Annotated in this window: 42 protein-coding genes and 1 pseudogene (2 of these 43 only partly in view); 21 read left to right on the top strand and 22 right to left on the bottom strand. The window is 63.9% G+C overall.

From position 1 onward, the window contains the following. The 7 genes from FHW75_RS09900 to FHW75_RS09870 all read left to right on the top strand — a co-directional run. On the top strand, positions 1-57 hold the end of the coding sequence (locus FHW75_RS09900; RefSeq protein WP_016713279.1) for a DUF1302 domain-containing protein. The gene continues 1,830 nt to the left of window position 1, outside the view; the window shows 57 of its 1,887 coding nt (coding positions 1,831-1,887); the start codon falls outside the window, past its left edge; it ends in the stop codon at positions 55-57. A gap of 25 nt (positions 58-82) precedes the next feature. Further along, the gene (locus tag FHW75_RS09895) at positions 83-1,447 is read left to right on the top strand and encodes a DUF1329 domain-containing protein (RefSeq protein WP_019099594.1); all 1,365 of its coding nucleotides are present in this window, start codon (positions 83-85) and stop codon (positions 1,445-1,447) included. A 264-nt stretch (positions 1,448-1,711) separates the two neighbouring features. Then, positions 1,712-4,429, top strand: coding sequence for a LuxR C-terminal-related transcriptional regulator (locus tag FHW75_RS09890; RefSeq protein WP_159265891.1), 2,718 nt, complete (start codon positions 1,712-1,714; stop codon positions 4,427-4,429). Positions 4,430-4,588: 159 nt separating this feature from the next. Beyond that, entirely contained in the window at positions 4,589-6,196 is a 1,608-nt protein-coding gene (locus tag FHW75_RS09885; protein WP_019099592.1) for a tetratricopeptide repeat-containing response regulator, read from the top strand. Further along, positions 6,193-6,885 carry a sensor histidine kinase KdpD gene (locus tag FHW75_RS09880; protein WP_183673556.1) on the top strand — a complete coding sequence of 231 codons (693 nt, stop codon included), beginning with the start codon at positions 6,193-6,195 and terminating at the stop codon, positions 6,883-6,885. Before FHW75_RS09885 ends, FHW75_RS09880 begins: the two co-directional genes overlap by 4 nt. Before the next feature lie 298 nt (positions 6,886-7,183). Then, entirely contained in the window at positions 7,184-7,828 is a 645-nt protein-coding gene (locus FHW75_RS09875) for an MBL fold metallo-hydrolase (protein WP_019098138.1), read from the top strand. Positions 7,829-7,937: 109 nt separating this feature from the next. Continuing rightward, on the top strand, positions 7,938-8,660 hold the full coding sequence (locus tag FHW75_RS09870) for an OmpA family protein (RefSeq protein WP_016501466.1): 723 nt from the start codon (positions 7,938-7,940) through the stop codon (positions 8,658-8,660). 34 nt (positions 8,661-8,694) lie between these two features. On the opposite strand, the gene pta is transcribed toward FHW75_RS09870, so the two are convergent. Together pta and FHW75_RS09860 are read right to left on the bottom strand one after the other, a co-directional pair. Then, positions 8,695-10,782, bottom strand: coding sequence for a phosphate acetyltransferase (gene pta / locus FHW75_RS09865; protein ID WP_019098137.1), 2,088 nt, complete (start codon positions 10,780-10,782; stop codon positions 8,695-8,697). Positions 10,783-10,813: 31 nt separating this feature from the next. Continuing rightward, positions 10,814-11,116 carry a DUF3565 domain-containing protein gene (locus tag FHW75_RS09860; protein WP_025754816.1) on the bottom strand — a complete coding sequence of 101 codons (303 nt, stop codon included), beginning with the start codon at positions 11,114-11,116 and terminating at the stop codon, positions 10,814-10,816. Here FHW75_RS09860 and FHW75_RS09855 point away from each other — a divergent pair. Further along, a complete protein-coding gene (locus FHW75_RS09855; protein WP_019098136.1) occupies positions 11,115-11,600 on the top strand; it encodes a peptidylprolyl isomerase in 486 nt (161 codons plus the stop codon). The genes FHW75_RS09860 and FHW75_RS09855 overlap by 2 nt on opposite strands. Before the next feature lie 145 nt (positions 11,601-11,745). Further along, the gene (locus tag FHW75_RS09850) at positions 11,746-12,228 is read left to right on the top strand and encodes a glutathione peroxidase (RefSeq protein WP_016713270.1); all 483 of its coding nucleotides are present in this window, start codon (positions 11,746-11,748) and stop codon (positions 12,226-12,228) included. A 64-nt stretch (positions 12,229-12,292) separates the two neighbouring features. Here FHW75_RS09850 and FHW75_RS09845 read toward each other — a convergent pair whose 3' ends face one another. Next, positions 12,293-13,483: a glycosyltransferase family 1 protein gene (locus FHW75_RS09845; protein WP_019098135.1), complete on the bottom strand. Its 1,191-nt coding sequence runs from the start codon at positions 13,481-13,483 to the stop codon at positions 12,293-12,295. 157 nt (positions 13,484-13,640) lie between these two features. Here FHW75_RS09845 and FHW75_RS27150 point away from each other — a divergent pair. Further along, a pseudogene (locus FHW75_RS27150) lies at positions 13,641-14,390 on the top strand (PAS domain-containing protein); the annotation flags it as partial. A gap of 156 nt (positions 14,391-14,546) precedes the next feature. Beyond that, positions 14,547-14,978 (top strand): methyl-accepting chemotaxis protein, encoded by a 432-nt coding sequence (locus tag FHW75_RS27145; protein ID WP_371105378.1) that lies wholly within the window; start codon positions 14,547-14,549, stop codon positions 14,976-14,978. A 40-nt stretch (positions 14,979-15,018) separates the two neighbouring features. Here FHW75_RS27145 and cysZ read toward each other — a convergent pair whose 3' ends face one another. After that, complete coding sequence (cysZ, locus tag FHW75_RS09835; protein WP_016713267.1) at positions 15,019-15,747, bottom strand: sulfate transporter CysZ; 729 nt, start codon at positions 15,745-15,747, stop codon at positions 15,019-15,021. Between the two features lie 331 nt (positions 15,748-16,078). Between cysZ and trxB the strand changes: the two genes are divergently transcribed. Further along, complete coding sequence (gene trxB, locus FHW75_RS09830) at positions 16,079-17,041, top strand: thioredoxin-disulfide reductase (RefSeq protein WP_183673554.1); 963 nt, start codon at positions 16,079-16,081, stop codon at positions 17,039-17,041. A 60-nt stretch (positions 17,042-17,101) separates the two neighbouring features. Here the strand turns inward: trxB and nadC are convergent, their stop codons facing one another. After that, on the bottom strand, positions 17,102-17,950 hold the full coding sequence (gene nadC, locus FHW75_RS09825) for a carboxylating nicotinate-nucleotide diphosphorylase (protein WP_027609748.1): 849 nt from the start codon (positions 17,948-17,950) through the stop codon (positions 17,102-17,104). A 243-nt stretch (positions 17,951-18,193) separates the two neighbouring features. Here nadC and FHW75_RS09820 point away from each other — a divergent pair, with 243 nt between their 5' ends. From FHW75_RS09820 to ampE, 3 genes are all read left to right on the top strand, one after another. Then, positions 18,194-20,350 carry a DUF1631 domain-containing protein gene (locus FHW75_RS09820; protein WP_084297400.1) on the top strand — a complete coding sequence of 719 codons (2,157 nt, stop codon included), beginning with the start codon at positions 18,194-18,196 and terminating at the stop codon, positions 20,348-20,350. Positions 20,351-20,438: 88 nt separating this feature from the next. Further along, positions 20,439-21,011: a 1,6-anhydro-N-acetylmuramyl-L-alanine amidase AmpD gene (gene ampD, locus FHW75_RS09815; protein WP_019099743.1), complete on the top strand. Its 573-nt coding sequence runs from the start codon at positions 20,439-20,441 to the stop codon at positions 21,009-21,011. Then, a complete protein-coding gene (gene ampE / locus FHW75_RS09810; RefSeq protein WP_027609746.1) occupies positions 21,008-21,838 on the top strand; it encodes a regulatory signaling modulator protein AmpE in 831 nt (276 codons plus the stop codon). Before ampD ends, ampE begins: the two co-directional genes overlap by 4 nt. 63 nt (positions 21,839-21,901) lie before the next feature. On the opposite strand, the gene FHW75_RS09805 is transcribed toward ampE, so the two are convergent. Both FHW75_RS09805 and cra read right to left on the bottom strand, forming a co-directional pair. Then, complete coding sequence (locus FHW75_RS09805) at positions 21,902-22,678, bottom strand: TatD family hydrolase (protein ID WP_183673552.1); 777 nt, start codon at positions 22,676-22,678, stop codon at positions 21,902-21,904. Between the two features lie 2 nt (positions 22,679-22,680). After that, on the bottom strand, positions 22,681-23,676 hold the full coding sequence (cra, locus tag FHW75_RS09800; RefSeq protein WP_025754809.1) for a catabolite repressor/activator: 996 nt from the start codon (positions 23,674-23,676) through the stop codon (positions 22,681-22,683). Positions 23,677-23,960: 284 nt separating this feature from the next. On the opposite strand from cra, the gene ptsP reads away from it, so the two are divergent. From ptsP to FHW75_RS09785, 3 genes are read left to right on the top strand one after another with little or no spacing between them, the layout of a single operon-like run. Beyond that, entirely contained in the window at positions 23,961-26,813 is a 2,853-nt protein-coding gene (gene ptsP / locus FHW75_RS09795; protein WP_019099747.1) for a phosphoenolpyruvate--protein phosphotransferase, read from the top strand. Continuing rightward, positions 26,814-27,761, top strand: a complete 948-nt coding sequence (gene pfkB / locus FHW75_RS09790; protein ID WP_025754807.1) for a 1-phosphofructokinase — start codon at positions 26,814-26,816, stop codon at positions 27,759-27,761. After that, positions 27,758-29,497 (top strand): PTS fructose-like transporter subunit IIB, encoded by a 1,740-nt coding sequence (locus FHW75_RS09785; RefSeq protein ID WP_025754806.1) that lies wholly within the window; start codon positions 27,758-27,760, stop codon positions 29,495-29,497. Before pfkB ends, FHW75_RS09785 begins: the two co-directional genes overlap by 4 nt. Positions 29,498-29,557: 60 nt before the next feature. Here FHW75_RS09785 and FHW75_RS09780 read toward each other — a convergent pair whose 3' ends face one another. After that, positions 29,558-29,779 (bottom strand): DUF3820 family protein, encoded by a 222-nt coding sequence (locus FHW75_RS09780; RefSeq protein WP_016713256.1) that lies wholly within the window; start codon positions 29,777-29,779, stop codon positions 29,558-29,560. 203 nt (positions 29,780-29,982) lie between these two features. Here FHW75_RS09780 and FHW75_RS09775 point away from each other — a divergent pair, with 203 nt between their 5' ends. Further along, entirely contained in the window at positions 29,983-30,459 is a 477-nt protein-coding gene (locus tag FHW75_RS09775; RefSeq protein ID WP_019099750.1) for a PA2169 family four-helix-bundle protein, read from the top strand. Here the strand turns inward: FHW75_RS09775 and FHW75_RS09770 are convergent. Then, the gene (locus FHW75_RS09770) at positions 30,456-31,946 is read right to left on the bottom strand and encodes a sensor domain-containing diguanylate cyclase (RefSeq protein ID WP_027609744.1); all 1,491 of its coding nucleotides are present in this window, start codon (positions 31,944-31,946) and stop codon (positions 30,456-30,458) included. The genes FHW75_RS09775 and FHW75_RS09770 overlap by 4 nt on opposite strands. Positions 31,947-32,351: 405 nt before the next feature. Here FHW75_RS09770 and FHW75_RS09765 point away from each other — a divergent pair, with 405 nt between their 5' ends. Both FHW75_RS09765 and FHW75_RS09760 read left to right on the top strand, forming a co-directional pair. Next, positions 32,352-32,756 carry an NUDIX hydrolase gene (locus FHW75_RS09765; RefSeq protein WP_081717279.1) on the top strand — a complete coding sequence of 135 codons (405 nt, stop codon included), beginning with the start codon at positions 32,352-32,354 and terminating at the stop codon, positions 32,754-32,756. 117 nt (positions 32,757-32,873) lie between these two features. Then, positions 32,874-33,329: a hypothetical protein gene (locus tag FHW75_RS09760; RefSeq protein ID WP_183673551.1), complete on the top strand. Its 456-nt coding sequence runs from the start codon at positions 32,874-32,876 to the stop codon at positions 33,327-33,329. A 256-nt stretch (positions 33,330-33,585) separates the two neighbouring features. On the opposite strand, the gene FHW75_RS09755 is transcribed toward FHW75_RS09760, so the two are convergent. The 13 genes from FHW75_RS09755 to FHW75_RS09695 form a co-directional block, all read right to left on the bottom strand. Then, positions 33,586-34,920 carry an OprD family porin gene (locus tag FHW75_RS09755; RefSeq protein ID WP_183673549.1) on the bottom strand — a complete coding sequence of 445 codons (1,335 nt, stop codon included), beginning with the start codon at positions 34,918-34,920 and terminating at the stop codon, positions 33,586-33,588. Between the two features lie 205 nt (positions 34,921-35,125). After that, on the bottom strand, positions 35,126-35,350 hold the full coding sequence (locus FHW75_RS09750; RefSeq protein WP_025754804.1) for a hypothetical protein: 225 nt from the start codon (positions 35,348-35,350) through the stop codon (positions 35,126-35,128). 156 nt (positions 35,351-35,506) lie between these two features. Next, positions 35,507-36,922 carry a heavy metal sensor histidine kinase gene (locus FHW75_RS09745; RefSeq protein ID WP_025754803.1) on the bottom strand — a complete coding sequence of 472 codons (1,416 nt, stop codon included), beginning with the start codon at positions 36,920-36,922 and terminating at the stop codon, positions 35,507-35,509. Next, entirely contained in the window at positions 36,897-37,571 is a 675-nt protein-coding gene (locus tag FHW75_RS09740) for a heavy metal response regulator transcription factor (protein ID WP_012270545.1), read from the bottom strand. The genes FHW75_RS09745 and FHW75_RS09740 overlap by 26 nt, the downstream gene beginning before the upstream one ends. A gap of 9 nt (positions 37,572-37,580) precedes the next feature. Then, positions 37,581-40,673, bottom strand: coding sequence for a multidrug efflux RND transporter permease subunit (locus FHW75_RS09735; protein ID WP_183673547.1), 3,093 nt, complete (start codon positions 40,671-40,673; stop codon positions 37,581-37,583). Beyond that, positions 40,670-41,833 carry an efflux RND transporter periplasmic adaptor subunit gene (locus tag FHW75_RS09730; RefSeq protein WP_019099756.1) on the bottom strand — a complete coding sequence of 388 codons (1,164 nt, stop codon included), beginning with the start codon at positions 41,831-41,833 and terminating at the stop codon, positions 40,670-40,672. Before FHW75_RS09730 ends, FHW75_RS09735 begins: the two co-directional genes overlap by 4 nt. A 153-nt stretch (positions 41,834-41,986) precedes the next feature. Continuing rightward, the gene (locus FHW75_RS09725; protein WP_183673546.1) at positions 41,987-42,721 is read right to left on the bottom strand and encodes a YkgJ family cysteine cluster protein; all 735 of its coding nucleotides are present in this window, start codon (positions 42,719-42,721) and stop codon (positions 41,987-41,989) included. Beyond that, positions 42,718-43,029 (bottom strand): hypothetical protein, encoded by a 312-nt coding sequence (locus tag FHW75_RS09720; RefSeq protein WP_019099758.1) that lies wholly within the window; start codon positions 43,027-43,029, stop codon positions 42,718-42,720. Before FHW75_RS09720 ends, FHW75_RS09725 begins: the two co-directional genes overlap by 4 nt. A gap of 88 nt (positions 43,030-43,117) precedes the next feature. Next, positions 43,118-44,017, bottom strand: coding sequence for a chemotaxis protein (locus FHW75_RS09715; protein WP_019099759.1), 900 nt, complete (start codon positions 44,015-44,017; stop codon positions 43,118-43,120). A gap of 171 nt (positions 44,018-44,188) precedes the next feature. Further along, on the bottom strand, positions 44,189-45,373 hold the full coding sequence (locus tag FHW75_RS09710; RefSeq protein WP_027609920.1) for an HlyD family type I secretion periplasmic adaptor subunit: 1,185 nt from the start codon (positions 45,371-45,373) through the stop codon (positions 44,189-44,191). Further along, positions 45,370-47,538, bottom strand: a complete 2,169-nt coding sequence (locus FHW75_RS09705) for a type I secretion system permease/ATPase (protein ID WP_019099761.1) — start codon at positions 47,536-47,538, stop codon at positions 45,370-45,372. Before FHW75_RS09705 ends, FHW75_RS09710 begins: the two co-directional genes overlap by 4 nt. Further along, on the bottom strand, positions 47,535-48,971 hold the full coding sequence (locus FHW75_RS09700) for a TolC family outer membrane protein (protein ID WP_183673544.1): 1,437 nt from the start codon (positions 48,969-48,971) through the stop codon (positions 47,535-47,537). Before FHW75_RS09700 ends, FHW75_RS09705 begins: the two co-directional genes overlap by 4 nt. Positions 48,972-49,034: 63 nt before the next feature. Further along, positions 49,035-57,671 carry the final stretch of a BapA/Bap/LapF family large adhesin gene (locus FHW75_RS09695; protein ID WP_183673542.1) on the bottom strand. It continues 10,317 nt past the right edge of the window, so 8,637 of the gene's 18,954 nt are visible here — the last part of the coding sequence; its start codon lies beyond the right edge, outside the window — the gene reads right to left on this strand; the stop codon is at positions 49,035-49,037.

Genomic DNA, 57,671 nt, shown 5'->3' with positions numbered 1-57,671 from the left:
TACACCACTGTGGATGACCGTGACTTCGTCGCGCTCAGCTTCGGCGTGAACTTCTAAGCACACAGATCCAGGACGACACGACATGAACAAGACCAGAAGTCTGCTGCAAGCCGGTGTACTGGGCCTGTCCCTGCTGGCGACCAGCGTGATGGCTGCGGTATCCGCCGACGAGGCGGCCAAGCTGGGCAGTACCCTGACCCCGATGGGCGCCGAGAAGGCCGGCAACGCCGATGGCTCGATCGGCCCGTGGGAGCCGCTGTCGAAGAGTGCGGGCAGCGTCGACGGCAAGGGCTTTTTGGCCGACCCGTATGGCAGTGAAAAACCGCTGTTCACCATCACCGCGCAGAACGCCGACCAGTACAAGGACAAGCTTTCGCCGGGCCAGTTGGCCATGCTCAAGCGCTACCCGGACACCTTCAAGATCCCGGTATTCAAAACCCATCGCGGTTCAACCGTCCCGGCCGATGTGTTTGCGGCCATCAAGGAAAACGCCACCAAGACCACCCTGGTGGAAGGCGGCAACGGCCTGAACAACTTCCGCACGGCTGTGCCGTTCCCGATCCCCAAAACCGGCCTGGAGGTGATCTGGAACCACATCACCCGCTACCGGGGGGGCAGTGTCAGCCGCCTGGTAACCCAGGCCACGCCACAGCAGAACGGCTCGTTCAACCCGGTGTACTTCTCCGACCAGTTCGTCTTCCGCGACAAGATGAAGGATTACGACCCGAACAACCCGGGCAACATCCTGTTCTACTTCAAGCAGGAAGTGACCGCACCTGCGCGCCTGGCCGGTACCGTGCTGCTGGTCCACGAAACCCTCGATCAGGTGAAGGAACCGCGCAAGGCGTGGATCTACAACGCCGGCCAGCGCCGTGTGCGCCAGGCGCCGCAGGTGTCGTATGACGGCCCGGGTACCGCTGCCGATGGCTTGCGTACCTCCGACAACCTGGACATGTTCAACGGTGCGCCAGACCGCTACGACTGGAAGCTGGAAGGCAAGAAAGAGCTGTACATCGCCTCCAACGCCTTCAAGCTGGACGACCCCAAGCTGAAGTACACCGACATCATCAAGGCCGGGCACATCAACCAGGACCTTGCCCGCTACGAGCTGCGCCGCGTGTGGCATGTGGTCGCGACCCTGAAGCCAGGCCAGCGCCACATCTATGCCAAGCGTGACTTCTACATCGACGAAGACACCTGGCAGGCGGCGGTGATCGACCAGTACGACGGTCGCAACCAGCTGTGGCGCGTTTCCGAAGCTCATTCCCAGCCGTATTACAACAATGAGGTGCCTTGGTACACCCTGGAGGCCATTTACGACCTGCAGTCGGGTCGTTACCTGGCCTTGGGCATGAAGAACGAAGAGAAGCGTGCCTACGACTTCGGCTTCAGTGCCAGCAAGGCTGACTTCCAGCCAGCAGCGCTGCGTCAGTCGGGTATTCGGTAACCTGAAAGACTCCGTGTGATCCCCAGAACGCCCCGGCCTGCCGGGGCGTTTCTATTTTCCTTCCCCGTCCTCTTCGCGGGCAGGCCATAAACCTGCTGAATACCCACCCAAACCCCCGCACCAGCCGCTGTCCATCAGCCTTGTCGCTTTTTGTCGCAGTCTTTCCCGGGGCAAATGCGCCCATCATCTTCAAATGCGCTGCGTTACCGGCTAGTCTCGCAAGCATCCATATCGCCGTAGTCTTCCAACCAGAACGAGCCGGCCATGACAGACTTGTCCCGTACGCATGGATTCGCCAGCCAGGCCCTGGGCCTGCTGGACGGGCGTTTCTTTCGGCCCCCCCTGCCGGAGGGGCATGTGCCGCGTCCGCGCCTGTGCCAGCGCCTGTACACCGGCCTCGGCGCTCGCCTGCTGCTGGTCAACGCCCCGGCGGGTTTCGGCAAAAGCTCCCTGGCCATCGAGTTTTGCGAGGCACTGCCCGAACACTGGCGCAGCCTGTGGCTTGGTCTGAGCCAGCGAGATGCAGACCCAGGCCGCTTCCTTGAGCGCCTGCTCGAAGGGCTGCAGCAATACTGCCCGGCCCTGGGTGGTCAGGCCATGGGCTTGCTGAAAATGCGCCAGCGCCATCAGCCGTTCGCCTTCGAAGAGTGGCTTGACGGCCTGCTCGACGAGCTGGCGTTGTACCTGCAAGCGGATACACCGTTGCTGCTCGTACTGGATGATTACCACCTGGCCCAAGGGCCTGTACTGGACCGTTGCCTGCAGTTTTTCCTCAACCACCTGCCGGCCGGCCTGGTGTTGCTGGTTACCAGTCGCCAGCGCCCGGACTGGCACCTGGCGCGCCTGCGGCTGTCGCGTCAGCTTGTCGAGCTGAACGAACAGGATTTGCGCCTCACCGCCGAAGAGTCGCTGGCGGTAATCGGTCGCCAGCCCACGGGCCTGCGTGGCCAGGCCCTGGACAACCTTATCCAGCGCAGTGATGGCTGGGTGGCCGGGTTGCGTTTCTGGCAACTGGCGGCCAGCGACAGTGCCGACGAGCAGGCCTTGCCCCAGGCGCTGCATGGTGGCGAAGGGCTGATTCGCGACTACCTGCTCGAAGAAGTCATCGATATGCTGCCCGCCGATGTGCAGGCCTTCTTGTACGAAACCGCGTGCCAGGAGCGTTTCTGCGCCCAACTTTGCGATGCCGTGCGGGGTCGCCACGACAGTGTCGAGATCCTGCGTTTCCTGCAGGCGCACCAGGTATTCCTGGTGCCGTTGGACGAGCACGGCCACTGGTTCCGTTATCACCACTTGTTCTCCGACTTGCTGCGCAGTCGCCAGGCCAACGAACCGCTGGCCGGCTTGCACTTGCGGGCGAGCCGTTGGTTCGAAGCCCAGGGCCTGCTGGACGAGGCGGTGGAGCAGGCCTTGCGTGCCGGCCACCTTGATGTTGCCGCCGACCTGGTGCAGAGCCTGTCCGAGGAGCAACTGCTGGCCGAACAGAACGTCGGCATGTTGCTGCGCTGGAAGATGGACTTGCCCGACAGCCTGCTGATCAGCACGCCAAGGCTGATCGTGCTGTACAGCTGGGCGTTGGGCCTGGCTTGCCAACTGGACGCGGCCGAGGAGCTTGCCGGCTACCTCAGCCGCTTCCTGCCCGCACCTTCGGCGACCGCGCAAAAGTCGATGTTGGCCCAGTGGCTGGCGCTGAGTGGGGTGATTGCCCGAGGCCGGGGTGACCGTGAGCGCACGTTGGCCTATTGCAGCGAAGCGCTGCAGAGCCTGCCAAGCAAGCGCTATGGCCAGCGCCTGGTGTGCCTGTCGACGCTGTCCAACCTGGCCATCGCCGATGGTGATTTCTGGCGGGCCCGCGGCTGGAACCGAGAAGCCCTGGAACTGGCCCAGCGAGTCGGCAACCCGTTGTTCGAGGCCTTGGCCCATTACGACCGGGCGCGTGTACTGCACGCCCGTGGCGAAGTATTGCGGGCGCTGGACGAAGTGCGCCAAGGGCTGCAACGCTTGCAAGGGCTTTCGGCACAGCGGTTGTATGCCGTGCGCGCACGTCTGACGCTTTACGAGGGCTATCTGCTGGTTTCGCGCCTGCAGCCTGCCCAGGGCCGTGCGCGGTTGCGCGCGGGGCTGGGCGAGGCGCGGGCCTGCCGGGACATCAGTGTGCTCATCGGCCATTGCGTGATCGCCACGCTCGATGGGCGGGAAGGTCACTTTGCCGAGGCCTTTGCCGAACTGGCAGAGGCTGAGCGCCTGATGCATATCTGGGACGTGCCCCCGGTCTACTACCTGGCCATGATTACCCTGGTCAAATGCGAACTGTGGCTGGCCCAGGGGCGCACCGACCTGGCCGAGTCCTGGCTGCTGCGCCTGGGCCAGACCTACGGCGGTGAGCAGCCAGCGGCAGCACCGGAGTTCCACCCACTGCTGCCGTTGCACATTGCGCTGCAGCAGGCGCTGCTCGAGCGCATCCAGTTACGTGGCGACGATGCCGTGCAACGCCTGGCCAGCCTGGTCGAGCGCGGGCAGGCCAGTGGCGGCATGATGCTCACCGTCAGCGCCCTGTGCCAATGGCTCTCCCTGCTGCTGGCCGAAGGCCGCGAAGCGCAGGCCGAGCGGTTGCTGCCAGGCTTGCTTGAGGCCGCCCGTGGCGGCGTGCTGCAACCGTTCCAGCCGCTGCTGGAAAAACACCCGCAATGGCTTCACGAACAACTGCAGGCAGGTGCCGCGTGCGCGGTTCAGGCCGAACTGCTCAAACGCCTGCCACCGCTGCCCAGCGCCAGCACGGGCAGCGGCGAGGCGTTGAGTGGCCGTGAGCTGGCAGTGCTCGAACTGATCGCTCAGGGTTGTTCCAATCAGCAGATCAGCGAGCGGCTGTTCATTTCCCTGCACACGGTCAAGACCCACGCCAGCCACATCAACAGCAAGCTGGGCGTCGAGCGGCGTACGCAGGCGGTGGCCAAGGCCAAATCCCTGGGGTTGCTGGCGTGATGCTGGCCCTGCAGGTCATTGCCCGCTAAAGTGATGGCCTGAGGCCATGGTTTGTGGCCGCCAAAGCTCTACCCTCATCTTTCCCGACCAGCTGCCGATACAGCGATCGGTGGCATCGCCTCGCGCGATTTTTCAATCATTCCAAGGCAGGTCGTGTTGATGCTGCAGTACGGGCAAAAAAGCTTTCTGATCGTCGATGACTTTACCGACTTTCGCACGTCGACCCGTTCAATGCTGCGCGAGTTGGGCGTGCGCGACGTGGACACCGCTGACAGCGGCGAGCAGGCGCTGCGCATGTGCGCGCAGAAGCGCTATGACTTCATCCTGCAGGATTTTCACCTGGGTGATGGCAAGAAGAACGGCCAACAGGTGCTCGAAGACCTGATCATCGACAAGCACATCAGCCATGAGTGCGTGTTCATCATGGTCACGGCCGAGAGCAGCCAGGCCATTGTCCTCAGTGCCATCGAGCACGAGCCCGATGCCTACCTGACCAAACCTTTCAACCGGGTTGGCCTGGCCCAGCGCGTCGAGAAGCTGTATCAGCGCAAGACCTTGCTCAAGCCGATTCTGCAGGCCCTGGACCGCAGTCGCCCGGCCGAAGTGCTGGCGGCTTGCGCCGAGCTGTGCAAGAAAGACCCGCGCCTGGCACCACTGTGCCTGCGCTACCGGGCCGATGCCTTGCGCAACCTCAACCGCTTCGAGGAGCTGGAAAAATTCCTCAAGGCCATCCTGGCCAGTCGCCCGCAGCCGTGGGTGTACGCTGCATTGGGCGCCCTGATGCACAAGCGTGGCCAGAATGCCCAGGCCCAGGGCGTGTACGAGCAGGCACTCAAGGCGTTCCCGATCATGCCAGGGCTTTACGACGGTATGGCCGAAGTGCTGGTGGCTCAGGGCGATACCCGACGTGCGCAAAACCTGCTGGAAGAGGCGGTACGCCTGTCGCCACTGTCAGTGCGTCGGCAGTCGACCCTAGGCAAGCTGGCGCTGGAAAACGAGGACTTCGAGAGCGCGTCGAAGGCGTTCCGTCATGCGGTGAACCAAGGGCAGAGCTCGCGCTACAAGGACGCCGAAAACAACCTGGGCCTGGTGCAGGCCCTGATGAGCAAGAATGCAGGCTTCGGCCTGGACGCCCGTACCCGGGTCGAGATCAACACCACGCTCAGCGAAGTGGCCAAGGAAAACCCCGAAGACCAGGGTTTGCAGGTGCGCGCGCGGATGATGAAAGCCGCCAGTCTGCAGCAGGCGGGCGACCCGGAAACGGCGGCCAAGCTGACCGAGCAGGCGATCCAGCGCCTGGACAAGATGAACCAGTTTTTCTCGGTCGATTCGGCCCTGACCGTTGCCGCACAGTTGCAGGCTATGGGCCAGGAAGCCGCCGCCATCGGCGTGCTGAAAAGCTGTGTGGAAAGTTATGGCGATGACCCCAAGGTCATGGAGAAAGTGGGCAAGCTGACGGACGACCCCAGCGTGCTCAACGCCATTACCGAAGCGGTCACCCTCAATCGCCAGGGTGTGCGCAGTTACCAAGGAGGGCAGCTTGGCGAGGCGTTGCAACTGTTCCGCAAGGCACTGGGTTTGCAGCCGAAGAACATCAGCATCGCCCTCAACACCGCCCAGGCGCTGCTGCGTATTGGCGGTGACAACCCTCAGCCCGCGATCATGCAGGAATGCCAGGACGCCTTGACCAGCGTGGCCGGTATCCCTGCCAGCGACAATCGCTATGACCGTTACCGCAAACTGCACATCCGAGTGTTCGGCGCATGAATCAAGACAATCAGGGGCTGGACTTTTCCACGGTGATCGCCTCCACCGTGCACGACCTCAAGAGTTCGTTGTCGGCGCTGATCCAGTCCCACAACCAGTGGGTAGAACGCCTGCCCGAAGAGCTGCGCGGTGGTGCCGAGCAGGGCATCATGGAGCATGAGTTTCGCCACCTCAACGGCATGCTCGTGCAGCTGCTGGGGCTCTATAAACTGGGTATCAACCAGCTGCCGGTGTGCCCGGACTACCATGAGCTGGACGACTTCATCGAAGCCCAGCTGGCGGCGCACCAGGAAGTGCTCAAGCACAACGACATCCTCGCCACCTGGCGCATCGACACCGACAACCCGCTGGGTTTCTTCGACCGCGAACTGGTGACCTCGGTGATCGCCAACGTCATCACCAACGCCACCCGCTATGCCGGGCACGCTTTGCTGATCACGATCGAAGAGGCCGACAACCAGCTGGCCATCTGCGTGAACGATGACGGCCCGGGTTATCCAAAGCACATGCTCGAGCGCCAGGAGGAGTACATCCAGGGCATCGATTCGACCAGCGGCAGTACCGGCCTGGGGCTGTACTTTGCGGCGCGGATTGCGGCCTTGCATGAAAGCGGCGGGGTGCGCGGGCGGATCGAGATTTCCAATGGCGGGGCGCTTGGGGGCGGGTTGTTCAGGTTGTTCTTGCCTTAGGCCAGCAGGGCATGGCGTTGGATTTTTAGCGCCCTTCAGATCGAGCGCCGCCCGCGCGGCGCATCGCGAGCTGGCGCTCGCTCCTACGTTTGTTTCGGGACAGTTATGCCTGTAACAGTCGCGCGCGACCGCCTTTTTTCATACGACACGGTATCAACGTATGCGCCAGAGGGGGCGCACGCGAATCTCACTGGTACAATTGGCCCGAAACAAACGTAGGAGCGAGCGCCAGCTCGCGATGCGCCGCGCGGGCGGCGCTCGATCTCACAGGCGCTGCAGCGTCCAAGACAGGCCCTCCATGAAGACTGCCCCGACCACTCTCATCCGCGAAACCTTCCCCGTAGGCCCCCTGCAATGCAATTGCACCCTGATCGGCGACCCCTTGACCAAAAAGGCCATCGTCGTCGACCCGGGCGGTGACCCGGACAAGATCCTGGCGCGCCTGCAGGCCCATGGCCTGACGCTGGTAAGCATCATCCACACCCACGCGCACTTCGATCACTTTCTGGCTTCGGGCAAGCTCAAGGAGCTGACCGGCGCTACCTTGCACCTGCACAAGGACGATCAGGTACTGTGGGACAACCTGGAGATGCAGTGCCAGATGTTCGGGGTACCGTACACGCCAGTGCCTGCCCCCGACCGTTGGCTGGGCGATGATGAAGAGCTGGCCTGCGGTTGTGGCGTGGCCCTGCATACGCCAGGCCATACCCCGGGCTCGATGAGTTTCTGGTTCGCCGATGCCAAGCTGTTGATTGCGGGCGATACCCTGTTCCGCCGGGGTATTGGCCGCACCGATTTGTGGGGTGGGGACCAGCGGGCAATTGTGCGTTCCATCAAGGAGCGGCTGTACCGGCTGGACGAAGAGGCCATCGTGGTCACCGGCCACGGGCCCGATACTCGGCTGGGCGATGAAATGCGCGAAAACCCCTTCGTACGTGCCTGATGGCACATGAAGGCACTTTCATGGAATTTTTCGTTGCCGATGCAATCCAAGGCTGGCATAGATCCATTCGAGATCTGCCGCATTTATGAATTTCAGTAGGAGCTTGTCCATGTTCACCATGCGTCGTCTGATTATCGTCGCAACTGCCGCTGCCCTGATGACCGGCTGTGCCGGCCAGAACCCTTATGACAACCAGGGTCAGGCGCAGGGCTCCACTGGGATGAGCAAGACCGCCAAGTACGGCGGCCTGGGCGCGCTGGCCGGCGCCATCGCCGGTGCCGCGATCGACCACAACAACCGTGGCAAGGGTGCGCTGATCGGCGCTGCTGCGGTGGGTGCTGCCGCTGCCGGTTACGGCTACTACGCCGACAAGCAGGAAGCAGAGCTGCGCGCGCAAATGGCCAACACTGGCGTGGAAGTGCAACGTCAGGGTGACCAGATCAAGCTGATCATGCCGGGCAACATCACCTTCGCCACCGACTCGGCCAACATCGCCCCTAGCTTCTATTCGCCGCTGAACAACCTGGCCGGTTCGTTCAAGCAGTTCAACCAGAACACCATCGAAGTGGTCGGTTTCACCGACAGCACCGGCAGCCGCCAGCACAACATGGACCTGTCCCAGCGCCGTGCGCAGGCGGTCAGCACCTACCTGACCTCGCAGGGTGTGGATGCCTCGCGGATCTCGGTACGTGGCATGGGCCCGGACCAGCCGATCGCCAGCAACGCCGACGCCAATGGCCGTGCGCAGAACCGCCGCGTGGAAGTGAACCTGAAGCCGATTCCGGGTCAGCAGTATGACCAGCAGCAAGGCCAGGTTCAGCAGTATCCCTGATTGACCGCCGGGGCTGCAAAGCAGCCCCCTGCTTCTAGCGCACCACGCTGGCCTGAATCGCCGTCAGGGCAATGGTATGCACGATATCGTCAACCTGAGCCCCGCGCGGCAGGTCGTTCACCGGCTTGCGCAGCCCTTGAAGCATCGGCCCAAGGCTCACCCCGTCAGCACTGCGTTGCACCGCCTTGTGCGTGGTGTTGCCGGTATTCAGGTCGGGGAACACGAACACCGTGGCACGCCCGGCCACCGGGCTACCCGGCGCCAGGTCCCGTGCAATCGCCGGGTTGGCCGCCGCGTCGTACTGCAATGGCCCATCGATCAGCAACGCCTGCGCTGCGCCTTGTGCCAGGCGTGTTGCTTCGCGCACTTTCTCCACTTCCTCATCGCTGGCTGAATCGCTGGAATAACTGATCATCGCCACCCGTGGTGCGATGCCGAAGGCCTGCGCCGAGTCGGCGCTCTGCCGTGCGATCTCTGCCAACTCGGCAGCGCTCGGGTGCGGGTTCATCACGCAGTCGCCGTACACCAGCACCTGCTCGGGGAACAGCATGAAGAACACCGACGACACCAGGCTTGAGCCAGGCGCAGTCTTGATCAGTTGCAGGGCAGGGCGAATGGTGTTGGCGGTGGAGTGCACCAGGCCCGAGACCAGGCCGTCCACTTCGTCCAGGGCCAGCATCATGGTGCCGATCACTACCGGGTCTTCCAGTTGCTGCTCGGCCATTGGCGCGTTGAGGTTCTTGCTCTTGCGCAGCTCTACCATAGGCTCTACATAGCGCCCGCGAATCAGCTCGGGATCGAGGATTTCCAGGCCTGGCGGCAGGGTAATGCCCTGGGCGCGCGCCACGGCGTCGACATCCTCGGGCTTGGCCAGCAGCACGCAGCGGGCAATGCCACGGGCCTGGCAGATGGCCGCAGCCTGCACCAGCAACGGCTCGGCGCCTTCGGGCAGGACAATACGTTTGTTGGCCTGCTGCGCCCGCTGGATCAACTGGTAGCGGAACACGGCTGGCGACAGGCGCATTTCACGCGGGGTGCCGCAGCGTTGGTGCAGCCAGGCGGCGTCGAGGTGGCTGGCGACAAAGTCAGTGATGAACTCGGCGCGCTCGCGGTCGTCCACAGGGATTTCGCGGTTTAGCGAATTGAGCTGGTTGGCGGTGTCGTACGAGCCGGTGCTGACTGACAGGATCGGCAGCCCAGCCTGCAGCGCGCCGCGGCACAGGCCGAGGATGCGCGCGTCGGGCTTGCTGTCACTGGTCAGCAGCAACCCGGCCAGGGGTACGCCATTGATCGCCGCCAGGCTGACGGCAAGGATGATGTCGTCGCGATCGCCCGGGGTGACCACCAAGGTACCCGAGGTCAGCAGAGGCACCGTGTTGGCCACGGTGCGCGCGCAAATAATGATCTTGCTCATGCGCCGCTGCTCGTAGTCGCCGGCATTGAGCACCTGGGCACCGAGCAGCTCGGCCACGTCGCGGGTGCGCGGGGCGTTCAATTCAGGCTGGTAGGGGATACAGCCGAGCAGGCGGAAATCGTTGCCACGCAGCAGGGGCGAGTGCTCGCGCAGGCGGGTGGCGAAGTCGGCCATGCTTTCGTCGGTGCGCACCTTGTTGAGGATGACACCGAGCACTTTTGGGTCGCGTGGGCCGCCGAACAGCTGGGCCTGCAGTTCGACCCGGCCGGACAGTTCGCTGAGCACTTCGTTTTCCGGGGCCGACACCAGGATCACCTCGGCATCCAGGCTCTTGGCCAGGTGCAGGTTGACCCGCGCCGCGTAGCTGGCATGGCGCGTGGGCACCATGCCTTCGACCACCACCACGTCGTTGCCGACGCAGGCTTGCTGGTAGAGGCGGATGATCGCTTCGAGCAGTTCGTCGAGCTGGCCATCGCCGAGCATGCGCTCGACCTGGGCCAGGCTCAGGGGCACCGGGGGCTTGATGCCATGGGTGCGGGCCACCAGTTCGGTAGAGCGCTCGGGGCCGGTGTCACCCGGGTGGGGCTGGGCGATCGGCTTGAAGAAGCCGACCTTCAGGCCTGCGCGCTCCAGGGTGCGCACCAGGCCGAGGCTGATGGAGGTCAGGCCGACACCGAAGTCGGTCGGCGCAATGAAAAATGTCTGCATGCGTGCTTCTCGAAATAAGCGGTGCAAGAAATTAACGGCCAAGGGTAGCGCTATCGGCCCCTTGTGCGCACCAGCCGCATGCGAAAGGCTGGCCGATGTGCTGCGCGCGTTGGGCCGGGTCGAGCACCCAAGGGCGTGCCTGCCACGGTGGCTGGTGGCGCAGGTGCTGGGTATGGCCACAGGACAGTTCGGCCACCCAGTGGCCTTCTTCGTCCTGGTGGAAGCCGGTGATCCGACTGATGGGCCGCTGCTCGTCCGCAGCACGTTCGCAATCGGACGATGGCTTCGTTACACTTGTGCGCTCTACATTCTTTTGCAAAAGGTCTTGCCCCATGCTGATCGCCGCCAACAAGGCTGTCTCCATCGACTATACCCTGACCAACGACGCCGGGGAGACCATCGACAGCTCCGCCGGTGGCGCGCCGCTGGTTTACCTGCACGGTGCCGGCAACATCATCCCGGGCTTGGAAAAAGCCCTGGAAGGCAAGCAGGCCGGTGACGAACTGAACGTTTCCATCGAGCCGGAAGACGCCTACGGCGAATACCTGGCCGAGCTGGTCAGCACCCTGAACCGCAGCCTGTTCGAAGGCGTCGATGAGCTGGAAGTGGGCATGCAGTTCCACGCTTCGGCGCCGGATGGCCAGATGCAGATCGTCACCATCCGCGACCTCGACGGCGACGACGTCACCGTTGACGGCAACCACCCGCTGGCTGGCCAGCGCCTGACCTTCCAGGTCAAGGTTGTCAACGTGCGTGACGCCAGCGACGAAGAAATCGCTCACCGTCACATCCACGGTGAAGGTGGCCATCACCACTGATTTTCTGCGCTAAGCTCAGAAAGTCGCCAGGCGCTCGGGCAAGCCGATTTGCCTTCCTACGGGAGGTGGACGGTTTGGACGAGCGCCTTTTTAGTGGGCGGAATTCGCCTGCGCGGCAACCGGGAACCTGAGAGGGGATGTCATCATGAGTGCATTTCACGACCTGAAACTGGACGCACTGAACGGCGGAGAGCTGCCCCTGGCCCCGTTCAAGGGCCAAGTGGTGCTGGTGGTCAACGTCGCTTCCAAGTGTGGGCTCACGCCGCAATACAAGGCCCTGGAAAACCTCTACCAGGTTTACAAGGACAAGGGCTTCAACGTGCTTGGCCTGCCGTGCAACCAGTTTGCCGGGCAGGAGCCAGGCAGCGAAAAGGAAATCCAGGATTTCTGCAGCCTCAACTATGGGGTGAGCTTCCCGCTGGGGGGCAAGCTGGAGGTCAACGGGCCGCAGCGCCATTCGCTATACCGCCTGCTGGCGGGCGAAGGAGCCGAGTTCCCGGGCGACATCACCTGGAATTTCGAGAAGTTTCTGGTGGGCAAGGATGGGCGGGTGCTGGCGCGCTTTTCACCGCGTACGGCGCCGGATGATCCGGCGGTGGTGCAGGCTATCGAGAAGGCGTTGGTTTGAAGGCGGTCTGCCGCGATATCTTCGGCGCCTGTGAGGCCGAGCGCCGCCCGCGCGGCGCTCGATCTCACAGGCGCTGCACATATTGAGCAGAACGCCCAGTCGCAGTACCGGTTTGCTGGCAAGCACCATAGAGATACCCCTCAAACTGCTCGACAATCGCCGGCCACCCCTGACGGCTTGCATGCTGTCGCGCATTCAGCCGTACCCGGCGCAACGTTTCCTCCTCCTCCAGCAGCCAGCAAGTCGCATCCACAAACGCTGCCTGGTCCCCCGGCATGGCCAGTGCTCCGCTGTGGCCATGGCGAATATGCTGCGCAGCCGCCGCCTCGTCATAGGCAACCACCGCCAACCCCGAGGCCATGGCTTCGAGCACCACATTGCCAAACGTTTCGGTCAGGCTAGGGAACAGGAACAGGTCACCGCTGGCATAGTGCTCGGCCAGTACCTCGCCGCGCTGGGCGCCACAGAACACAGCATCCGGCATCTGCTGTTGGAGGGCGGCGCGCTGCGGGCCGTCACCCACCATGATCAGACGCAGGCGTTTCTGTGGATAAGTCTTCCGCAATGCCTCAAGGCAAGGCCGCAGCAAGCCAAGGTTCTTTTCCACAGCGAGCCGACCGACATGCAGCACGGCGAGATCGTCCGGGGCGAGCCCCCAGCTTTCGCGTAACGCCTGGCTGCGCCGCGACGGGTTGAACAGGCAGGCATCGACACCCCGTGCGAGCAGTTCCAGGCGCTCGAACCCACGGCGTTCAAGCTCCAGGCGCTGGCTGACACTGGGCACCAGGGTGATCGCCGTGCGCCGATGGAACCAGCGCAGGTAGTGGGTGAGCAGGCGCGCCAGCAAACCCAGGCCGTACTGGCCGGAGTACTGCGGGAAATTGGTGTGGAAGCCGCTGACGACCGCGATCCCCAGGCGCCTGGCCGCGCGCAGTGCGCTGAGCCCCAGCGGCCCCTCGGTGGCGATGTACAGCACGTCCGGGCGCTGCCGCCGCCAGCGGCGTAACAACTTGTGCATCGACACCTCGCCCCACTGCAAACCGGGGTAGCCAGGCAGAGCCCAGCCACGGCAAAGCATCAGGTGCGGGTCGTTGTGCACAGGCGCTTCGCCGGCCTGGCGCGGGCGTACAACCTCGATCTCATGGCCACGCTGACGCAGCCCTTCGCCAAGGCGGCCAAGGGTGTTGGCCACGCCGTTGATCTCGGGTGGGAAGGTTTCGCTGACCAGGGTAATGCGCAGGGCGGGTGTATTCATGACAAAAAGTTTCCGCCTACTGGGTTGCGCCAATGTGACTGCAATATGACAGGCAAATGACGCCTGACTGCTGACGCTTTTGCCTTTATGAATATTTCGTTGCGCGTTGCTCAAGAAGGTGCAACCGGCAGCCGATGAAGATGCATTCGACTAGGTGATGCGCTCCAGGAGTGCGGTGATGTTCAACAGCAAGCTCAAGCAAGAAATCCGGCAACTGCGCGAAGACCTGATGTCCGTGGAACAGGTCAAGAGTAGCCTCGACAACGAGATGCTGGTACTTCAACTCGACCCCCAGGGACGGATCGAGATGGTCAACGGCAACTTCGAGAGCGAGATGCTCTACCGTGCCGAACAATTGCTTGGACGCAACATCGAGGACATCGTCCCCGCGCATGTGAAGTCGCTGGATTTCTACCAGCGCATGAAAAGCGCGATCACCCGTGGCGAGCACCTGAACGGTGCCTTCCGCCTGCTGCGCGGCAATGGCCAGGAAGCCTGGCTGCGCTCGATCCTGCAGCCGGTGAAGAACAGCGAAGGGCGTATCAAGTACTTCACCCTGCATTCCAGCGACCTCACCCGCACCATCGAGACCTCGCGCGAGTATGAAAGCCTGATCAAGGCGTTGATGCGCTCGACCGCCGTTATCGAGTTTGACCTGGACGGCACCATCCTCACTGCCAATGACCGTTTCCTGGCCACCGTCGGCTATCGCCTGGAACAGATTCGCGGCAAGCACCACCGCATGTTCTGCGAGCCGGAAGAGGCCAATTCGGCCGGCTATCAGGCGTTCTGGGACAAGCTGCGCCGTGGCGAATACGTTGCCGAGCGCTTCAAGCGCATCGACGCCCACGGGCGGGTGATCTGGCTGGAGGCCTCGTACAACCCGATCTTCGACGCCCATGACGTGCTGTACAAAGTGGTCAAGTTCGCCACGGTGATTACCGACCAGGTCAACCAGGAACAGGCGGTGGCCGAGGCAGCAGATGTTGCCTACAACACCTCGCTGGGTACCGATGTCAGCGCCCAGAAGGCCACCGATGTGGTTACCCAGACCGTCAGCGTGATGCGCGGCCTGGAGGCCTCGATGCAGGAGGCCGCCGAGGGCATTCAGGCGCTGGATACCCAGTCGCGGGTAATCGGCTCCATCATCAAGACCATCAGCGACATCGCCGGGCAGACCAACCTGCTGGCGCTCAATGCCGCTATCGAGGCGGCCCGTGCCGGCGAACAGGGGCGGGGTTTTGCCGTGGTTGCCGACGAAGTGCGTCAACTGGCCTCGCGCACCAGCACCGCCACCGAGGAAATCGCCCGGGTGGTGAAGCAGAACGAGCAACTGGCGCAGGCGGCGGTGGCGATCATCGACACCAGCAAGCGCCAGGCCGAGCAGGGGCTGGCACTGGCTGACGAGACGGGCAGCGTGATTGTCGAGATCCAGGACGGGGCGAAACGGGTGGTGGATGTGGTGGGGCAGTTTTCCAGCCGGTTGGGGCAGTGAAGCCCCGGCCAGGCAAGGATTGATCTGATGGGGGCGGGGGTCAGTTGCGCTCCCGCACCCAGAACAACGTAGCCCCGGCCACCGCCGCCGGCATCATCAGCACGTTCACCCCCGGAATCATCAACGCCAGGTAGGTAATCCCGCCAAAGCCCAGGCTCTGCCAGCGCTTGCTGCGCAGCCAGGCCAGCATGTCCTGCCAGCTCATCTTGTTGTTGTCCGCCGGGTAGTCGATGTACTGGATGGCCATCATCCATACCCCGAACATTAGCCACAGTGGTGCGGCCACCACGTTCACCACCGGGATGAACGACAGGATGAACAGGCCAATAGCCCGTGGCAGGAAGTAGCCCAGCTTGCGCATTTCGCGGCTGAAAGTGCGTGGCACCATGGCCACCAGCTCACCCCAGCTGAACGCGGGGAAGTTATCCTGGCCGCGCACCACCACCTCGACCTTTTCCGCCAAAAAGCCGTTGAACGGCGCGGCAATGATATTGGCCACCAGGGTGAAGGTGAAGAACACCATCAGCAGCAGCAAGGCCACGAACAGCGGCCAGAGGATGTAGCTGAGGAAGCTCAGCCAGTCCGGCAGCGTTGGCATGAGCGCGTCCAGCCACAGGCCGAACTGGTGGCCGGCGAAGTAGATCAGGCCACCGAACAGCAGCAGGTTGACCGCCAACGGCAGCAGCACGAACAACCGCAGGTTGGGGCTCAGCACCAGTTTCAGGCCTTCGCGCAGGTATTGGGGGCCAGAGAGGACAGGGGCTTGCATCGAGGTACTCCGCAGAGAAGGAAAACGCGCTGACCTTACCGAGTTTGCCGCGCCGACGAAAGGCGGGTTGCGGGCGGGAAACGGGATGTAACAAAAGCGCCGGGGGTGTGTTTATCGATGAAATCGCGGCATAGACGATGCCTATGAGGTGGATTGTCTAAGGATATTTCCTTAATCTTTGCGACCTCGCTACAGTGCGCTCAACTTTCCGCTTTTCGGGCCTGCGCGTTGTAGCCTTCCCCAAGTGCTGCGTGGGTCCGTTTTAAATTTCCAGCTGGCGCAGCCGGTACACCGATGCCGGCCCGTGCGGCCCGCTCGACAGGAGTTCGACATGTCTGAAGTACGTCATTCGCGCGTCATCATTCTCGGTTCCGGCCCTGCCGGTTACAGCGCCGCAGTCTATGCTGCCCGCGCCAACCTCAAGCCGCTGCTGATCACCGGCATGCAGGCCGGTGGCCAGCTGACCACCACCACCGAAGTCGACAACTGGCCGGGCGACCCCCACGGCCTGACCGGCCCGGCCCTGATGCAGCGCATGCAAGAGCACGCCGAGCGTTTTGAAACCGAAATCGTCTTCGACCACATCAATGCCGTCGACCTGGCCAACAAGCCGTTCACCCTGCAGGGTGACAGCGGCAAGTACACCTGCGACGCACTGATCATCGCCACCGGTGCCAGCGCCCGTTACCTGGGCCTGCCGTCGGAAGAAACCTTCATGGGCAAGGGCGTTTCGGCCTGCGCCACCTGCGACGGTTTCTTCTACCGCAACAAGCCGGTCGCCGTGGTTGGCGGTGGCAACACTGCCGTGGAAGAGGCGCTGTACCTGGCCAACATCGCCAGCAAGGTGACCCTGGTACACCGTCGCGAAACATTCCGCGCCGAGAAGATCCTGGTCGACAAGCTGAACGCTCGTGTGGCTGAAGGCAAGATCGAGCTCAAGCTCAACGCCACCCTGGACGAAGTGCTGGGTGACAACATGGGCGTGACCGGTGCGCGCCTGAAGTACAACGACGGCAGCAGCGACGAAATCAAGGTCGACGGCGTGTTCATCGCCATTGGCCACACCCCGAACACCTCGCTGTTCGAAGGCCAGCTGACCCTGAAAGACGGCTACCTGGTGGTCAACGGCGGCCGTGAGGGCAACGCTACCGCCACCAACGTTGAAGGTGTGTTCGCTGCAGGTGACGTGGCTGACCACGTTTACCGCCAGGCAATCACCTCGGCGGGTGCCGGCTGCATGGCTGCTCTGGACGTAGAGCGTTATCTGGACGGCCTGGCCAACGCCTCGTTCTGATTGGATAACACCCCTGAAAAAACCGGCTGAAAAGCCGGTTTTTTATTGCCCGCAAGCCGCTTACAGGCTCAAGCGCATCGACAGATCAACCGCCTTCACATCCTTGGTCATGGCACCAATCGAGATGTAGTCCACGCCGGTTTCGGCAATCACACGCAGGGTCGTTTCGTTGACCCCACCGCTGGCCTCCAGCTTGGCCTTGCCCGCGTTGATGCGCACCGCTTCGCGCATTTCATCAAGGTTCAGCTCATCAAGCATGATGATGTCCGCGCCAGCGGCCAGCGCCTCGCGCAGTTCATCCAGGCTTTCCACTTCGATCTCAACCGGCTTGCCTGGCGCAATACGGTGTGCCGCGGCCACGGCTTCGGCCACGCCGCCGCTGGCAGCGATGTGGTTTTCCTTGATCAGGAACGCGTCGTACAGGCCGATGCGGTGGTTGTCGCAGCCGCCACAGGTTACCGCGTACTTCTGCGCCAGGCGCAGGCCCGGCAGTGTTTTACGGGTGTCCAGCAGGCGCACCTGGGTGCCTTCCACCAGGTCGGCCAGGAAGCGCGCACGGGTGGCTACCCCCGACAGCATCTGCAGGAAGTTCAGCGCACTGCGCTCACCGCTCAGCAGCGAACGGGCCGGGCCTTCGAGGTGGAATAGCGGCTGGTTGGCAATCGCCCGCTCACCGTCCGCCACCTGCCAGTGCACTGCCACGCGTGGGTCGAGCTGACGAAACACGGCGTCGACCCAGGCGGTGCCGGCGATCACGCAGTCTTCGCGGGTGATGATGGTCGCCTTGGCGAGGCGCTCGGCCGGGATCAACTGCGCAGTGATATCGCCACTGCCGATGTCTTCCAACAGTGCACGGCGCACATTGGCTTCGATTTCAGCGGTCAGGTCGGCGAGGCGTAGGTTCGGCATGTTCGGCTCCACTAGCTAGATGCCCGCGATTATAGGGCAGGGGGCCGGTGTGTACAGCCGCCTTGGCGATGTCCGTTGGTCGGGCATTGTGAGCCATTCAAGCCCATCCGGGGCATTAACCGGTCGACGAAACGGTGCTGGCAGCGATGCGATTTTTTACCGATAATGGCGCCCAGTATTTGGCGTCATAGCTTTGACGATCATTAGCCCCTGTCGGGCAAAACACCCTGCAAGGAGTCCAGGATGCAGAAAGAAGGCAAGGTGGTGCCCTTGGCGGCTGCCATCGACCGAGGGGGGCGCACGCCTCTTCCTTGCCTTCCGGTATTGTTGCTGCAGGTGCGGGACAAGGCCGCCTTGCAGCTGCGCCAAGGCTTGCAGGACTTGTTCGACAACGCCGATGACACGCTTTTCGAAATGGCTGACAAGGCCTTCGACCGTTATGACCAGCATCTGTACTTCGAAGCCATGCGTGATCTGAGGCTCAAGCGCAAAAGCATCGAGCGCGGCTTTCTTGATACCTTTCATGACACTTTCGCGCGCATCGGCCAGCCCGACCCGCTGGCGCACCTGGCCGAACCGGGTAGCTTGCGGAGCAAGGCCCAACGGGAGCGGGCTGCGGCCATGGAAGGCATGGTTGGGCGGGTGCTGTCACGCGATGGTATTGCCCTGCAGCAACTGGGCCTTCGCTTGCAGGCGCTGCTCGATCGCCCCCTGCATGAGCAGCACAACCCGTTGGGCCCGGCCGCTTTGTGCGGGTACTTCCTGGACGCCGGGCGCAACCTGGGGGTTGGTTTACGGGTCAAGCTGGTGCTGCTCAAGCTGTTCGAACGCTATGTACTGCGTGATGCCGACATTCTCTATGCCGACGCCAACCAGCTATTGGCCGCAGCCGGTGTCCTTCCGGAGTTGCAGCCGGCACCGCGCCGGCGCGCCGAAGACAGGCGCTTGCGCACACGACGAGGGCCGTTGAGCCAAGGCCAGGACGTTGGGGCAGACGCGGCAGGGCAAGCGTATTTCGCCTCATTGCAAACCTTGCTGGCCCCGCTGCGCGGGCAGTTCGCACCGCGATTGCAGGCGGTGGCTGCTGCCCAGCCGATCAGCACGGCCGACCTGATACGCCTGCTGTCGCATTTGCAACACTATGTACCCGCAACTCACGAGGCCGATGATTTCGAGCTCGGCCAGCAGCTTGAGCAACTGCTGTTGCGGGTCAGTGTGCGCAGCGGCACGCGCCGGCGCATCGCCGTGGACGATGAGGACGTGATCAACCTGATCGGCCTGGTGTTCGCCTTCATCCAGCGTGATGACAACCTGCCCGCCAGCCTGCGCGCACTGCTTGCGCGCCTGCATATTCCCTTGCTCAAGGTAGCATTGCTGGACAAGGGGCTGTTCAGTCGGGCCAGCCACCCGGGGCGCCGGCTGATCAACGAGATCGCGGGCGCGGCCATTGGCTGGGCGTGCGGCAGCGAAGGCCTGCGTGACAGCCTTCACCTGCGGGTAGAATGCACGGTCCAGCGCCTGCTCAATGATTTTGCCGAAGATACTGGCCTGTTTGTCGAGCTTCTCGACGAGTTTCTCGCATCCAATCAGGAGGAACGGCGGCGCAACGAGCTGCTTGAACAGCGCACCCGCGATGCCGAAGAGGGGCGTGCCCGTGCCTTGCAGGCGCGGCACCAGGTGCAGCAGGTGCTCAACCAGCGCCTGCGCGGTCGGGTATTGCCCCTGGTGGTGGTGCAGATGCTGGTGCAAGCCTGGAGCCAGGTACTGCAGTTGGCATGGCTGAAGCAGGGTGAAGCCTCCCAGGGCTGGCGCGATGCCCTGCAGACCGTGGATGCGCTACTGGCCAGCATCACCCCGGGGCATGAGCCGCAAGCCCTTTTGCAGCAGGTTCCGGGCCTGCTCAAGGCGCTGCGCGATGGCCTGGCCAGCGTGGCGCTGGATTCGGCAGCAACCCGAGAGTTCTTCCTGCAACTGGAGCAATTGCACTTGCATGCCTGTGCGGGCACTGAGCTACCGGCTGGCCATGACAAGCCCTTTGCCGAAGTGCTGGTGGACGAGGACATCGTACTGGCGATGCCCGAAGAACCGGCCTGTGCACCGCTGCAATTTGCCGATGGGCAGGCAGCAACGCTGCAGCACGTGCAGCGCTTGCGCATCGGCAGTTGGGTTGAAGTCATGGATGACGGCGAACCGCTGCGTTGCAAACTGGTGGCGCACGTCGGTAGTCACGACAGGCTGGTATTCGCCAACCGTACCGGCATGAAAGTGCGCGAGTGGAACAGCACCGCCTTGGCCCAGGCACTGCACCGAGGGGACGTACGGATGCTGGATGACGGTTTGTTGTTCGAGCGGGCGTTGGAGGCGGTGCTCGATGGGTTGCGGCAACCTTGGGTGCAGTAGGCGGCAACATTACAATCATTCACATGCAAACGGTGTTGAGCGCAGGGCATACTGCTGACCTGTTCACGGCGTTTTCAGGATCTGCCCCATGCAATTGGACCGTGCCACTGGCTGGTTTCACGGAACCGGAATCACCCACTGCCCCTCGCCGAACTTCAATGCCCGCCCTGAAGGCGAATCGATTTCCCTGCTGGTGATCCACAACATCAGCCTGCCGCCAGCTTGTTTCGGCACCGGCAAGGTCCAGCAGTTTTTCCAGAATCGCCTGGACCCTGATGAGCATCCTTACTTCGACAGCATCAAGCACCTGACCGTGTCAGCGCACCTGTTCGTCGAGCGTGACGGGGCGGTGACCCAGTTCGTATCCTTGCTCGATCGCGCCTGGCACGCAGGCGTTTCGTGTTTTGACGGGCGTGAAGGCTGCAACGATTTCTCCATCGGTATCGAACTGGAAGGCACTGACGACCTGGCCTACACCGATGCCCAGTACGCCGTGCTGGAACGGCTTACCCGGCACATTCTTAGCGCCTGGCCGGCCATCGACCTGGGTCGCATTCAGGGGCACAGTGACATTGCTCCGCAACGCAAGACCGACCCCGGCCCGTCCTTCGATTGGCCGCGTTACCGCGAAGCGTTGTTGCACAAAGAGGACAAGGCATGAGTTTTCTGGTGTTGCTGCTGGCGTTGTGGGTCGAGAAATTTTCGGCCCTTCGTCACCAAGTGCAGCGTGACGGGTTTTTCCTTGGCGAGTTGGTGCGGCTGGAACGCAGCGGCAAGGTTCACCCATGGTGGACGCTGGCCATCCTGGTGCTGGCACCTGTAGCGGTGCTGGTATTGCTGCTGCATGTGCTGGAGCCGGTGGCCTATGGGCTGTTGGCCTTGCCGGTGCACCTGTTGGTGCTGGTCTATAGCCTGGGCCGTGGTGATGCCAAGGCCTCGCTTGGGCCGTTGCGCGATGCCTGGCGGCGCGGTGATGACCAGGCGGCTCTGCATGTTGCAGAGCGTGACCTGGGCCTGGCGGCCGACGAGCCGCACAGCTTGTTGGTAAGGGTGCAGGGCAACCTGCTGTGGCAGGTGTACCAGGGCTTTTTCGCGGTGATCTTCTGGTATTTCGTGCTGGGGCCTGGAGCGGCGCTGGCTTATCGCCTGCTGGCGCTGTGCGGCGAGCACAGCAAGCAGCCTGCGCTGAAGGCGCGGGCCGAACAGCTGCGGCATATCATGGACTGGCTGCCGGTTCGGGTACTGGCGTTGAGCTTTGCCCTGGTGGGCAACTTCCTCTCGGTCACCCGGGTGATGTTGCACGAGTTACTCAACTGGCACATCAGTGCCGCGCACCTGGTGGCCCGTGTCGGGCGCATTGCCGACGATATTCCCGAGGAAGAAGACAGCCAGCGCGGGTTGGGGCGGCTGGACAGCCTGTGGGAGCTGCTGCTGCGTTGTGCGGTGTTGTGGTATGCCGGGTTTGCGCTGTGGACAGTGCTGGTCTGAACTGAATTGGCTGGCCTCTTCGCGGGCGTTCCCGCGAAGAGGCCATGACAGGCAGCAAAACATCTACCAGCCAAACAACTCGCAAGCATTGCGGCTGCTAGCCTCAGCCAGCTCCCCGACATCAATCCCCATTACCTCGGCCAACGCCCCGGCAATCTCCGGCAAATGCTCCGGGCTGTTCCGCACCCCCGGGTACATCACCGGTGCCATATCTGGCGCATCAGTCTCCAGCACCACACTCTCCAGCGGCAGCCGCGCCAGGGTCTTGCGTAGCCGCAGTGCCTGTGGCCACGTCGCGGCACCGCCAAGCCCGAGCTTGAAGCCCAGCTTGATGTACTCGCGCGCCTCTTCGTAGCTGCCGGCAAACGCATGGATCACCCCCGCCCGCACCGGTTTGTAGCGCTTGAGCGTGGCAACCACCCGCGCATGGCTGCGGCGTACATGCAACAGCGCAGGCAGTTCGAAGTCGCAGGCCATCTGCAGTTGCGCTTCAAACAGGTCCTGCTGGCGGGTTTTGTCCAGGTCTTCAAGGTAGTAGTCCAGGCCAAATTCACCCACGGCGCACAGCCGCGTATCGCCGTGCAGGCGTTCCAGCCATTCGCGCAATTGAACGAGGTGCTCCGGGCGGTGCTGGTCGAGGTAGACCGGGTGCAGGCCGAGTGCTGCGAACTGGCGCTGATCGGTGCAGGCCAGGTCCCACACCCGCTGGAAATTCGCTTGGTACACCCCCAGCACCACCACACGTTCTACCCCACGCGCCGCCGCATTGGCCAGCAGGCGCGGGCGGTCGGCGTCGAAGTCGGGGAAGTCCAGGTGGGTGTGGGTGTCGATCAGGCGCATGGTCAGGCCGCAGTGATGCGCTGCTTGAAGGTTCGACCAACGGCATGCACACCCGGCTCGTAGCGCTTTTCCTCGATGGCGGCCAGCGCCAGCTCCAGCGCGGTGGCGGCAATCAGGCCATGCTGCTGGGCCATGGCATTGACCGGCAGCGGCAGGAAGTCGAGCAACTGGTTGTCGCCAAAGGTGCCCAGCTGCAGCTGGCGCGAATCGGCAGGGCGCGCCTGCAGGGTATCGAACACCCCTTGCAGCAGTACGTACGAGGTGGTCACCAAGGCATCCGGCAGGCCGCCCAGGTCGTCGATCAACTGCTGCATCAGGCGCTGGCCGCACTCGCGGCTGAACGCTTCACCCTGATAGCGGCGCACTTCACCGGCATAGCCTTGCAGCGCTTCGTCGAAGCCGCCGGCACGCGCCTGGCTGACAGACAGCTCAGGGCGGGCGCCGATCAGGGCAATGCTGCGCGGGGCGGCAGTGAGCAGGCTGGCGGCCAGTTGGCGGCTGGCATCGCGATCGTCGCTGATCACCGAGCAGAAGTGCGCAGGGTCCAGGCGGCGGTCGATGGCGATCACCGGCAGGCCTTTGTCCTGCAAGTCACGGTAGCTGTCGTCTTCCGGTGGCAGGCAGCTGGCGACGAACAGCGCGTCGCAGCGGCGGGCACGGAACAATTGCTGCAGCTGGCGCTCGCTGTCGGGCTGGTCGTCGCTGCTGGCGATCAGCAACTGGTAGCCACGGGCGCGGGCGCCTTGCTCCAGTTGCTTGGCAATGCGGGCGTAGCTGGGGTTCTCCAGATCCGGGAGAATGAAGCCCAGGGTGCGGGTGTGCCGGCTGCGCAGGCCAGCGGCCTGAGGGTTTGGGGTAAAGCCATGGGCTTCGACCACTGCACGCACGCGCTCGACGGTGGTGTTGCTGATGCGCTGCTGTTCAGCCTTGCCGTTGATGACATAGCTGGCTGTGGTCACGGACACACCGGCCAGGCGGGCGATATCGCTGAGTTTCACCGAATTTTCCTTGTTATTTCCGGGGCTGGCTGTAAGGCCGGACCGGGCATTTTGACCCAGCGCAGGCATCACGCGCAGACGACCATTGTCGCAATTGTCCGACAGGATGGGGCTTTTTACCGGGCAGATTATCGAGTAACGTGGCCGTCTGGTCAGATTAAACGTTTCAGCCGCCGAATTTTCTGCCTCGGCTGCCATCTGTGCAAGGCTGTTGAACTGGCCCTTCATGTGAATTTCACAACAATACTCCAGTACCCGACCGGGAACTGTAAAAGGAGAAGGTCATGCTCGAGCTCGCCAAGGAGCAGATAGCCATGGGTCAGACGGCCGCCGACAAGGCCGAGGCGTTGTGCCTGCTGGCGGACCGGCTGGTCGCTGACGGCCTGGTCGCCGAGGGTTACCTGCAAGGGCTGCAGGCCCGCGAGGCCCAAGGCTCAACGTTCCTTGGGCAGGGCATCGCCATCCCTCATGGCACGCCACAAACCCGCGATCTGGTGCATGCCACCGGCGTGCGCCTGTTGCAGTTTCCCGAGGGCGTAGACTGGGGTGATGGGCAAATGGTCTACCTGGCCATTGGCATTGCTGCACGCTCCGATGAACACCTGCGCCTGCTGCAACTGCTCACCCGTGCCCTGGGTGAGACCGACCTGGCCGAAGCGCTACGCCGGGCCAGCTCTGCCGAAGCGCTGCTCAAGTTGCTGCAAGGTGCACCTCAGGAACTGGCGCTGGATGCGCAGTTGGTCGGCCTGAACGTTCCCGCTGAGGATTTCGACGAGCTGGCCTGGCGGGGTGCCCGCCTGCTGCAGCGTGCCGACTGTGTCGACAGCGGTTTTGCCGCCGTGCTGCAACAGGCCGAGCCGCTGCCATTGGGCGAGGGCCTGTGGTGGCTGCACAGCGAGCGTCAGGTGCGCCAACCGGGCCTCGCTTTCATCACCCCGCAGCAGCCACTGCGTTACCGTGACCAGCCGCTCAACGGCCTGTTCTGCCTGGCCAGCCTCGGCGCGGCCCACCAGGCCTTGCTTGAGCGCCTGTGCGAAGTGCTGATCGAAGGGCGTGGGCAGATGCTCTACCAGGCCACCAGCAGCCGTGCGGTACTGGAAATGCTGGGGGGCGAGGCGCCAGCAGATTGGCCCAGTGCGCGCATCGTGCTGGCCAACCCGCATGGCTTGCATGCGCGCCCGGCCAAGGTGCTGGCGCAACTGGCCAAAGGCTTCGAGGGCGAGCTCCGCGTGCGCGTGGTCGACAGTGCGCAGCCGGCGGTGTCGGTGAAGAGCCTGAGCAAGCTGCTCAGCCTTGGCGCCCGCCGTGGCCAGACGCTGGAGTTGGTGGCCGAACCGGGCATCGCCGCCGATGCCTTGCCGGTGTTGCTGGCGGCCATCGAACAGGGCTTGGGTGAAGAGGTAGAGCCGCTGGCGCAACGTGCAACACCCGTTGCCAGCGTTGCGGCCGACGTGCTGCAAGCCCCCGTGGCCGGTAGCCGTATCCAGGGCGTGGGCGCTGCCCCCGGCATTGCCAGCGGCCCGGCGCATGTGTGTGTCGAGCGTGAGTTCGATTATCCGCTACGTGGCGAATCCAGTGCCCTGGAGCGGCAAAAGCTGCGTCAGGCCATAGCGGCGGTGGACAGCGATCTGCAGGCTTTGGTCAAGCGCAGCGACAAAGCCATTGGCGAGATCTTCGTCACCCATCAGGAAATGCTCGCCGACCCGGCCCTGACCGACGATGTCGAACAACGCCTTGCCCAAGGCGAAAGTGCTGCGGCAGCCTGGATGGCGGTAATCGAAGCCGCAGCCCGTCAGCAAGAGGCGTTGCACGATGCCTTGCTGGCCGAACGCGCCGCCGACCTGCGCGACATCGGCCGCCGCGTGCTGGCGCAATTGTGCGGTGTGCAGGCCCAGGTTGAGCCGGCGCAGCCTTACGTACTGGTGATGACCGAAGTCGGCCCGTCCGATGTGGCGCGGCTGGACCCAAGCCGGGTCGCCGGCATCGTCACCGCTCAAGGAGGCGCCACTGCCCACAGTGCCATCGTCGCCCGTGCGCTGGGCATTCCTGCAGTGGTGGGCGCGGGGGCAGCGGTCCTTTTGCTTGAGCCCGGCACGCCGCTGTTGCTCGATGGCCAGCGCGGCGTGGTCAACGTGGCACCGCCGGAAGAAGAATTGCAACGCGCCCTGGCCGAGCGTGATGCCCGCGAGCAACGCCTGCAGGCCGCCTGGGCCAATCGCCTCGAACCCGCCGTGACCCGCGATGGCCACGCTGTCGAGGTGTTCGCCAACATCGGGGACAGCAACGGCATCGCCAAGGTGGTGGAGCAGGGCGCCGAAGGCGTCGGCCTGCTACGCACCGAACTGATTTTCATGGCACACCCCCAGGCCCCGGACGTGGCGACCCAGGAAGCCGAGTACCGCCGCGTGCTCGATGGCCTGGACGGGCGCCCGCTGGTGGTGCGCACCCTCGATGTCGGCGGTGACAAGCCGCTGCCGTACTGGCCGATCGCCGCTGAAGAAAACCCTTTCCTTGGCGTGCGCGGCGTGCGCCTGACGCTGCAGCGCCCGCACATCATGGAAGACCAGCTGCGTGCCTTGCTGCAGGCTGCCGACAATCGCCCGCTGCGTATCATGTTCCCGATGGTTGGCCAGGTACACGAGTGGCGCGAGGCGCGGGCCATGGTCGAGCGCTTGCGTACAGAAACCCCGGTGGCCGACTTGCAACTGGGCATCATGGTCGAAGTGCCCTCGGCGGCCTTGTTGGCGCCGCAACTGGCGCGTGAAGTGGACTTCTTCAGCATCGGCACCAACGACCTGACCCAGTACACCCTGGCCATCGACCGTGGCCACCCAAGCCTTTCGGCCCAGGCCGATGGCCTGCACCCGGCCGTGCTCAGCCTGATCGACATGACCGTGCGCGCCGCCCATGCCCATGGCAAGTGGGTAGGCGTGTGCGGCGAGCTGGCGGCCGACCCGCAGGCGGTGCCTGTGCTGCTGGGGCTGGACGTTGACGAGCTCAGCGTGTCTGCGCGCAGCATCGCCGAAGTCAAGGCCCTGGTTCGCCAGGCCGATCACCAGACGGCCCGCGCCCTGGCGCGCGAGGCCCTGCAACAAGACAGCGCTGCGGCGGTTCGCGCGCTGGTGGAGCGTTCCTGAATGGCCAAGATCCTCACCCTCACCCTGAACCCGGCGCTGGATATCACCATCGGCCTGGACACCCTGCGCCCGGGACAAGTCAACCGCAGCCAGGTACAACAGAGCCACGCCGCGGGTAAAGGGCTGAACGTTGCCCAGGTATTGGCCGACCTGGGGCACAGCGTGACCGTCGGCGGCTTTCTCGGGCAGGACAACCTGCAGCCGTTCGAAGCGCTGATCCAGTGGCGAGGCTTTGCCGACTGCTTTGTTCGCGTGCCGGGCGAAACCCGCAGCAACATCAAGCTGGTCGAGGCCGATGGCCGCGTCACCGATATCAACGGCCAGGGCCCGGAGGTCGATGAGGCGGCGGGTAGCGCGTTGCTGCGCCGCCTGGAACAGGTCGCCCCAGGCCATGATGCGGTGGTGGTGGCCGGTAGCCTGCCGCGTGGCATCAGTGCCGAGTGGTTCCGCCAGTTGCTTGACCAACTGAAGGCCCAAGGCCTCAGGGTAGCCTTGGACAGCAGCGGCGAAGCCTTGCGTGCGGGCCTGCAAAGCGCGCCTTGGCTGGTCAAGCCCAATACCGAAGAGTTGGGCGAGGTACTCGGCCTGGCTGTGGATAACCCGGCGCAGCAACGTGCAGCCGCCGAGCACCTGCTGGCCAGCGGCGTCGAACATGTGGTGGTGTCTGCAGGTGAGCAAGGGGTCAGCTGGTTCGCCCGCGATCTGGCCGTACACGCAAGCCCACCCAAGGTGCGGGTCGCCAGCACGGTGGGGGCGGGGGATTCGCTGGTAGCCGGCATGGTCCATGGCCTGCTGCAGGGCGAGCTGCCTGCGCAGACGTTGACCCGTGCCACCGCGATTGCCGCCCAGGCCGTCACCCAGGTTGGCTTCGGCATCCGTGACCGCGAGCAACTGGCGCGTCTGGAAGCGGCCGTGCAACTGACAGAACAACAAGAGGGTTGCCGATGAACATTGCCATTGTCACCGCCTGCCCCAACGGCCAGGTGTCGAGTGTGCTGAGCGCACGTTTGTTGTCCGCCGCTGCCCAGCGGCGTGGCTGGAGTACCAGCGTCGAAGTGCAGGAAGCCGGGCACCCGGAGCGGCAACTGAGTGCGCAGCAGATCGCCGAGGCCGACTGGGTGCTGGTAGTCAGCACTGGCGCAGTGGACCTGGCCCGCTTTGTCGGCAAGCGCGTGTACCAGAGCACACCCTCCCAGGCGCTGGCCGACCGTGAAGGCTTCCTCGATGAGGCAGCAGCCAACGCCCAGCCGTTGGTGGCGGCATCAGACGCCCCAGTCGCTGTTGGCAGCGCTGTCACGCGAATCGTTGCGGTCACTGCTTGCCCGACCGGCGTCGCGCACACATTCATGGCCGCAGAAGCCTTGCAGCAAGCGGCACAACAGATGGGCTACCAACTCACGGTCGAAACCCAGGGTTCGGTCGGGGCGCGCAATCCCTTGTCTGCCGAGGCCATCGCAGAGGCGGATGTGGTGCTGCTGGCCGCTGACATCGAAGTGCCCACTGCACGGTTTGCCGGCAAACGTATCCACCGTTGTGGCACTGGCATCGCCCTCAAGCAAGCCCGCGCCACGCTGGACAGGGCTCTGGCCGAAGCCAAAGTGGAAAGCAGCGCCGATGCCGCAGCGGCTGCCAGTACGACAAAGGGTGAGAAGACCGGTGTGTACAAGCACCTGCTGACCGGGGTGTCGTTCATGCTGCCCATGGTGGTGGCCGGTGGGCTGCTGATTGCCCTGTCGTTCGTGTTCGGCATCGAGGCGTACAAAGAACCAGGCACCCTGCCGGCGGCGTTGATGCAGATCGGCGGCGAGGCCGCGTTCAAGCTGATGGTACCGCTGCTGGCGGGCTATATCGCCTGGTCCATCGCCGACCGCCCGGGGCTTGCGCCTGGCATGATCGGTGGCCTGCTGGCCAGCACCTTGGGGGCCGGTTTCATCGGCGGCATCGTCGCGGGCTTTCTTGCCGGTTACAGCGCCAAGGCCATTGCCCGCTGGGCGCGCCTGCCCACCAGCCTGGAAGCGCTGAAGCCGATCCTGATCATTCCGCTGCTGGCCAGCCTGTTCACCGGCCTGGTGATGATCTACGTGGTGGGCCAGCCGGTGGCGGCCATGCTCGAAGGGCTTACGCACTTCCTCGACAGCATGGGCACCACCAATGCCATCCTGTTGGGGCTGTTGCTGGGAGGCATGATGTGCGTCGACCTTGGCGGGCCGATCAACAAGGCCGCCTATGCCTTCTCGGTGGGGTTGCTGGCGTCGTCGAGCTACGCACCGATGGCGGCGACCATGGCCGCCGGCATGGTGCCGCCTATAGGCCTTGGCATCGCCACTTTCCTGGCCCGGCGCAAATTCGCCCAGAGCGAGCGCGAGGCAGGCAAGGCGGCGTTGGCGCTGGGGCTGTGCTTCATCTCTGAAGGGGCGATCCCGTTTGCAGCCAAAGACCCGCTGCGGGTGATTCCGGCCAGTGTCGTGGGTGGCGCATTGACCGGGGCGCTGTCGATGTACTTCGGCTGCAAGCTGATGGCGCCCCATGGCGGCTTGTTCGTGTTGCTGATCCCCAATGCGATCAACCATGCACTGCTTTACCTGCTGGCGATTGTAGCGGGTAGCCTGGTGACGGCGGTGGTGTATGCGGTGATCAAGAAGAGCGAGCGGGTGGAGTTGGCGGTGGCACCCGTAAAAGGCTAGAGAATTCTGGAGGCATTACTAGCCTCTTCGCGGCCAAGCCCGCGAAGAGGCCGGAGCAGGTCACCGCCGATGCTTCTGCCGCAACGGCACCAACAGATCACCCAACCCGTTGTGGTCGATCTCATGCATCAATGCCAGCAACCCACCCAGCTCCCCCGCCGGAAAGCCCTTGCGCGCAAACCACGCCAGGTAGTCTCCCGGCAGGTCGGCAATGATCCGTCCCTGATACTTGCCAAACGGCATGGTCCGGGTCACCAGCAGTTCGAGGGTTTCCGGCTTCATCGTCGATGCACCTGGCTGTGGAAAAGCGCCGACCATACTGCAATCTGCACGAGTGCCCAAGCGGCAATCATGCAGAACGCCCTTGTCAGCTATCATCCTGAATTGAATAAGTTATTGAAAATACTGGATTTATTTTTTGATTGAGGCTTGGCACGAACACTGCTCCCTTACAGATGACTATCACCTGCCAAGGAGTTCGTACCATGAGCAACCCCAACAAAGACGTGATCGATGTGCTCAACGACCTGATCGAGTACAGCAAGGATGGCGAGAAAGGCTTCAAGACCTCGGCTGATGATGTGAAGAACCCAGAGTTGAAAGCGTTCTTCGTTCAGCGTGCTGGCGAGTGCGCCAATGCTGCAGGCGAACTGCAAAGCGAAGTACGCCGTCTGGGCGGCGACCCGGAAACCTCCACCAGCATCAGCGGCGACCTGCACCGTGGCTGGGTCAACCTGAAGTCGATGGTCACCGGCAAGGATGAAGAAGCGGTGCTCAACGAGGTGGAGCGGGGCGAGGACCACGCGCTTAAAGCCTACAAGGAAGCCCGCGAAAAACTGGTGAAACTGGGCCGCACCGCCAGCGACATGACCTACAGCCTGGTGGAAAAACAGCTGCAAGGCGTGCAGCGCAACCATGACCAGGTCAAGGCCCTGCGCAACGCGGCCCGCGCCCGTTCTTAATCCCGAGGCCCCTCTACCCGGTTGCGGCCCATGGCCTTGGCCCGGTAGAGCGCTTCGTCCGCAGCACCCAGCACCCCGGCCAGGTCGTGCTGGATGCCGGACAGGCCGATACCGATGCTCACCGTTACCGCGTGGGCATCATCGGCAAACGGCGCTAGCGCCTCGACGCTGGCGCGTATGCGTTCGGCCAGTAGTCGGGCGCCGACCAGGTCGGTTTCCGGCAGCACCACCTGAAACTCCTCCCCACCATAACGCGCAGCCAGGTCGGCCGGGCGGCGGATGCACGCTTCGATGGCTTTGGCCACCTCACGCAGAGCATGGTCGCCACCGGCATGGCCATGGCGCTGGTTGAACGCCTTGAAATGGTCCACATCCACCATCAGCACGGCCAGCGGTTTGCGGTTGCGTTGCGCGCGAGCCCATTCGTGGCGCAGCACCTGGTCCAGGCGGCGCCGGTTGGCCAGGCCCGTCAGGCTGTCGGTGGCAGCCAGGGTTGCCAGGCCTCGCTCGGCTTCCTGGCGGCGGCGCAGTTCGCGGCCCAGCAGCAGGGTCAGCCAGAGAATGCCCACGCAGAGCACGCCGGTAGCGACGCTGACCAGAATCGCGGTACGTCGCCACGACTGGAACACCTCGTCTGTGGAGTGAACCACCAGTACGATCAGCGGCAACTGCGCGACACGGGCAAAGGTATAGATGCGTGAGTTGCCGTCGCTCCCGGAGCGTGCGGTGAAGTTGCCACTCTGTTCGCTGAGAATACGCTTGAAGTTGGGCCGCTCGGCATAGTTGGTGCCGATCAGTGGGTCCTGCGTGCGCGAGGGCTGGCGGGCAAGCAACTGCCCGTCGGTGTTGAACAGGTTGATGCTGCTGTCGTCACCGATGTCCAGGCGCTGGAACAGCTCGCTGAAGTACGACAGGCGCAATGCCCCTGCCGCCAGGCCGGCGAATTCGCCATTGGGGCCAGAGATACGCCGGCTGAAACTGATACACCAGTCCAGGTCGCCCAGTTTGGCCTTGAACGGCGGGCCCACCAGCAAACCGAGGTTGGCGTTGTTCTGATGCGCCTTGAACACCCCGGTATCGCCGAAGTTGGCCTTGCGCGGCACGCTACTGGTGGAGTCGCCCACTACGTTGCCTTGTTTGTCCAGCCACAGCACATCACCGCGTTTGCGGTCGACGAAGGCTTCATTGAATAGCAGGCGCTGGCGTAGCGGGGCGGGGATTTCCGGCAGTTCCTTGCGTCCGACAGCCCAGATCAGGCCCCGCAGGGACTGATCGTAGAGTTCGGCGTTGCGCAGGATGTCGCTTTCGATCAACTGAACGATGTTGCTGGACGAGCGAATGGCCGACAGCTCGACGCTATCGCGTTCCCGCGCCAGCAAGTAGCTGACGATGGCGACGATGGCGAGCACGGCAAGGCAGCTGCCCAGATTGAGGGTCAGCTCGGGGTGCGACCTGAGGAATGCGAAACGCGGTAATCGGGTGGGCATGCTCGCTACTGCGTGGGCAGGGCCATTCGCGGCGGCGACATTCTAGGGAAGCGCGGATTGTCGAACAAGATTTGTCCGACGGAATCACGCAGAGCTGTATTCCGGCTTCTCGCCGAACCCTGTGGGAGATTGCCCAGCCCTGCGGACTGCGCTGTCGCGCAGAGAACAGTGTCCACTGTGGGAGCGGGCTTGTCCCGCGAAGGGAGCCACGCGGTGCATGGCACCGGCTTCGCCGGTGTTCGCGGGTGAACCCGGTCCCACTGGGTTATTCCATAGGCGCGGAACATGTGGTGCCGAGCACCTTTCAGCGTTCGTCACAACTTAAAACATTTTCTTTTTTGACTAAACTGCGATAGGTACTAACCTACTTACGATCATAACATTAAGCTGCTTAAGGTTTGATACATGGCATTTGACGATACATTTCGCTTGAGTTCTCATGCTGTGATACTTAACGAAAACAATGAAGTGCTTCTATTAAAGGCAAATTACGGAAGCTTTTCTTGGGGGCTTCCCGGCGGAGCATTAGAAGTTGGGGAAACTATTCATGAAGCATTAGTCAGGGAGTGCCTTGAAGAACTAAGCCAGCCAATCACCGCTGCTACACTGACAGGCGTATATTATCACAAGCACTATAACTCACAGGCCTTTATCTTCCGTTGCAGTATAAGTGAAATTTCAAAAATAACCTTGAGTAGTGAACATTCCGAATACAATTTTTTTCCAATATCCTCCCTGAGTGAAATTCAAGCCATTCGCGTCAATGACTGTTTAAATTTTTCTGGAATTGTTACCAGTAGGAAGTTTTGAACAGGAATTTTAATAATCCCAGCTTTGCATTATCTCCGCCGAGTAAGTCTACCTCCCGCTTAAAGCCCTTTCATCTGTCCGCCAGAGCCGCGCCAGGTACTTCCACACCTGGATCTCTTGGCTTTGTTGAGCGAAAATAATAGATTAGATGCCTTGAGATCTATCAGTGATTCATTGTCAGAAAGCGGGGTCTCAATATTTGAAGAGCCTTGTCTGAGTAGTCAGTTTTGCCATCCCTACTTCCCTGAGTTTTATGAGGCGAATGCCTTAACAATCAAGCTTGGTGAAGAACTTAACCTCAATTACAACAATCCCGTATCTCTGCTAGAAGATATCTCAAAGTTTTATCACGTAGAGGCCATTAACGTTTCGCAGCCGATGTTGGCAACAATCGAACAGAAAAAAATAATCTATGAGTCATTTAAGCAAATTTCAATAGATTTACTAAATCATGCCCTCTGTAGCGAGGCAGATGTACACCGAATTGCTGAGTCACTTTATAGCTTTTCTTACTCTCCTAATGGTTTTGCAGGCGGATTGAGAGTATTACAAATCAAGGCGCGGTTGAAATAGAAATTCAATTTGAACAGTTATCAGTTGAAAACTATTTTTACTACCATACGACCGTATGGCTCGATACTGCGTCGAACAAAAAAGGAGGTCGCGTAGTTTGTCACAGGCGATACTGGCCCGAAACAAATGTGGGAGCAGGTTTACCCGCGAAGAATCCACCGCGGTGCTTGGCACCGGCTTTGTCGGTGTTCGAGGCGGTTCGACGCCTCGGTGAACCCGCTCCCACAGGGTTAGATTTATTGCTTACAAACGGCGATCAGAACACGTTCAGTGGGTAATCCACGATCACCCGCACTTCATCGTTGTCGCTGTTGCTGTCGATCGACGCATAACCCTGGCTACCACGGTGGGTGGCATAGCGCACCAGCACCGACAGGTCTTTCAGGTCACCCTCCTGGAACACGTACTTCACGTCCAGGTCACGTTCCCAGTGCATGGCGTTCTTGCCATCTTCACGGTAATAGTCGTAGTGCGTGGTGTCCTGCACCGCCTTGGTCAGGTCGGCTTCACCGCGTGAGTACGACAGCGAGGTGGTCAGGCCAGGCACGCCGAGCCCGGCGAAGTCATAGTTGTACTGCAGCTTCCACGAACGCTCGTTCGGCGCGTTGAAGTCCGAGTACATGCGCGAGTTGTCCAGGTACACGCTGTCGCCCAGGTTGATGTAGTCAAACGGCGTGTTGCCGTTTACCCGCTGGTAGGCGGCGGTGACGCTGTGGAACCCGGCGTTGACGGTGAAGTGAACGCTGTAGGTGTTGTTGTCGATCTTGCCCAGCAGGGCCTGGCCGGTGTCCTGGGTGTGGTAGAAGTGCACGCCCGGGTTCAGGCTGACCAGGTCGTTGACTACGTAGGTGTAGTCGAAGTCAGCGTAGTACTGGTTCCAGATGTCCTTCAGCTCGGCGGCATACAGGTTGGCGGTGATGTTCGGGGTACCGCTCCACGACGCGCCGGCCCAGTTCAGGTGCTTGCTCTTGTCGTGTTCGTTCAGCGCGCCGTAGTAGGTGTCGATACGGCGGTGACCGCTCTGGTTGTACGGGTGGGTGAAGCTCACCTGGCCGCCTTCGAGCAGCAGGCCGTCGATGCTGGTGTTGGTCAGGCTCACGCCACGGAAGGTCTGCGGCAGCATGCGGGTTTCGCCGCCCGCGATCACCGGGTTGGTGAGGAACAGGTCACCGGCTTTCAGCTCGGTGTCGAAGGCTTTCAGCTTGATTGCAGCACCAGCCGTGGAGAACGAGTGCGGGGCAGCGCCCAGCTCGCCGTCGTCCTTGATGTGCTCGGGCAGGATGCTGGTGCCAGCATGGCCGCCACCGCCATCGAGCTTCAGGCCCAGCATGGCATGGGCGTCCAGGCCAAAGCCGACCACACCCGGGGTGTAGCCCGACTCGAAGCGTGCAACCGCGCCCTGGCCCCACTCGCGGGTGTCGCGCACGCCGGCGTTGTGGTTGTCGCGGTTGAAGTAGGCATTACGGAAATGCAGGTTGAAGGACGACCCTTCGATGAAGCCATCAGCCTTGTCTTCATCTGCCTGGGCGGCGAAAGGGATCGTTGCAGTCAACGCAATGAACAGCGGGGTGAAACGAAACGCGGAAGGCACCGGTACTAGCTCCTTTGGTGTGACGGTGGGGCAGTTTTTATTTTTGAATGTGCGTCTTTCTTATAAGTAGACGTTACAGCCGGGCTGAGTGTTAAAGCACATAAAAAAAGCCGCTGATCGGCAGCGGCTTTAAAAGGCTAACATATCGGCACCGGTGGTGCCCATGGCGTAGCCAAGGGAAATCGGGAGCAGCAACAGCGCTTGATCAGCTGTCGGCATTGGCATCGACAGAAACTTTGGAAGCTGTCTGTTTTGCGTCTTTCGCGGCGTCAGCCTTGTTTGCAGCTACAGCGTCGCGGGCCTCTTGGTGGACGGCGGCGAGCGCTGCATTACGGGTGACGAAAGCGCTGGATTCTTCGGCCATGGCCAGGGGCGACAACAACAGGGAAGACAGGACGAAGACGCTGGCAATACCCATACTGTTGGACATTTGAAACTACCTTCTTGCGGTGCAAGTGCTAATGAGGACGGGGGTAAAGTTAGTCCTTTCAATGCACTGGAAACAGACCTGAGTGCGATAAGCACTGTTGCGCAAAAGGTAACGATCCATGGAAAAGCAATAGGACTTTCGCCGCAAACCCCCGTCCTAGACACGGTCCTGCACCGAGCGCGCAGGCCTCAGCGCTGGCAAGCGGATACCGAAAGTATTGGCACCTGCACCACTGCGCACGAACACCTCACCCCCATGCATCAGCGCAATCGCCTTGACGATGGCCAGCCCCAACCCATGGTTACCCCCACCGCTGTTGCTGCGCGCCGCATCCACCCGGTAGAAGCGCTCGAACAGCAACGGCAGGTGCTCATCGTCAATCGCCGGCCCCGGGTTGCTCACAGCGATGCTGACCTGCTCCGGCCCGGCATCGATCTGCACCTGGATCACCTGGTGTGGCGCCGTATGTTGCACGGCGTTGTTCAGCAGGTTGATCAACGCCCGGCGCAGTTGGGCTTTTTCGATGGGGGCGTGGGCATCGCCGCTTACGTTCACGCTGACCTGCGCGTCTTCGAGGATGTAGTCCAGGTAGTCGAGCGTGGTTGCCACTTCCTCGGCCAGCGAGGCCTGAATCAGGGCAGTGGCCTTGCTGCCCTGGTCGGCACTGGCCAGAAACAGCATGTCGTTGATGATGCTGCGCAGGCGCTCCAGCTCTTCCAGGTTGGATTGCAGCACTTCGAAGTAATGCTCGGCGCTGCGGCCTCGGGTGAGTGCTACCTGGGTCTGGCCTATCAGGTTGGTGAGCGGGGAGCGCAGTTCATGGGCAACGTCAGCGTTAAAGGCTTCCAGCCGCGAGTAGGCCTGGCTCACGCGGTCGAGCGCAGCGTTGAAGGCGCCGGCAAACTGCGCCAGTTCCGGGGCCAGCGCGTGGGTCTTCAAGCGCCCGTCCAGGCGTGGCGGGGCCAAGGCCTGGGCCTCGTTGGACAACGCCAGCAACGGGCGCAGGCCAATGCGCGCCACCCAGTAGCCCAGCACTGAGGCCAGCAGTACGCCAAGCACTGCCAACCCGACAATCGCCACCAGCAGGCTGTGCTGCGCCTGCCAGAAGGTTTCGGTGTCGATGCCGATCAGAAAGCGTAGCGGTGGCCGCTCGCCCATCGCCGGCAGTTCGCTGACCAGCACCTTGTAAGGGTAGGGGCGGTCGGGCAGGCGCAGGTCGCGCATACCCTGCGGGCCTTCGGCGAACGCCCGTACCAGCTCGCTGGGGTGGCCGTACTCGTAGGCCGGGTTGCTGCTGACCACCCAGAAGCGGATGCGTTTGTCTTCTTCGCTGAGCAGGTTGAGCTTGTTGTTGATCTTGGCCCAGTGGTCTGGCGTACCGAAGCGGTTGAGGGTGGATTCGAGCACGCTGAAGCGTGCGTCCAGTTCGGCTTGCGGCAGCAAGTCCAGGCTGTGGTCGACCTGGCGGTAAAGTGCCGAGCCGATCAACACGAACACGCCCAGCGCTACCAGGATGAACAGCGCCGACAGGCGCAGGGCAATGGAATTACCCCGCACGGTTTTCCAGGACATAGCCCATGCCTCGGATGGTGTGCAGCAGCTTGTTGTCGAAAGGCCCGTCCAGCTTGGCGCGCAGGCGCTTGATCGCCACTTCAACCACGTTGGCATCGCTGTCGAAGTTGATGTCCCAGACCAGCTCGGCAATTGCTGTCTTCGACAGGATTTCACCCTGCCGCCTGGCCAGTACGCTCAGCAGCGAGAACTCCTTGGCAGTCAGGTCCAGGCGCTGGCCGGCGCGGGTGGCCTTGCGCGCCATCAGGTCGATCCACAGGTCTGCCACCTGCACCTGAAGCGGTTCGTGGCTGCTGCTACGGCGGGTAAGGGCCTGAAGACGGGCGACCAGTTCAAGAAACGAGAACGGCTTGCCCAGATAGTCGTCGGCCCCCTCACGCAGGCCGTGGATGCGGTCTTCGACCCGTTCGCGGGCGGTCAGCATGATCACCGGCGTCTGCTTGCGCGCGCGCAAGGCGCGCAGCACGCCATAGCCGTCCAGGCCGGGCAGCATCACATCCAGCACGATCACCGCGTAATCGCCCTCCAGGGCCAGGTGCAGGCCGTCGATGCCGTCCCGCGCCAGGTCCACGGTAAAGCCCTGTTCGCTCAAGCCACGATGCAGGTAGTCGGCGGTTTTTTCTTCGTCTTCGATGATCAGCACACGCATGGTCTTGTCCTAGCTGGCACTTGGCGCTGCCGCACGGGCAGCCCGGCGGCGGTGGAACAGGCGCTCCAGGGCCAAGTATATGACCGGGGTGGTGAACAGCGTCAGGGCCTGGCTCACCAGCAGGCCGCCCACCACTGCAATGCCCAGTGGCTGACGCAACTCGGCGCCGGTGCCGAAGCCGAACATCAGCGGCACCGCGCCCAGCAAGGCTGCCAGGGTGGTCATGATGATCGGACGGAAGCGCGTCAGGCACGCTTGATGAATCGCCTGCTCTGGCGTCAGGCCCTGATGACGCTGGGCTTCCAGGGCAAAGTCGATCAGCAGGATGCCGTTTTTCTTGACGATGCCGATCAGCAGCACCACGCCGATCAGCCCCATGATGCTGAAGTCCTGGCCCATGGCCCATAGCAATATCAGCGCACCCAGGCCGGCCGAGGGCAGGGTGGAAATGATGGTCAGCGGGTGGACGAAGCTTTCGTACAGCACGCCGAGGATGATGTACACCGCCACCAGCGCGGCCAGGATCAACCACGGTTGGCTCGACAGCGAACTCTGGAAGGCCTGGGCCGCGCCCTGGAAGTTGCCGCTGATGGAGTCGGGTATGCCCAGCTCGCGCTGGGTGCGGTCGAGGATGCGCACCGCATCGCCCAGGGCCACGCCGGGGGCCAGGTTGAACGACAGGTTGGCCGCCGGGAACAGGCCGTCGTGGCTGATCGACAAGGGGCCGGTGCTGGGCGGCGCCACGTGGGCGACTGCCGACAGCGGCACCATCTCGTTGCTCAGCGGCGAGCGCAGGTAGAAGTAGTTGAGGCTCTCGGCCTTGCCACGCTGCTGCGCATCCAGTTCCAGGATCACCTTGTACTGGTTGGTGTCGGTCTGGAATTCGCTGATCTGCCGCTGGCCGAAGGCGTCATACAGCGCCTGGTCGACATCGGTGGTGGTCAGGCCGAAGCGCGCGGCGGCCTGGCGGTCGATGTCGATGCGGGTGACGCTGGCGCCCAGTTGCAGGTCGTTGGACAGGTCGCGGAACGCCGGGTTTTCCCGCAGCCGGTCGGTCAGGCGCTGGGTCCACCGGTTCAGGGCCTCGCCGTCGTTGCTCTTGAGCACGTACTGATACTGGGTGCGTGACGGGCCTGAGCTGAGGTTGATGTCTTGGCCGGCGCGCATGTACAGGACAATGCCCGGTACCTGGGCCAGCTTGGGCCGTAGCCGGTCGATCAGTTCGCTGGCTGACACATCGCGCTCGCCGCGTGGCTTGAGGGCGATCCAGAAACGGCCGTTGGCGATGGTCTGGTTGCTGCCGGTAACGCCCACCGAATGGGAGAACGCGCGCACGGCCGGGTCTGCCCCGATGATCTTGGCCAGCGCCTGGTGCTTCTCGATCATCGACGGGTACGAGACATCCGCCGCTGCTTCGCTGGTGCCCAGAATGAAACCGGTGTCCTGCAGCGGGAAGAACCCCTTGGGGATGGCCACGTAGCCGGCCACCGCCAACGCCAGGGTCACGCCAAACACACCGAGGGTCAGGCGCTGGTGGGCGAGGGCGCGGTTCAGGCCCTTTTCGTACCACCCGACCAGGCGTTCGCCAAAGCCGCCCTTGTGTTCTCCGGGTGGGCGGCGCATGAACAGCGCGCAGAGGGTTGGCGCCAAGGTCAGCGAAACCACCACCGAAATCAGGATGGTGGCCGTGGCGGTCAGGGCAAACTCTTTGAACAGCCTCCCGACCACACCGCCCATGAACAGCAGCGGGATGAATGCGGCAACCAGCGAGAAACTGATCGACACCACGGTAAAGCCGATTTCCCCGGCACCCTTGAGCGCCGCCGTTCGGCTGTCGTCGCCGGCCTCCAGGTGGCGGTGGATGTTCTCCACCACCACGATGGCATCGTCCACCACGAAGCCCACGGAGATGACGATGGCCACCAGGGTGAGGTTGTTCAGGCTGAAACCCAGGATGTACATCAACGCGCAGCTGGCGATCAGCGACACGCCCAGCACGCTGGATACCACCATGGTTGCCGACCACTGGCGCAGGAACAGTGCCATTACCCCGATCACCAGGGCCACGGCGATCATCAGCGTCAGTTCCACTTCGTGCAGTGAGGCGCGGATGGTCTGGGTGCGGTCCTGCAGCACCGACACTTCGACCGAGGCTGGCAGCATCTCTTGCAGTCGGGGCAGGGCGGCCAGCACCCGGTCTACGGTATCGACGATGTTGGCCCCGGGCTGGCGGAAGATCACCAGGTTCAGCCCTGGCTGGTCGCCGGACCAGGCCTTGACGTAGGCGTTTTCGGCACCGTTGATCACCTTGGCCACGTCCTTGAGGTGTACCGGGGCGCCATCGCGGTACGAGACGATCAGTTGCGCGTAGTCCTCGGGGTGGAACAGCTGGTCGTTGGCGGCGATGGTCGACACGCTGTGCTCGCCGTACAGCGCGCCCTTGGCCAGGTTCAGGCTGGTCTGCTGGATGGCCTGACGCAGGTCGGCCAAGGTCAGGCCGATGGCGGCCAGCTTCTCGGGTTGCGCCTGCACGCGGATTGCCGGGCGCAGCTGGCCGGTGATGTTGATCAGGCCCACCCCGTCGATCTGGCTCAGCTGGCGGGCCAGCAGGGTTTCGGTGTAGTCGCTGAGGTCGTTGCCGGGCATCTGGTCGGAGCTGACCGTCAGCACCAGCACCGGGCTGTCGGCCGGGTTGACCTTGCGCCAGGTTGGCGGGTTGGGCAGGTCTTGCGGCAGGCGCGCAGTGGCGGTGTTGATCGCCGCCTGCACTTCCTGGGCGGCGGTGTCGATGTTCTTGTCGAGGGTGAACTGCAGGATCAGGGTGGTCGAGCCCAGCGCGCTGCTGCTGGTCATCTGGGTCATGCCGGGGATGGCGCTGAACTGCACCTCCAGCGGCGTGGCCACCGATGAGGCCATGGTTTCCGGGCTGGCGCCGGGCAGCTGGGCGGTCACCTGGATGGTCGGGAAGTCCGCCTCCGGCAACGGCGCCACCGGCAGGCGTGGGAAGGCGATGGCCCCCAGCAGCACCAGGGCAAAGGTCAGCAGCAGGGTGGCGATGGGGTGGTCGATGCACCAGGCGGAAACACCGTTGCGCGTGTTCATGGCTGGCTCCGGCGGTCGGCCATTTCCGACGGCGCGGGAGCATCAGGCGTTACCTCGACCCGCGCGCCCGGCTTGAGCCTTGACTGGCCATCGAGCACCAGGCGCTCGCCCGGCTTGACCCCGGCAATGATGTTCAGCCCGCTGTCCTGGTACAGCACCTTCACCGGCACGCTGGTGACCTTGTCGCCGTCCAGTCGGTAGACGAAGTGCCCGTCGACGCCGCGTTGCACCACCGGCGGCGGCACCACCAAGGCGTTTTCTTCCACGGCGGTGCGCAGGCGGATGGTGACCAGCTGGCCCGGCCACAGTCGGCCGTCCTTGTTGTCGAACTCGGCCTTTACCCGCACGGTACCGGTGGTGCCGGAAATCTGGTTGTCGATCAGTGCCAGGTGGCCTTCACCGAGCAGGCTGCGGTCGCCGTCGGCATCCATGTAGGCCTGCACCAGCGCCGGGGTAGGTGCCTTGAGCAGGCTTTGCAGGGTTGGCAGCATCTGCTGCGGCAGGGCGAATTCGACGGCGATGGGGTCGATCTGGGTGACGCTGAACAGGCCTTGGGTATCGCTGGTGCGTACCAGGTTGCCTGGGTCGACATTGCGGATGCCGACGCGCCCGGTAACCGGTGAACGGATCTGCGTGTAGGAAAGCTGCACTTCTGCGTTGGCGATGGCGGCCTGGTTGCCCTTGACGGTGGCCTGCAACTGGTTGACCAGCGCCTGTTGCTGGTCGAGGGTCTGCTTGGATACGCCGTCGTCGCTGCTGAGCAGGCGGTAGCGCTTGAGGTCGACGCCGGCCACCTGAATCTGAGCCTGGCTTTGGCCGAGCTGGGCGCGGGCCTGGTCGAGGCTGGCGCGGATGCTGCGGTCGTCAAGGGTGGCGAGCAGGTCGCCTTCCTTGACCCATTGCCCTTCCTTGACCAGCACCTGGGTGAGCACGCCCTCGACTTGTGGCCGCACCTCGACGCTGTGCAGCGACTGAACTGTCCCGATGGCGCTGGCGTACCGCGGCACGTCCTGCTGGGCGACACTGACCACGCGCACGGGGATGGCCGCCTGCGCACGGGCAGCGGGTGCAGGCTGGCGCTGGCTGTACCAGCTGCCCGCTACCACCAGGACAAGAAGCGTCAGGGCGGCGAAGATGACAGAGCGGGACGGACGTCGCATCGGTGCGGGCACCTTGGCCAGAAGGGAGGGAAGGGCTGTCTGTATACAGCTTATAGCCCCCGAACCGGGTCGGCAGCGTGACCGCTGGCTGACAGCGCTGTCAGTTTCGCTCACGGCAGAATGCGATCCCGTGTAGGCGCGCGTAGGTTTTGCCTAGAAACCAATAAAGGCGTAATACACCGGAGTTTCGCTGGTAGTGCGCAAACCAAGCCCCTGCAAACTCGCGACCAGCGCCTCATCCTGCACATGCAAGGTCCACTGCCCCCCGTGATCCCCCTGCACCTGCGCCAGCGCAGTGGCAAATGCCCCCATATCCGGCAGGTAAGCTGTAAAACCATTCCCCTTGAGCGCACTGGTGGTCATGCCCAGCGCCTGGCACACCGCCACCTTGGCAGCAATGTCATCCCGGTCGGCCTGCCGTGAGGCTTGCACCAGCGCTTCCAGCTCCGCATCGACCAGTTGCGTACCGTGGATCAGTTCCGGCCCCTGCTGCCAGGCTTCTGGCGGGCAGTCCTTGTTGTCCGGGCGCAGCGGAATGTGTGGGTTGATCTCTACCGGGTAGATGCGACAGACCAGCGGGCGCTGGTCGTAGATCGTGCAAAGGTCGTTGTCGTCGAGGTTGCGGCAGCGCCCGGGGTTGAAGGCGGCAAAGGTTACTGACACGCGTGCTTCGACGTTACCGCAGTGCACGGGATGGGAGCGGCGCATGACATGCTCGCGCTGTTCAGCCGGCATGCCGGGGCCGTCGGCGATGAACGCCTCGATCAGCACCACTACCTGGCCGGCATCGTCCGCCCAGCGTCGCGCTTCATCAAGCGTCAACGGTACATGGTGGCCCGTGCAGCATTTGCCGCAACCGGTACAGCCAAATCGCAAGCTGTCGGTCACTTGGCCTCCGGGCTCCACTCGCTGACAAAGGCACGCTGGTGCTGGCGATCGTACAGGCACAACTCCGTGCCGGTGCGCTGCTGCATGTGCTTCTGTGGGTAGACGCCTTCGATCAGCAGCGCGCTCATGCCCACCTGGTCATCGAACTCGGCGAGCTTGCCACGGGCGTGGGCGTCCTTGAACTGGCTGGCGGCCAGGCAGGCCTTGAGCATCTGTTGGCGCTGCTCGTTCCAGGCCTGGCTGCTGGAGGCCTGTGCGATACCGCTGAAGAGGGCGCAGCTGATCAGGATGGAGCTGAAAAACTTCATACGCAGTTCCGGCAGTTTTCTTCCGAGGGGCGCGAATTATGCCCGACTCACCCCCGGCGGCAAGCCGGGGAAGTTGTCGCTGAATATATCAGCGCTCGGTGAACACCACGGTACGCGCGGCCACCACCAGACAATCGGTCAGCTCCGGTGAGGAGAACTTGGTGAGGATGGCGTTGGCCCCTGCCTGGGTTGCCTTTTCGCTGCTCATGGCGCTGTCCAGCGAGGTGTGCAGCAGCACGTACAGGTGCTGGAAGTCGGGCGTTTCGCGCAAGGTGCGGGTGAAGGCGTAGCCGTCCATCTCGCTCATTTCGATGTCGGAGACGATGATGTTGATCTCCTGCGCGGTGCCTTGCAGCTCCAGCAGTACATTGATGGCGTCCTTGGCGCTGCGCGCGGTGTGGCATTCGATGCCCAGGTTGCGCAGGGTGTGCACCGACTGCTGCAGGGCTACCTGGCTGTCGTCCACCACCAGGATATTGGCGGCGGCCAGCAGGCTGGCGTCTTCTTCGCTCAAGGTGCCGTGATGCGGCTCGGCCACCGGTGGGGCGATGGCATGGATGACTTTTTCGATGTCCAGCACCTGCACCAGGGTGTTGTCCACGCGGGTTACGCCAGTGATGAACGAGCGGTTGCCTGAGCCAAAGGGCGGCGGTTTGATGTCGGTGCTCAGGCAATGCACGATGCGGCTGACCGCCTGCACATGCAGGCCTTGGCGCGACCGGCTGATCTCGGTGACGATCAGGCAGCCGCCGTCCGGGTCGGCCAGGGGCCGCTCGCCAATGGCGCGGGACAGGTCGATGACCGACAGCGAGTGGCCGCGCAAGGTCGCCACGCCTTTTACGTGGGGGTGCGCCTCGGGCAGCTTGGTCAGCGGCGGGCAGGGGATGATCTCGCTGACCTTGAGCAGGTTGATTGCCATCAGCTTGCCGCTGCGCAGGGTGAACAGCAGCAGGGACAGCGAGTCCGCGCGGGCATTTTGCGTGGCCATGGTGACCTTCGGTGGGGAACAGGGGATAACCGGTTATCGGCCCTTTGGTGGATGGCTTTAGGGTGGTGATGGAAGTTGATGGGTTCGCCTTGGTTTTGTTGTTGTCGATTCGACCGAGCGCCGCGCGGGCGGCGCTCGGTCGCACCAGCAACACAAAAATCACGTCGTACTCTAGCGTTCGCGCAGGGCCTCCCTGGCCCGGTTCAGTGGCTTGATCAGGTAATCCAGAATGGTCTTCTCCCCGGTGCGGATATCCACCGTGGCCACCATCCCCGGCACAATTGCAAAGTGCTTGCCGGCCTTGTTCTGCAAGCTGTCCTGCTCGGTACGGATGAACACCCGGTAGTAGTAGATCTCGGGCTTCACTTCATCCTGCAAGGTGTCCGGCGAAATGCCCACCACCTTGCCATCCAGCCCGCCGTACACCGAATAGTCATAGGCACTGATCTTGACCTTGGCCGCCTGGTCCGGGTGAATGAAGGCAATGTCACGCGGGGCAATGCGGGTTTCGATCAGCAGGCGTTCGTCCATCGGCACGATCTTCATCACCTGGCCCCCGGGCTGCACCACGCCACCCAGGGTGTTGACCTCGATGTCCTTGACGATGCCACGTACTGGCGAACGCAAGGTCAGGCGGGTAAGCGAGTCGCTGCGCCCGCGCACCACTTCCGACAGGCTGTCGGCCTCGGCGCTGGCCTTGGCCAGTTCTTCCCGGGCCCGCACCAGGTAGTCGGAGCGGGCTTCGTTGGCCTTCAGTTCAAGCTCTGAACGCTGGCGGTTAAGGCGGATCACTTCGACCCGGCTCGAAGCGCCCATCTTGGCCAGGTTTTCGGTGATCTTCAGTTCACTGCGCACCAGTTGCAGTGAGTCCTGGATGCCCGCCAGGGTTTGCTCCAGGCCGCGACGGCGGGTCTGGTACAGCGCGGTTTCGGCGTCGATCAGCTCGGGCGAGTCGCGCAGGCTGTCGGGGAAGGTCAGCGGCTTGCCGGTCACCTCCGCCTGCAGGCGAGCCTGGCTGGCCTTCGCGGCGCGGTACTTGGCTTCACTTTCGCCAACGCTGGAGGCGGTCTTGGTCGGGTCGAGCTGGGCCAGCACCTGGCCGCGCTCGACCAGGTCGCCCTCGGCCACGCTCATCTGCGCCACGATGCCACCCTCGAACGACTGGATCACCTGCTCCCGCGAACTGGGGATCACTTTGCCAGTGCCGGTGGATACCTCGGTCACCTCGAACCAGGCGGCCCAGGCCAGGAACGCGGCCAGCATCAATGCACAAATCGTGATGATACGTCCGGCGCGGAATACCGCCTGGTCGTCCTGCCCATCCAGGTAGGAGGCCGGGAGTTCATGGTTGCTCATGCCTGGGCTCCTTGCAGTTTGGCCAGCGCGGCATCGCGGGTGTCATCGATGACAATGCGCCCGCCGTCGAGCACGAGGATGCGGTCGACCCGTTGCAGCACGCTCAGGCGGTGCGTGGCGATCACCAGAGTGCGGCCCTGGCAGAAGCGTTCGAGGTTATCCAGCAGCTTGCGCTCGGTCATGTCGTCCAGCGAGGCGGTGGGTTCGTCCAGCAGGAGCACTTGCGGTTGGCGTACCAGAAGGCGCGACAGCACCAGGGCCTGGCGCTGGCCGCCCGACAAACCCAGGCCACCTTCCAAAATCAGGTGGTCCATGCCCTTGGGCAGGCGGCGCACGAAGTCCAGTGCGCCGGTGGCCGCCAGCGCGGCCACCAGTTCCTGGTCGCTGGCCTGGCCGGCACCGAGGGTGAGGTTTTCCCGCAGCGTGCCGTGGAACAGGCGCGCGTATTGCGGCAGTAGACCCACGTCACGGCGCAGGTCGGCGGGGTCGAGGTGGGCCAGCGCGATGCCGTCCAGGCTGACGTCGCCTTGCACCAGGTCCATGGCCCCGCCCAGGGCTTGCAGCAGGGTCGACTTGCCGGCGCCATTGCGCCCGAGCACGGCAATGCGCTCGCCCGGTTGAATGTCCAGTTGGCCGATATTCAGTACCGGCGGCGATTCTTCGCTGTAGCGGAAGTTGGCCTGGCGCAGGCGATACTCGCCACGAATGGCTGGCAAGTGTACGCGGGCTTCACCTTCGGGGTGGTCGACCGGCGACTGCATCAGTTTATCCAGCCCTTGCAGGGCCACCTTGGCTTGTTGCCAGCGGGTCAATACATGGGTCAGTTGCGCCAGCGGCGCCATCATCCGCGACGACAGCATCGACGCCGCCACCAGGCTACCGGTGGTGAGGTCGCCGGCGATCACCATGGGCGCGCCGATCACGATGACCACGGCAAACACGGCGCCCTGTACGTTCTGCGTCCAGGTCACCAGGCCATTGGTGAGGGTGCGCAGGCGCAGGTTGGTGTGGGCGCAGGCCGCGTTGTACTGGTTCCATTGCCGCTCGAAGCGCGCCTCGGCTTGCAGTGCCTTGATTTCGTCCAGGCCCTGGATGCTTTCCACCAGCATGGCGTTGCGCAGCGCCGACTCGCGCATGGAGGCGTTGGCCAGCCGCGCCAGGCGCCGCTGTGCCAGCACCCCGGGCACTACCATGGCCAGCAGTGCGACCAGCGGGATGAACACCAGCACGCCGCCGATCAGCCAGAACACCAGCAGGAACAGCAGGAAGAACGGCAGGTCGGCCAATACCGTGGCCGTGCTGGAGGTGATGAGGTCGCGGATCGATTCCAGCTCGCGCAGTTGCGAGATGAACGACCCGGTGGACTTCGGCCGCACCGAGTTGCGCAGGCGCAACGCATGCCCGTAGACCAGGTCGCTCACCCGCAGGTCGGCACGCTTGCCGAGCAGGTCAGTTACCTTTAGCCGTAGCAGGCGCATGCTGAAGTCGAACACCAGCGCCAGCACCACGCCGCCAAACAGCACGTACAGGGTAGGCAGCGATTCGGCCGGGATTACCCGGTCATACACCTGCATCGAGAACAGCACCCCCGCAAGGGCCAGGACGTTAGCCACCAGCGAGGCGACCATCACTTGCCCATACGGGCGCAGGTCGCGCAGCACGATGCGGGCGAACCAGTGGCGGTCGTAGGGCGCGGTGTAGTCGTCGGTGCGCACGTCGCGCAGCGGCCGTGCCGGGCGCAGCAGGGCGACGCGGTTGATGCGGCCTTTGAGGCTGTCACGCGGCAGGCGTGAGGTCAGGCCCTGGTCGCCGGCAAATACCACCGCCAAATCGTCTTCTTCAGTGACTGACTCGACCACGGCCAACTGGCCGTCATCCAGCTCCAGCACCAACGGGGTGCGCCATTGCCGCAAGCCCTTGGCATCGAAGCGCACGAAGCGCAGGGCCAGCCCAGCCTGACGCGCCATGTGGCGGAGGATTTCGTCCAGCGGGCGGGCGTCCTCGACGGCGGCCAGGCGGATGCGTTGTGGTGACACGTCCAGGCGGTAGTGATGCGCTACTTGCAGCATCACCTCCAGCCATGGCCCAAGGTCTGGCCGGTGAGCCGCTTCGGGCGCAGCAGCGGGCGCCTGGTTAGGCAGGGTTACATTGATGGAATCGGTCATGGCTGGATCTCCACCCCTTGCAGGTTGCGCCCCTCAAGGCCAAAGGCCGTGCGCAGGGCGCCGGTGTTGTACAGGCAGTCGACATCCAGGCGCAGCAGGTCGGAGCGGGTGCCGGCGAGTTCGAAGCGTGACTGGTAGATCTCCTGCTCGGCGTTGAGCAGGTCGAGCAGGGGCCGCGTGCCCAGGTCCAGGTACTGTCGGCCGTACAGCATGCGCGCTTCCTGGATGCTCGCCTGGCGCGCCTCCAGCGACGTCAGCCGCCGGCCCAGCCCGGAGGTTTGCGCCATGGCCTCGGCCAGGCCGCGACGGGCCTGCAGGCGTGCCGCATCCTCGGCGGAGTCGGCGGCGGTCAGCGCGTGGCCTGCAGCGCGTGTGCGGGCGCTGATGGCGCCGCCCTGGTAGATGGGCACCTCGACGTTCAGGTAGATGCCGGCCTGGGTGCGGTTGAGGCGCGCGTTGTCGCGGTTGTAGTCGTCGTCCAGGTAGTGGTTGACCTGGGGTTGCAACGACAGGGTCGGGTAGGCCTCGGCCTTGGCCTGGGCCAGTTCGGCCTGGCCTTGGGCGCGCTGGGCCAGGGCCATCAGCACGGCGGGCAGGCGATCATCGCCCTGCGAGGGCCGCTTGCAGGCCTGGTTCAGCTCGGGCGGTGCCTGCTCGGTCAGCGCTGGTGGGGTAACGCGCCCCATCAGCGCCGCCAGGGTGGAACGCCAGCGTTCATACTGCGACTGGTATTCCTCCAGCGTGGCGCGTGCGCTTTCCACGCGGGACTCGGCTTGCACCACGTCGGAGCGGGTGCTGGCGCCCATGTCGCTGCGCTGACGGGCCATGCCGGCAATGTCGCCGACCCCGCGAATCTGGTCGCGGGCGATGGTCATCAGTTGTTCGTAGCGGCGGGTTTCGATCCAGGCGTAGGCCGTGTCGCGGGCCAGCTCGTCGACCACCAGCAGGATGTTGGCCTGGGCGCGGGCGGCGGCGGCCTGGGCCGCGCTGACGGCACTGTCTACCTTGCCGAAGTCGTAGAGCATCTGCTTGAGCGACAGGTTCAGTGCCTGGCTGTTGCGGTCACCGCCGTAACCGGTGTCGTAGCCGGTGCGGATACCGCCGGAAATCTGCGGGTAATACCCCGCACGGGCGACGTTGATGCCTTCACCCTGCTTGTACAGGTTGCCGATGGCCTCGGCGATGCTGGGGTGCCATTGCGCGGCTTGCAGCACCGCATCGGTCAGCCCCAGGCGCTCGCCACTGGCCACCGGGGCCATGCCGATAGCGGGGCGGGCGGGCACCGCTTCGGGCGCATCGCGTAGCAGCGATGGCCCGATCTGGCGCAGTTGTGGGTCGATGTCGTCGGCTGCCTGGGCGGCCGGGTGGAAGTTCAGCACCAGGAGCCCGAAGGCGCCCAGCAACAGCGGTGACAGCGGACTGCTTCGCTTCACATAGTTCCCTTACTGCTGGTCGTCCATGCCGCCGGGCGCGTGCCCGGCGGGTTTGCAGCGGCCTCAGACCACATGGATACCGTTCTGCACCCACAGGTGATGGCTCGGATCCTCCTGGGCCGTGTATTGGTTATAGTCGATGCCGTCGGCGGTTTGGTTCCCGACCAGCGTCCAGTTGTCTGTCATGTGAACCGTGTCTTTGTCGTCCCCCTTGATGATCAGTGTGTCGTTGCCGGTTTCGGTGATGGCCACCACGTCCGCCAGGTTCAGGGTCAGCGCCACCGCGCTGGTGTCGTTGAGGTCGATGACTTCGATGTCATGCACCCGATCGGCCAGGTTGCCCAGGTCGATGCTGGCATCGCCGCCGCCCCACAGCAGGGTGTCGGTCCCTGTGCCGCCCTCGACGCTGGCGAAGTTCTGGTCGACCACCACCAGGGTGTCGTCCCCTGCGCCACCCTGCAGGGTGATATGGCCACCCTGGCTTCCATCGAGGTGGTCATTGCCGTCGGTGCCGGCGATCACCTCTGTGGAAGCGGATGCGGCCACACTGGCCAGTGCTACCCCTTCGTCACCGGTATCGGAGAGCAGCGACATCGTGCTGGTGAGACCAGCGGCGTTGTCCAGGTTGATGGTGAGCGTTGCGGTGTCGGTGGTGCCGTTGGGGTGGGTCAGCTCGTAGGTGAAGGTGTCGTGCTGGCCGACGGCTGTCGACGTGAGCCCTGAGTTGAGGGTGTAGGTGTAGCTGCCGTCGGCATGCACCAGCAGCGTGCCGTAGGTGCCCGCCACGCTCACCCCGTTATAGCCCGGGATGGTGTAGGTGTTGGCCGCCGTCAGCACGCTCAGCACGGTCAAGGCCGAACCCACGGTGTCATCCGCTAGCAGGTTGCCGGTTGCCGTGGTCGCGCTGCTGACCACGAACTCGGTGAGGTGCGTGGTGGTGGCGTTCACGCTGGTGGTGATGGAACTGAGCAAGCCGATGCCGCCCGCTGTAACGCGTATGTGGTAGGTACCCGTCCCCTGGTTCTGGAAGGTATAAGCCGCACCGCCCCCCAGCAGGCTGACCAATGAGCTGCCAGGCACCGACTGCACCAGCACATACTGGCCGGTGGCCGGATTGAGCTTGAGCAACTCGATGGTGGTGCCGTTGAGCAGGCTCAACAGGTTGGTGGAGTTGACCACCACTTGCAGGTTTGCCGTGGTATCGGCTGCAACCGCGGTGGTGTAGGTGGCCTGGCGCGTGCCAATTACCGGCAGGCTCAGCGTGCCCAGCGAGCTGCTGCTGGTGTCTACACGGTTGACCAGGGTCAGGTGGCTGAAGCCGACGTCGTTGACGGCATCTACCACTGTGGCCGGCGCACCGTAGTTGATGTCGCTCCACACCTCCGTGGCCTGCGGGCTGTCGATACGCACATACAGGTTGGCGGAGTCGGACAGGCCGTTCGCATGCACCAGCTGGTAGCTGAACACATCGACCTTGCCGACACTGCTCGGGCTGCCGTTTGGCGTGTAGGTGTAGCTGCCGTCCGCGCGGATCACCAGGGTGCCGTACAGGCCTTGTACCGTGGTGGCGCTGCCGGCCGCGACATAACTGCCGTCCTTGAACACCTGGAGCACGGCGGCGCTGTCCGGGCCACGTGCATCGACAGTGCCATCGGTGCCCACATCGGTGATGACGTTGCCGGTGGTGGCGGTGCCTGTCCCGGTGAACTCGGTCAGGCTGGTGGCCGTGATGTCCAGCGAAGTGGTCACGTTGGTGATCAGGCCTATACCGCCACTGCCCACGGTCAGGCGGTAGTCACCGGCTTGCAGGGTACCGATATCGACCTGCAGGCCGAGTGGTAGCACGATCAGGTCGAGCAGGCCCTGGGTGTTGCCGGTGGCAAGCGTCACCCAGGCGCCCGTAGCGTCTTTCACTTGCAGGGTGAACGTGGAGTTGTTGAGCAGCGCCAGTACGCTGTTGGTGGTCAGTGTCAGGGTCGGGTCCACCGTGGTGCCGGCGGCTACGGTCCAGGTGTAGGTCTTGGTGAAGCCCGACAGCAGGGTGGTGAAGCTGTCGGTGTAGGTCTTGGTTGCAGTGACCGGTACCAGGTTGACCGTTGCCGTTGCCAGGTTGTCGCTGGCGATGACCGGGGCGTTGGCATCCACATCGGGCGCGGTGATGGTGACGTTGCCCGACACGTTGCCACGCGGGTCGGTGAGGCCGACCGAAAGGACCTGGCCGTTGTCCTGAGGTGGGCTCAGGGTCACGGTGAAGCTGCCGTTCGGTTGTACGGTCGCGGTTTGCAGCACGGTACCGCTGGCGCTGCGCACAGTGACGGTGGCGCCTGCTTCGCCGGTGCCGGTGAGGGTACTGCCGTCGGCACTGATCTGCAGGTTTCCGGCCACTGCAGGCGGGGTCAGGTCCGGTGCAGTCAGGGCGGTGCCGGTAGACACGTTGCCGGCACTGTCGGTGAGGGTGACGCTGAGCGCCTGGTTGTCGATTTGCGCGGCAGCCAAGCTGACTACGAACAGGCCGTTGGTGCCCACCGTTGCGGTACCCAGGACGGTGCCGGCACTATTGCGCACGGTGACGGTGCTGCCGACCTGGCCAGAGCCGCTGACCAAGGTGCCGTTGGCGTTGATGACCGCCACCGGGGCTGCGGGCGGCGTGGTGTCCGGTGCGGTCAAACTGGTGCTGGCGGACAGGTTGCCGGCTGCATCGGTCTGGCGCACCACCAGCAATTGCCCATCGTTCTGTGGCGAGGTCAGGGTGATGCTGAAGGAGCCGTTGGCTTGCACCACGCCGGTACCCACCTGGCCACTCGGGCCTTGCACGGTGACGGTAGCGCCTGCTTCGCCGTTACCGGTCAGTACCGTGCCTGTGCCGTTGATGGCCACGTTGGTCGGCACGGCTGGCGGCTGGACATCGACTGCCGTGTAGCTGGTGCTGCCAGACGCGTTGCCTGCGGCGTCGGTCTGGCTCACGCCCAGTACCTGGCCGTTGAGCTGCGCCGCGTTGAGGTTGACGGTGAACACGCCACCGCCATTCACCAACGCCGTTCCAAGCACGTTGTTGCTGGCATCACGTACGGTCACTGTGGCACCGGCCTCACCGGTACCGGTAAGCACCAGGCCATTGGCCGACAGGCTGGTAACCACCGGGTTGGCCGGTGGGGTGATGTCGGCCGCTTGCAGGAAGACCGGCTGCGATTCGCCGCCCAGCAGGGAGACTGCCGTCACCGAGATGTGCTGGCCGTTGAGTTGAGCCGCGTTCAGCGTGATGCTGAAGCTACCCGTTCCGATGTTGGCGGAGCCTGAACCGATCAGGTTGCCGGCAGCATCGTAGACGCGAATGCTTGCGCCGGCTGCGGCCGTACCGGTCAAGGTAAGGCCGTCGCTGCCCAGTATCGCATTGGTCGGAGGTTCGGGTGGCGGTACCAGAGGGGTGATGTACGTCACGGCCCCTGAGGTATTGGTACCGTCGGACTGGCTCACGGAGAGGAGTGCGGCTGAGCCCGGCGTCGGCGAAAGGTTTATCTGGAAGTTGCCAGCGGCATCCACCAGACCGGTCCCGATCACGGTGCCGGTGGGGCCACCGATTCTGACGGTGACCGTGGCATTGGCTTCGCCCCTGCCGGTTAACGAGCTATAGGTATTGTCGATCGCCAGGTTGGTCACCACGGCGGGTGGCGAGGTGTCGTTGGTCTGGTAGCTGGCGGGTATCGAGGCATTGCCGGCAGCATCGGTGGACACCACGGTCAGCAGTTGGCCATTGTTCTGAGCCGGGTTGATGGCAACGGTGAACTCGCCATTGCCACCCACCACCACTGTACCCACGAGGCTGTTGTCAGGGCCACGAACAGTGATGGTGGAGCCGGCTTCCGCCGTACCGGTCATCGACGTGCCTGCCGGGTTGAGCAGCAGGTTGCCTGGCTGCACCGGTGCTGTCAGGTCTGGCGCGGTTACCTGCAAGGGCGCCGACGGGTTGCCGGTGGCGTCCTGGGCGATCACCGTCAGTACCTGGCCATTGATTTGCGGGTTGTTCAGGTCGAGCACAAAGGTGCCGTCCGGGTCGACTGTGACCTGGCCCAGCAGGTCGCCGTTGTTGTTGACCACGGTGACGCGGGTGCCGGCTTCGGCGGTACCGATCAGTTGGGTGCCGCTGTCGTTGAGGCTGGCGATCACGGTGGCCGGCGGGGTGATGTCCAGCGCCGTGACCGTGCTGACCGTCGATACATTGCCGCTGCTGTCGGTCAGGGTGACCTGCAGCAGTTGGCCATTCAGTTGCGGGGTATCCAGCTCGACCACGAAGGTGCCATTGGCAGCCACCACGGCAGTGCCGATCTGTGTGGTGCCGACATACACGCGCACGGTAGCGCCCGCTTCGCCGACACCGCCCAGTTCATCGCCTGCCACACTGAGCTGCAGCCCGGTTGCGGCGGCGGGGGGCGTATAGTCCGGTGCTTGAACGGTGACCGGCAAGCTGATGTTGCCGGGTGGGTCGGCCTGCTGCACCGACAGCACCTGGTGGTTGATTTGCGCGGGCGAAAGCTCGACGCGGAAGGTGCCGTCTGCCAGCACTGTGCCGGTACCCAGCACGGTGCCGGCGGCATTGCTGACGGTGACCGTCGCGCCTGCTTCGCCCAGGCCGCTGACCACACTGCCGTCGGCGTTGATCACCACGGCGGTAAGGGGAGCTGGCGGTGTGAAGTCCGGGGTTTGCAGGGTGGCCACGGCCGACACGTTGCCGGTGGCATCGGCCTGGGTGAAGCTGAGCAGTTCGGCGTTGCCCAACGCCGGGGTGAGGGTGATGGTGAAGTGGCCGCTGGCATCGACGGTGGCGCTGCCGATTGGCTGGCCTGCCGGGTTGGTGACGGTGACCAGCGCGCCCACTTCGCCGCGGCCGGTGATGGTCACGCCATCGCTGGATATTGCCAGCGCGGTGGGTGCTGCGGGTGCCGTGGTGTCCGGTGCAGTGATGGCACTGGCGGCGGACTGGTTGCCGGCGGCATCGGTCAGCACCACCTGCACCTGCTGGCCGTTGGCCTGAGGCGAGGCGAGGTTGACCTGGAACGTGCCGTCGGCGCGTACCGTTGCGTTGCCCAGCACCGTGCCGTCGGCGGCCAGCACGCGAACAGCAGCCCCCGTTTCACCGGTACCGTTGAGCAGGCTGCCACCGCCAGCGAAGGCCAGGTTGCCAGCCGCATCCGGCGCCACGCGGTCGGGGGCGGTCAGGCTGACGCTGTTGGACTCGTTGCCGGCCACATCGGACTGGCTGGCGCTGAGCTGTTCGCCGTTGATCTGCGCGGCGCTGAGGTTGACGCTGAAGTTGCCGCTGGCATCGACCACGGCGGTGCCCAGGTCGATCCCTCCTTCGCCGATGACGGTGACGGTGGCACCTGGCTCACCGCGCCCAGTGAGTACCAGGCCGTCGTTGGACAGCACCAGGTTGGTCAGTGGTTGCGGTGCCGTGGTGTCCGGTGCCTGCAGGGTCGCCGGCAGCGAGACTGCGCCGTCGCTGCCGGTGGCGCTTACCTCCAACCGTTCGCCGTTGGCCTGGGCGCTGCCGAGGTTGACGGTGAAGGTACCGTCGTTGGCTACCGGGCTGCTGCCCAGCAATACGCCGTTGGGGCCATACACCTTGACCGTGCTGCCCACCGTCGCGGTACCGGTCACCGACAGGCCGTCGGCGGCCAGTACCAGGTTGTCCGGTGTCGCCGGTGCCAGAAGGCCCGGCGCGGTGACGTTTTGTGCAGGGGAGACGTTCTGTGCGGCGTCGGCCTGGACCACGCTCAGGCTTTCACCGGTGATCGCGGCTGGCGACAGGGTGACGCTGAAGTGGCCGTCGGCGCCGACCGTGGCGGTGCCCAGCACGGTGTTGTCGGGTGCCCGTACGGTGACGGTCGCACCGGCTTCGCCATTGCCTGTCAGGGTGGTGCCACTGGCAGACACCGCCAGGTTGGTAACGGCCGCTGGCGGCGTGGTATCGGCTGCGGTGTAAGGCGCGGCCGGTGAAACGTTGCCGGCCGCGTCGGTAGCCGTTACCTGCAGGGTCTGCCCGTTGGTCTGGGCGCTGTTCAGGGTGACCTGGAAGGTGCCGTTGCTGCCGGTTGTCGCCGTGCCCAGCACGTTGCCGCTGGCATCGCGCACGGTCACGGTGCTGCCGGCTTCGGCGTTACCGGACAGTTGCAGCCCGGTGGCGGCGAGGGCCAGTGCAGTCGGTGCAGCGGGTGGGGTGAAGTCCGGCGCGGTAACGGCCACGGCGGCAGAGGTGTTGTTGCCTGCGTCGGTCTGCGTAACGCTCAGGTGCTGGGCGTTGAGCTGGGCGCTGTTCAGGGTGAGGGTGAAGCTGCCGTTGGCGGCCACCAGTCCAGTGCCGATGATGGTACCGTCCGGGCCGCGCACGGTGACTGTGGCACCCGCTTCGCCCAAGCCGGTCAGGGTCAGGCCGTTGTTGTTCAGCACCACGTTGGTGAGTGGGGTCGGTGGGGTCAGGTCCGGGGTGGCCACATTGACGGCTGGCGAGGTGTTGCCGGCGGTATCCACTTGCGTCACGCCGATGGCCTGGCCGGTGGCTTGCGGGGTGTCGAAGGTCACGGTGAAGCGACCGTCGGCGCCCACCGTGGCCGTGCCCAGCAACGCACCGGCGGCGTTGCGCACCTGCACGGTAGCCCCCACTTCGCCACTGCCGGACAGCTGCCGGCCGTCCTGGCTCAGCTCCGGATTGGTGATGGCGGCAGGCGGCGTGCGGTCTGGCGTCGTCAGGCTGGCCGGGCCGGAAATGTTACCGGCGGCATCGCTGAGGGTGACTTGCAACGCGCTGCCGCTGGTTTGCGCGCTGGGCAGTGTGATCTGGAACTGCCCACTCTGGTTGACGGTGCCGGTGGCCAGGATGGCACCACTGGCATCGCGTACGGTCACGGTGGCGCCGGCTTCGCCCTGGCCGCTGAGCACGGTGGCCGCGCTGTTGAGGCTGAGGTTGCTGGCGGCCAGCGGTGCCTGCAGGTCAGGGGCTTGCAGGGTGGCCGCGAGCGAGACGTTACCCGCCGCGTCGGCCTGGGTCACGATCAGGTTCTGGCCGTTGGCGACAGCGGGTGAGAAATCGATGCTGAACAGGCCGTTGCTGCCGACGGGCGCGGTTCCCAGGAGATTGCCCTGCGCATCGGTCACGCGCACGGTAGCACCCACTTCGCCTTGGCCTGTCAGCGTGCTGCCGGTGGCGTTGAGGACGACTTGGGTCGGTGCGTTTGGCGCCGTGGTGTCGTTGGCCACGACAATGGCTGGCACCGAAGGCTGGCCATCGACGGTAGCCTTGGCGCTGACCTGCAAGATCTGGGCGTTGAGCTGGGCGTTCTGGAAGAACACCCTGAAGGTGCCATCGCTGCCGACCGTGGCGGTGCCCAGGGTGGTGCCACCGGAGGTCACGGTAATCAGCGAGCCGACCGTACCTTGGCCGGTCAGCAGGAAGCCGTCGGCACTGATGGACAGGGCCGAAGGTGTGGCCACCTCGGTGCCGGTCGGGCCGGCAAGTGGCACTTCGGAGGATTCATTGCCGGCAGGGTCGATCACCACCACATCGACGGTTTCGCCGGTGGCCAGTGGCGGGTCGACGTCAACCACGAAGGTGCCGTCTGGCCCGACGGTTATCGTGCCGCGCACGCCGCTACCATCCTGATTGCGGATTTCCACTGTGCTCCCAGGTTCCGCGCTACCTCCCACTGTGCTGCCATCCGGGCTCACGGTCAGGCCGGTGGCCGCATCCGGGTCGGTTGTATCCGGGGCGTTGACGGAGACCGGAGCAGAGTCGTTACCGGCTGCATCGGTCACCACCACGGTCACCGTCTGGCCATTGGTCAGCGGGGTATCCAGCGGTACGCTGAAACTGCCATCCGGATTGACGGCCACCACGACCACATTGCCATTCCCGTCGTCCACGGACACTGAGTTGGCGCCAGGCGCATTGCCGGTGACGGTGCTGCCGTCCGGACTGACCAGCACGCCCGTGGGCACTGCCGGTGGCGTGATGTCCGGCGCATTGATCTGGCCGGGAAGGGACACATTGCCGGCAGTATCGGTCAGGGTCACGTTGAGTGACTGGCCGTCCAGTTGGGCGGGCGAGAGTGGCACGGTGAAGCTGCCACCTGCCGGCACGACGATGGTACCCACCAGGGTGCCGTCGGTAAGCCGCACTTCCACCGTGGACCCTGCTTCACCAGTACCCTGGATGGCGTTGCCGCCTGGGGTGATGGTGAGGCCGCCCGGCGCTGTTGGCGCGCTGCTGTCATCGGCGGTGAAACTGGCAGACGGTGAGGCATTGCCATCGCCATCGATCAACACCACCGACAATACTTCGCCGTTGGTCTGGGCGGGGGCGAGTGGTACTTCGAACGTGCCGTCGGGCTCCACCTGAATGGTACCCAGCAGGTCGCCTGCCGCGTTGCGAACTTCTACCGTGGTGCCTGCCTCGCCCTGGCCGCTGAGCAGTGTGCCGGTCGGATCCAGGCCCAGGCCTTGCGCTGGCAGCGGTGCCTCCAAGTCAGGCGCGGTCACGGTGCCGGCTGGGGAGTCGTTGCCGGCGCTGTCCGCCTGGGTCACAGACAGCGTCTGGCCATTGAGCTGGGGCGGGTCGATGCTCACCAGGAAGCTGCCGTCTGGCTGAACCGTGGCGGTGCCCAGCACGGTACCTGCTGTATTGGTAACACTCACCTGCGCACCTGGCTC

The sequence above is a fragment of the Pseudomonas sp. OG7 genome (assembly GCF_014192825.1).
In the GTDB taxonomy this organism is placed as follows: Bacteria; Pseudomonadota; Gammaproteobacteria; order Pseudomonadales; family Pseudomonadaceae; genus Aquipseudomonas; species Aquipseudomonas monteilii.
The sequence above is the reverse complement of the archived record's forward strand: the minus strand, read 5'-3'. Positions and strand labels throughout refer to the sequence as shown.

What these genes read in the sequence shown, in the direction of transcription:
- FHW75_RS09805 (WP_183673552.1), bottom strand. Translation starts at nt 22,678, where the DNA reads ATGCGCCTGATCGACACCCACACCCACCTGGACTTCCCCGACTTCGAC.
- FHW75_RS09765 (WP_081717279.1), top strand. Translation starts at nt 32,352, where the DNA reads ATGGCATTTGACGATACATTTCGCTTGAGTTCTCATGCTGTGATACTT.
- FHW75_RS09750 (WP_025754804.1), bottom strand. Translation starts at nt 35,350, where the DNA reads ATGTCCAACAGTATGGGTATTGCCAGCGTCTTCGTCCTGTCTTCCCTG.
- FHW75_RS09890 (WP_159265891.1), top strand. Translation starts at nt 1,712, where the DNA reads ATGACAGACTTGTCCCGTACGCATGGATTCGCCAGCCAGGCCCTGGGC.
- FHW75_RS09780 (WP_016713256.1), bottom strand. Translation starts at nt 29,779, where the DNA reads ATGAAGCCGGAAACCCTCGAACTGCTGGTGACCCGGACCATGCCGTTT.
- nadC (WP_027609748.1), bottom strand. Translation starts at nt 17,950, where the DNA reads ATGCCGAACCTACGCCTCGCCGACCTGACCGCTGAAATCGAAGCCAAT.
- FHW75_RS09785 (WP_025754806.1), top strand. Translation starts at nt 27,758, where the DNA reads ATGAACATTGCCATTGTCACCGCCTGCCCCAACGGCCAGGTGTCGAGT.
- cysZ (WP_016713267.1), bottom strand. Translation starts at nt 15,747, where the DNA reads ATGCAAGCCCCTGTCCTCTCTGGCCCCCAATACCTGCGCGAAGGCCTG.
- FHW75_RS09710 (WP_027609920.1), bottom strand. Translation starts at nt 45,373, where the DNA reads ATGAGCAACCATGAACTCCCGGCCTCCTACCTGGATGGGCAGGACGAC.
- FHW75_RS09845 (WP_019098135.1), bottom strand. Translation starts at nt 13,483, where the DNA reads ATGAATACACCCGCCCTGCGCATTACCCTGGTCAGCGAAACCTTCCCA.
- ampD (WP_019099743.1), top strand. Translation starts at nt 20,439, where the DNA reads ATGCAATTGGACCGTGCCACTGGCTGGTTTCACGGAACCGGAATCACC.
- FHW75_RS09720 (WP_019099758.1), bottom strand. Translation starts at nt 43,029, where the DNA reads ATGAAGTTTTTCAGCTCCATCCTGATCAGCTGCGCCCTCTTCAGCGGT.
- FHW75_RS09820 (WP_084297400.1), top strand. Translation starts at nt 18,194, where the DNA reads ATGCAGAAAGAAGGCAAGGTGGTGCCCTTGGCGGCTGCCATCGACCGA.
- FHW75_RS09880 (WP_183673556.1), top strand. Translation starts at nt 6,193, where the DNA reads ATGAATCAAGACAATCAGGGGCTGGACTTTTCCACGGTGATCGCCTCC.
- FHW75_RS09885 (WP_019099592.1), top strand. Translation starts at nt 4,589, where the DNA reads ATGCTGCAGTACGGGCAAAAAAGCTTTCTGATCGTCGATGACTTTACC.
- ampE (WP_027609746.1), top strand. Translation starts at nt 21,008, where the DNA reads ATGAGTTTTCTGGTGTTGCTGCTGGCGTTGTGGGTCGAGAAATTTTCG.
- ptsP (WP_019099747.1), top strand. Translation starts at nt 23,961, where the DNA reads ATGCTCGAGCTCGCCAAGGAGCAGATAGCCATGGGTCAGACGGCCGCC.
- FHW75_RS09875 (WP_019098138.1), top strand. Translation starts at nt 7,184, where the DNA reads ATGAAGACTGCCCCGACCACTCTCATCCGCGAAACCTTCCCCGTAGGC.
- FHW75_RS09855 (WP_019098136.1), top strand. Translation starts at nt 11,115, where the DNA reads ATGCTGATCGCCGCCAACAAGGCTGTCTCCATCGACTATACCCTGACC.
- FHW75_RS09745 (WP_025754803.1), bottom strand. Translation starts at nt 36,922, where the DNA reads ATGTCCTGGAAAACCGTGCGGGGTAATTCCATTGCCCTGCGCCTGTCG.
- FHW75_RS09730 (WP_019099756.1), bottom strand. Translation starts at nt 41,833, where the DNA reads ATGCGACGTCCGTCCCGCTCTGTCATCTTCGCCGCCCTGACGCTTCTT.
- FHW75_RS09735 (WP_183673547.1), bottom strand. Translation starts at nt 40,673, where the DNA reads ATGAACACGCGCAACGGTGTTTCCGCCTGGTGCATCGACCACCCCATC.
- FHW75_RS27145 (WP_371105378.1), top strand. Translation starts at nt 14,547, where the DNA reads ATGCGCGGCCTGGAGGCCTCGATGCAGGAGGCCGCCGAGGGCATTCAG.
- FHW75_RS09775 (WP_019099750.1), top strand. Translation starts at nt 29,983, where the DNA reads ATGAGCAACCCCAACAAAGACGTGATCGATGTGCTCAACGACCTGATC.
- FHW75_RS09870 (WP_016501466.1), top strand. Translation starts at nt 7,938, where the DNA reads ATGTTCACCATGCGTCGTCTGATTATCGTCGCAACTGCCGCTGCCCTG.
- pfkB (WP_025754807.1), top strand. Translation starts at nt 26,814, where the DNA reads ATGGCCAAGATCCTCACCCTCACCCTGAACCCGGCGCTGGATATCACC.
- trxB (WP_183673554.1), top strand. Translation starts at nt 16,079, where the DNA reads ATGTCTGAAGTACGTCATTCGCGCGTCATCATTCTCGGTTCCGGCCCT.
- FHW75_RS09705 (WP_019099761.1), bottom strand. Translation starts at nt 47,538, where the DNA reads ATGACCGATTCCATCAATGTAACCCTGCCTAACCAGGCGCCCGCTGCT.
- FHW75_RS09715 (WP_019099759.1), bottom strand. Translation starts at nt 44,017, where the DNA reads ATGGCCACGCAAAATGCCCGCGCGGACTCGCTGTCCCTGCTGCTGTTC.
- FHW75_RS09850 (WP_016713270.1), top strand. Translation starts at nt 11,746, where the DNA reads ATGAGTGCATTTCACGACCTGAAACTGGACGCACTGAACGGCGGAGAG.
- FHW75_RS09895 (WP_019099594.1), top strand. Translation starts at nt 83, where the DNA reads ATGAACAAGACCAGAAGTCTGCTGCAAGCCGGTGTACTGGGCCTGTCC.
- FHW75_RS09740 (WP_012270545.1), bottom strand. Translation starts at nt 37,571, where the DNA reads ATGCGTGTGCTGATCATCGAAGACGAAGAAAAAACCGCCGACTACCTG.
- FHW75_RS09770 (WP_027609744.1), bottom strand. Translation starts at nt 31,946, where the DNA reads ATGCCCACCCGATTACCGCGTTTCGCATTCCTCAGGTCGCACCCCGAG.
- FHW75_RS09860 (WP_025754816.1), bottom strand. Translation starts at nt 11,116, where the DNA reads ATGGGGCAAGACCTTTTGCAAAAGAATGTAGAGCGCACAAGTGTAACG.
- pta (WP_019098137.1), bottom strand. Translation starts at nt 10,782, where the DNA reads ATGCAGACATTTTTCATTGCGCCGACCGACTTCGGTGTCGGCCTGACC.